The organism is Micromonospora sp. NPDC049359 (assembly GCF_044466585.1).
Taxonomy (GTDB): Bacteria; Actinomycetota; Actinomycetes; order Mycobacteriales; family Micromonosporaceae; genus Micromonospora.
In genome coordinates this window covers 167206-224876 of record NZ_JBITMW010000007.1, presented here as the reverse complement: position 1 = coordinate 224876, position 57671 = coordinate 167206, and the positions used below count along the sequence as shown (strand labels likewise).

The 57671-nt window shown below is 72.0% G+C and carries 44 protein-coding genes and 2 riboswitches (2 of these 46 only partly in view); of the genes, 24 read left to right on the top strand and 20 right to left on the bottom strand.

Annotation, left to right across the window (positions count from 1 at the left end):
* A protein-coding gene (locus tag ACIBTX_RS18280) for a heme-degrading domain-containing protein (protein ID WP_396832796.1) crosses the window boundary here: on the bottom strand, positions 1–131 show its start. Its footprint begins 307 nt before the window's first position; the window shows 131 of its 438 coding nt (coding positions 1–131); it begins with the start codon at positions 129–131; its stop codon lies beyond the left edge, outside the window.
* 56 nt (positions 132–187) lie between these two features.
* Entirely contained in the window at positions 188–1639 is a 1452-nt protein-coding gene (locus ACIBTX_RS18275) for an SDR family NAD(P)-dependent oxidoreductase (protein ID WP_396832752.1), read from the bottom strand.
* A gap of 151 nt (positions 1640–1790) precedes the next feature.
* On the opposite strand from ACIBTX_RS18275, the gene ACIBTX_RS18270 reads away from it, so the two are divergent.
* The gene (locus ACIBTX_RS18270) at positions 1791–4967 is read left to right on the top strand and encodes a BTAD domain-containing putative transcriptional regulator (protein ID WP_396832751.1); all 3177 of its coding nucleotides are present in this window, start codon (positions 1791–1793) and stop codon (positions 4965–4967) included.
* On the opposite strand, the gene ACIBTX_RS18265 is transcribed toward ACIBTX_RS18270, so the two are convergent.
* Together ACIBTX_RS18265 and ACIBTX_RS18260 are read right to left on the bottom strand one after the other, a co-directional pair.
* The gene (locus ACIBTX_RS18265) at positions 4968–5795 is read right to left on the bottom strand and encodes an ABC transporter permease (protein WP_355050095.1); all 828 of its coding nucleotides are present in this window, start codon (positions 5793–5795) and stop codon (positions 4968–4970) included.
* Complete coding sequence (locus ACIBTX_RS18260) at positions 5792–6772, bottom strand: ATP-binding cassette domain-containing protein (protein ID WP_396832750.1); 981 nt, start codon at positions 6770–6772, stop codon at positions 5792–5794. Before ACIBTX_RS18260 ends, ACIBTX_RS18265 begins: the two co-directional genes overlap by 4 nt.
* 229 nt (positions 6773–7001) lie before the next feature.
* Between ACIBTX_RS18260 and ACIBTX_RS18255 the strand changes: the two genes are divergently transcribed.
* The 3 genes from ACIBTX_RS18255 (at position 7002) to pdxY (ending at position 9057) form a co-directional block, all read left to right on the top strand.
* Entirely contained in the window at positions 7002–7145 is a 144-nt protein-coding gene (locus ACIBTX_RS18255) for a hypothetical protein (protein ID WP_396832749.1), read from the top strand.
* A 128-nt stretch (positions 7146–7273) separates the two neighbouring features.
* Positions 7274–8059 (top strand): S1 family peptidase, encoded by a 786-nt coding sequence (locus ACIBTX_RS18250; RefSeq protein WP_396832748.1) that lies wholly within the window; start codon positions 7274–7276, stop codon positions 8057–8059.
* A 146-nt stretch (positions 8060–8205) separates the two neighbouring features.
* Positions 8206–9057, top strand: coding sequence for a pyridoxal kinase PdxY (gene pdxY / locus ACIBTX_RS18245; protein WP_396832747.1), 852 nt, complete (start codon positions 8206–8208; stop codon positions 9055–9057).
* Positions 9058–9081: 24 nt separating this feature from the next.
* Here pdxY and ACIBTX_RS18240 read toward each other — a convergent pair whose 3' ends face one another.
* Positions 9082–10008 (bottom strand): acetamidase/formamidase family protein, encoded by a 927-nt coding sequence (locus tag ACIBTX_RS18240; RefSeq protein WP_396832746.1) that lies wholly within the window; start codon positions 10006–10008, stop codon positions 9082–9084.
* 94 nt (positions 10009–10102) lie between these two features.
* The gene (locus tag ACIBTX_RS18235) at positions 10103–11170 is read right to left on the bottom strand and encodes a hypothetical protein (RefSeq protein ID WP_396832745.1); all 1068 of its coding nucleotides are present in this window, start codon (positions 11168–11170) and stop codon (positions 10103–10105) included.
* A 355-nt stretch (positions 11171–11525) separates the two neighbouring features.
* Between ACIBTX_RS18235 and ACIBTX_RS18230 the strand changes: the two genes are divergently transcribed.
* A complete protein-coding gene (locus ACIBTX_RS18230) occupies positions 11526–12269 on the top strand; it encodes a cellulose binding domain-containing protein (RefSeq protein ID WP_396832744.1) in 744 nt (247 codons plus the stop codon).
* 32 nt (positions 12270–12301) lie between these two features.
* Here the strand turns inward: ACIBTX_RS18230 and ACIBTX_RS18225 are convergent, their stop codons facing one another.
* From ACIBTX_RS18225 to ACIBTX_RS18190, 8 genes are all read right to left on the bottom strand, one after another.
* Entirely contained in the window at positions 12302–13099 is a 798-nt protein-coding gene (locus ACIBTX_RS18225) for an SAM-dependent methyltransferase (protein ID WP_357121219.1), read from the bottom strand.
* A gap of 108 nt (positions 13100–13207) precedes the next feature.
* Entirely contained in the window at positions 13208–13588 is a 381-nt protein-coding gene (locus tag ACIBTX_RS18220; RefSeq protein ID WP_355050086.1) for a YccF domain-containing protein, read from the bottom strand.
* A 68-nt stretch (positions 13589–13656) separates the two neighbouring features.
* On the bottom strand, positions 13657–14358 hold the full coding sequence (locus ACIBTX_RS18215; protein ID WP_357121225.1) for a cellulose binding domain-containing protein: 702 nt from the start codon (positions 14356–14358) through the stop codon (positions 13657–13659).
* Positions 14359–14462: 104 nt separating this feature from the next.
* Positions 14463–14843, bottom strand: coding sequence for a DUF742 domain-containing protein (locus tag ACIBTX_RS18210; RefSeq protein ID WP_357121228.1), 381 nt, complete (start codon positions 14841–14843; stop codon positions 14463–14465).
* Complete coding sequence (locus ACIBTX_RS18205) at positions 14821–15270, bottom strand: roadblock/LC7 domain-containing protein (protein WP_357121231.1); 450 nt, start codon at positions 15268–15270, stop codon at positions 14821–14823. The genes ACIBTX_RS18210 and ACIBTX_RS18205 overlap by 23 nt, the downstream gene beginning before the upstream one ends.
* On the bottom strand, positions 15267–17243 hold the full coding sequence (locus tag ACIBTX_RS18200) for a nitrate- and nitrite sensing domain-containing protein (protein ID WP_357172115.1): 1977 nt from the start codon (positions 17241–17243) through the stop codon (positions 15267–15269). Before ACIBTX_RS18200 ends, ACIBTX_RS18205 begins: the two co-directional genes overlap by 4 nt.
* 25 nt (positions 17244–17268) lie before the next feature.
* The gene (locus ACIBTX_RS18195) at positions 17269–19839 is read right to left on the bottom strand and encodes a LuxR C-terminal-related transcriptional regulator (RefSeq protein ID WP_357172116.1); all 2571 of its coding nucleotides are present in this window, start codon (positions 19837–19839) and stop codon (positions 17269–17271) included.
* Positions 19840–19844: 5 nt separating this feature from the next.
* A complete protein-coding gene (locus ACIBTX_RS18190) occupies positions 19845–21116 on the bottom strand; it encodes an Hsp70 family protein (protein WP_357172117.1) in 1272 nt (423 codons plus the stop codon).
* A gap of 296 nt (positions 21117–21412) precedes the next feature.
* On the opposite strand from ACIBTX_RS18190, the gene ACIBTX_RS18185 reads away from it, so the two are divergent.
* The 4 genes from ACIBTX_RS18185 to ACIBTX_RS18170 all read left to right on the top strand — a co-directional run bounded on the left by ACIBTX_RS18185 (position 21413) and on the right by ACIBTX_RS18170 (position 31639).
* Positions 21413–22300: an IniB N-terminal domain-containing protein gene (locus tag ACIBTX_RS18185; RefSeq protein WP_357121244.1), complete on the top strand. Its 888-nt coding sequence runs from the start codon at positions 21413–21415 to the stop codon at positions 22298–22300.
* Positions 22301–22415: 115 nt separating this feature from the next.
* Positions 22416–24263, top strand: a complete 1848-nt coding sequence (locus ACIBTX_RS18180) for a dynamin family protein (protein WP_357122157.1) — start codon at positions 22416–22418, stop codon at positions 24261–24263.
* Positions 24260–25720 carry a GTP-binding protein gene (locus ACIBTX_RS18175; RefSeq protein WP_357121248.1) on the top strand — a complete coding sequence of 487 codons (1461 nt, stop codon included), beginning with the start codon at positions 24260–24262 and terminating at the stop codon, positions 25718–25720. The genes ACIBTX_RS18180 and ACIBTX_RS18175 overlap by 4 nt, the downstream gene beginning before the upstream one ends.
* A gap of 294 nt (positions 25721–26014) precedes the next feature.
* Complete coding sequence (locus ACIBTX_RS18170; protein ID WP_357172118.1) at positions 26015–31639, top strand: GH92 family glycosyl hydrolase; 5625 nt, start codon at positions 26015–26017, stop codon at positions 31637–31639.
* 121 nt (positions 31640–31760) lie between these two features.
* On the opposite strand, the gene ACIBTX_RS18165 is transcribed toward ACIBTX_RS18170, so the two are convergent.
* The 3 genes from ACIBTX_RS18165 to ACIBTX_RS18155 are packed head-to-tail and all read right to left on the bottom strand — an operon-like array spanning position 31761 to position 33348.
* On the bottom strand, positions 31761–32357 hold the full coding sequence (locus tag ACIBTX_RS18165) for a histidine phosphatase family protein (protein ID WP_357172119.1): 597 nt from the start codon (positions 32355–32357) through the stop codon (positions 31761–31763).
* A complete protein-coding gene (locus ACIBTX_RS18160; RefSeq protein ID WP_357172120.1) occupies positions 32354–33154 on the bottom strand; it encodes a CbtA family protein in 801 nt (266 codons plus the stop codon). The genes ACIBTX_RS18165 and ACIBTX_RS18160 overlap by 4 nt, the downstream gene beginning before the upstream one ends.
* Positions 33145–33348, bottom strand: a complete 204-nt coding sequence (locus ACIBTX_RS18155; RefSeq protein ID WP_357172121.1) for a CbtB domain-containing protein — start codon at positions 33346–33348, stop codon at positions 33145–33147. The genes ACIBTX_RS18160 and ACIBTX_RS18155 overlap by 10 nt, the downstream gene beginning before the upstream one ends.
* A gap of 58 nt (positions 33349–33406) precedes the next feature.
* Positions 33407–33480: riboswitch (cobalamin riboswitch) on the bottom strand.
* 187 nt (positions 33481–33667) lie between these two features.
* A riboswitch (cobalamin riboswitch) is annotated at positions 33668–33882 on the top strand.
* Positions 33883–34075: 193 nt separating this feature from the next.
* Here ACIBTX_RS18155 and ACIBTX_RS18150 point away from each other — a divergent pair.
* The gene (locus ACIBTX_RS18150; RefSeq protein ID WP_357122160.1) at positions 34076–36403 is read left to right on the top strand and encodes a ribonucleoside-diphosphate reductase subunit alpha; all 2328 of its coding nucleotides are present in this window, start codon (positions 34076–34078) and stop codon (positions 36401–36403) included.
* A 50-nt stretch (positions 36404–36453) separates the two neighbouring features.
* Positions 36454–37449: a ribonucleotide-diphosphate reductase subunit beta gene (locus tag ACIBTX_RS18145; protein ID WP_357172261.1), complete on the top strand. Its 996-nt coding sequence runs from the start codon at positions 36454–36456 to the stop codon at positions 37447–37449.
* A 153-nt stretch (positions 37450–37602) separates the two neighbouring features.
* Here ACIBTX_RS18145 and ACIBTX_RS18140 read toward each other — a convergent pair whose 3' ends face one another.
* Both ACIBTX_RS18140 and ACIBTX_RS18135 read right to left on the bottom strand, forming a co-directional pair.
* A complete protein-coding gene (locus ACIBTX_RS18140) occupies positions 37603–39411 on the bottom strand; it encodes a family 43 glycosylhydrolase (protein WP_357172122.1) in 1809 nt (602 codons plus the stop codon).
* 407 nt (positions 39412–39818) lie between these two features.
* Positions 39819–40589 carry a FadR/GntR family transcriptional regulator gene (locus ACIBTX_RS18135; RefSeq protein ID WP_357121266.1) on the bottom strand — a complete coding sequence of 257 codons (771 nt, stop codon included), beginning with the start codon at positions 40587–40589 and terminating at the stop codon, positions 39819–39821.
* 151 nt (positions 40590–40740) lie between these two features.
* On the opposite strand from ACIBTX_RS18135, the gene ACIBTX_RS18130 reads away from it, so the two are divergent.
* The 8 genes from ACIBTX_RS18130 to ACIBTX_RS18095 all read left to right on the top strand — a co-directional run bounded on the left by ACIBTX_RS18130 (position 40741) and on the right by ACIBTX_RS18095 (position 48825).
* Positions 40741–42009 carry an extracellular solute-binding protein gene (locus ACIBTX_RS18130; RefSeq protein ID WP_357121269.1) on the top strand — a complete coding sequence of 423 codons (1269 nt, stop codon included), beginning with the start codon at positions 40741–40743 and terminating at the stop codon, positions 42007–42009.
* A gap of 4 nt (positions 42010–42013) precedes the next feature.
* Complete coding sequence (locus ACIBTX_RS18125; protein ID WP_357121272.1) at positions 42014–42994, top strand: sugar ABC transporter permease; 981 nt, start codon at positions 42014–42016, stop codon at positions 42992–42994.
* On the top strand, positions 42994–43821 hold the full coding sequence (locus ACIBTX_RS18120; protein ID WP_355050068.1) for a carbohydrate ABC transporter permease: 828 nt from the start codon (positions 42994–42996) through the stop codon (positions 43819–43821). Before ACIBTX_RS18125 ends, ACIBTX_RS18120 begins: the two co-directional genes overlap by 1 nt.
* A gap of 1 nt (position 43822) precedes the next feature.
* Positions 43823–45058 (top strand): mandelate racemase/muconate lactonizing enzyme family protein, encoded by a 1236-nt coding sequence (locus ACIBTX_RS18115; RefSeq protein ID WP_357121278.1) that lies wholly within the window; start codon positions 43823–43825, stop codon positions 45056–45058.
* Positions 45059–45195: 137 nt separating this feature from the next.
* Positions 45196–46224 (top strand): alcohol dehydrogenase catalytic domain-containing protein, encoded by a 1029-nt coding sequence (locus ACIBTX_RS18110; protein WP_357172123.1) that lies wholly within the window; start codon positions 45196–45198, stop codon positions 46222–46224.
* Positions 46221–46982, top strand: coding sequence for an SDR family NAD(P)-dependent oxidoreductase (locus tag ACIBTX_RS18105; protein ID WP_357121284.1), 762 nt, complete (start codon positions 46221–46223; stop codon positions 46980–46982). Before ACIBTX_RS18110 ends, ACIBTX_RS18105 begins: the two co-directional genes overlap by 4 nt.
* On the top strand, positions 46979–47857 hold the full coding sequence (locus ACIBTX_RS18100) for an amidohydrolase family protein (protein ID WP_357121287.1): 879 nt from the start codon (positions 46979–46981) through the stop codon (positions 47855–47857). The genes ACIBTX_RS18105 and ACIBTX_RS18100 overlap by 4 nt, the downstream gene beginning before the upstream one ends.
* Positions 47854–48825 (top strand): aldo/keto reductase, encoded by a 972-nt coding sequence (locus ACIBTX_RS18095; protein WP_357172124.1) that lies wholly within the window; start codon positions 47854–47856, stop codon positions 48823–48825. The genes ACIBTX_RS18100 and ACIBTX_RS18095 overlap by 4 nt, the downstream gene beginning before the upstream one ends.
* 84 nt (positions 48826–48909) lie before the next feature.
* On the opposite strand, the gene ACIBTX_RS18090 is transcribed toward ACIBTX_RS18095, so the two are convergent.
* Complete coding sequence (locus ACIBTX_RS18090; protein WP_357121293.1) at positions 48910–52470, bottom strand: ThuA domain-containing protein; 3561 nt, start codon at positions 52468–52470, stop codon at positions 48910–48912.
* A 524-nt stretch (positions 52471–52994) separates the two neighbouring features.
* Here ACIBTX_RS18090 and ACIBTX_RS18085 point away from each other — a divergent pair.
* The 5 genes in view from ACIBTX_RS18085 to ACIBTX_RS18065 are tightly spaced (at most 10 nt apart) and all read left to right on the top strand, a layout consistent with a single transcriptional unit that may run on beyond the window.
* Entirely contained in the window at positions 52995–54512 is a 1518-nt protein-coding gene (locus ACIBTX_RS18085; protein ID WP_357172125.1) for a sugar ABC transporter ATP-binding protein, read from the top strand.
* Complete coding sequence (locus tag ACIBTX_RS18080; RefSeq protein WP_357121299.1) at positions 54509–55483, top strand: ABC transporter permease; 975 nt, start codon at positions 54509–54511, stop codon at positions 55481–55483. Before ACIBTX_RS18085 ends, ACIBTX_RS18080 begins: the two co-directional genes overlap by 4 nt.
* Before the next feature lie 2 nt (positions 55484–55485).
* The gene (locus ACIBTX_RS18075) at positions 55486–56463 is read left to right on the top strand and encodes an ABC transporter permease (RefSeq protein ID WP_357121302.1); all 978 of its coding nucleotides are present in this window, start codon (positions 55486–55488) and stop codon (positions 56461–56463) included.
* A gap of 10 nt (positions 56464–56473) precedes the next feature.
* Complete coding sequence (locus ACIBTX_RS18070; protein WP_357172126.1) at positions 56474–57664, top strand: substrate-binding domain-containing protein; 1191 nt, start codon at positions 56474–56476, stop codon at positions 57662–57664.
* 6 nt (positions 57665–57670) lie between these two features.
* Position 57671, top strand: partial view of a sugar phosphate isomerase/epimerase family protein gene (locus ACIBTX_RS18065; RefSeq protein WP_357172127.1) — a 1-nt sliver only. 851 nt of this gene lie beyond the right edge of the window; only 1 of the gene's 852 nt is visible here; the start codon is cut by the window's right edge — 1 of its three bases falls inside, at position 57671; the stop codon falls past the right edge of the window.

Sequence of the window (57671 nt, the reverse complement as noted above, 5' to 3'; positions counted from 1 at the left end):
CCGGCCCGCCACACGCCCACCGCGACCGGCAGCGCCCGCTCGCTCGCGGCGGCCACGGCGCGCATGCCCAGCTCGTACGCGTCCGTCTCGGACAGGCCGGTACGTTCCAGCTCCGCCTCCTCGCGGAGCAGCTCGTCCAGGGTCGGTCAGGAATCGTGGTCGGATGGCATGGGTTTCTCCTCGTCGTTCACCAGGCGCACGGCGCGTAGTCCTTCAGGAAACAGCCGTACAGGTCCTCGCCCTGCTCGCCGCGGACGATCGGGTCGTACACCCGGGCCGCGCCGTCGACCAGGTCCAGCGGGGCGTGGAACCCCTCGTCGGCCAGGCGCATCTTCGTCGGGTGCGGCCGCTCGTCGGTGATCCAACCCGTGTCGACGCTGGTCATCAGGATGCCGTCGGTCAGCATCTCCTGGGCGCTGGTGCGGGTCAGCATGTTCAACGCGGCCTTGGCCATGTTGGTGTGCGGGTGCCCCGGCCCCTTGTAGCCGCGACCGAACTGACCCTCCATCGCCGAGACGTTCACCACGTACTTACGGCGGGCCGGCGCGGCGGCCATCGCCGGACGTAGCCGGCTGACCAGCACGAACGGCGCGGTCACGTTGCACAACTGCACTTCCAGCAGCTCGACCGGGTCGACCTCCTGCACCCGCTGCACCCAGCTGTTGACCGGATCGAGGTCCGGCACGAGACCGCCGGCGTCGATGGCGGTGGACGCCGCGATCCGCTCCGGCGAGGCGGAACGACTGGTCAACGCCAGTGCGGTGAGCGCGTGCGGGGTGAGGGCCGGCGACTCCGAGCCGGCGGTGAGCGCGCCCCCCGCGCCGGCCGGCTTGGTGAACGTGATCAGCTCCGGCAGGGGACCGTCCGGCAGGGCCGCGGCCTCCGCGGCGACTAGCTGGGCGTACGCCCCGGGCGAGCGGCGGACCGTCTGCGCCGCGTTGTTGATCAGGATGTCGAGCGGGCCCTGGCTGCTGACCGAGTCGGCGAGGGCGATCACCTGCGCCGGGTCGCGCAGGTCGATGCCGACGATCCGCAGGCGGTGCAGCCAATCCGCGCTGTCGGGCATCGCGGCGAACCGGCGGACCGCGTCGTGCGGGAACCGGGTCGTCACCGTCGTGTGCGCGCCGTCGCGCAGCAGCCGCAGCGCGATGTACATGCCGATCTTCGCGCGCCCGCCGGTGAGCAGGGCGCGCCGGCCGGTCAGGTCGGTACGGGCGTCCCGGCGCTCCCGGTTCAGCGCGGCGCAGGACGGGCAGAGCTGGTGGTAGAAGGCGTCCACCTCGCGGTAGCGCTGCTTGCAGATGTAGCAGCCGCGCGGGTTGTGCAGGAGCCCCGCCGTCGTGCCGCTGGTGGGGGAGGCGAGGGGGATGCCCTGGGTCTCGTCGTCGATCCGACCCGGGGCGCCGGTGGCCGTGGCCTCCGTCACCGCCCGGTCGGCCGCCAGGATGGCGTCGCGCCGCTCCTCACGTCGCCGCTGCTTGATCACCTTGTAGAGCCGCGCGGTGGCCCGCTGCACCCGCACCACGTCGGGGTGGTCGGGAGGAAGGGCCTCCAACGCCTCGAAGACGCTCAGGCAGGTCTCCAGCCGGTTCCGGTCGATGCCGCCCTGAGCGTTGTCGGGAATGTTGTCCACCGTCATGCGTCGTTGTCTCGTCCCGTTTCCTGTGCCGGATTTCGCCGGCCCACCCCAAGTCCGACCCGAAACTGTACGCACCGCGGCGTCCCGCCCGCACCCCACGCCGTCGGGCACCCTGCACGGCGCTGTGGTGCGCGTGAGGGATGCTGGTCCCGTGCAGATCACCATCCTCGGTCCCCTCGCCGTCGACGGCCGGCCGGTCCGGGGCGAGCGGTTGGCCGCGGTGCTCCGCGCGCTCATCGACGCGCGCGGTCGGGCGGTCTCCACCAGCCTGCTCGTGGACGCGGTCTGGGATGGCGCCCCGCCGGACGACGCGACCGGCGCCGTGCAGGCGCTCGTGTCCCGCGTACGTCGTCTCGGGCTGCCCGTGGTGGCCGTGCCGGGGGGTTACCGCCTACCGGCCGAGGAGGTGACCGTCGACGCGGTCGAGGCACGGGCGCTCGTCGAGGGCGGTCGGGTCGCGCTGCGGTCCGGCGACGCGCGCGCGGCCCGCGACGCGGCCGACCGGGCCCGTGCCCTGTTCCCCGAGGTGCCGGACATCGCCGGCGCGGACGACGCGCGCCTGTTCGCCGACGTCGCCGCGCTGCGCGCCGAGGCCGCGCTCGCCGGCGCGGGCCCGTACGACGAGGCCGACCTGCGCCGGCTGGCCGCGCGGACGCCCCCGGACGAGCCGTCCGCAGCCCTGCTGGTCCGGGTGCTCGCCGCGCAGGGGCGGGAGGCGGAGGCGTTGGAGGTGGTCGAACGTCTCCGCGACGAGCTTGCCGACCGCTACGGCACCGACCCGTCCCCGGTGATCACACAGGCCCACCTGGCCCTCCTGCGCGGCGAACTCACCACGCCGGCCGTCGTGGCGCCACCCCGTGCGCCGGCACGCGTCGTCCTGCCCGCCGCGTGGCGCCGGCCGATGACCGCCCTCGTGGGCCGCGAGCGGGACGTCGCGGCCCTGGACGAGGCGCTCGACGAGTCGGCCCTGGTGACGATCGTGGCGACCGGCGGCGCGGGCAAGACCCGCCTCGCGGCCGAGGTGACCCGGCGGGCGGCCGCGGCCGGGCAGGGGGTACGGGTGGTCGAGCTGGCCGGCCTGCGCTCGCCCGACGAGGTGCTGCCCACCGTGCTCACGGCGCTCGGCGGCGCCGACACCTCGTCCACCGGCGGCAACCTGGGCCTCGAACGCCGGGTGCTCAGTCCCGAGGAGCGGTTGCGCGCCCTGGCGCCGGACCTCGACGGCCTGGTCGTGCTGGACAACTGCGAGCACGTCCTCGACGCGATCGCCGCCGTCGTCGCCGACCTGCTCGCGGTCGCCGCCCCGGAGGTGGCGGTCCTCGCGACCAGCCGCGCCCCGCTGGGCCTGGCCGGCGAGCGGGTCCACCGGCTGACCGCCCTGCCGGACGCCGACGCGCTCGGGCTGGTCGAATCCCGGGCACGGGCCGGTGGCGCGGTGCCGACCTGGGACACCGCGCGGGCTCTCGCGCTGTGCAACCGGTTGGACAACCTGCCGTTGGCCCTCGAACTGGCCGCCGCACGGCTGCGGCACATGCCGATCGACGACGTGCTCGCCGGGTTGGCCGATCGGTTCGCCCTGCTCGACGACGCGCTGCGCGGACTGCCGGAACGCCACGCCAGCCTGTGGGCGATGGTCGACTGGAGCCGGGAACTGCTCGCCCCCGACGACCGGGCGCTGCTGGAACGGGTCGCGGTCATCCCCGCGCCGTTCACCGCCGACCTCGCCGCCGCGGTCGCCGGGACGCCGGACGTCCGTCGTGGCCTCGCCACGCTCGTCGAACAGTCCCTGCTGACCCTGGTCGAGGCCGACGGACCACCGCGCTACCGGATGTTGGAGACCGTCCGTGAGTACGGCGAGGCCCGGCTCGGCGCGTCCGGCGACCGGGACGTGGCGATGGCCGGCCTCACCGGGTGGGCCCGGCACGAGGCCGTGGCGCTCGCCGCCCGCCTTGTCGGTCCCGAGCAGGTCGTGGCGCTCGACCGCTGCGCGACCGAGCAGGACAATCTGCTGGCCGGCCTGCGCTGGGCGCTGAGCCACGACGACGAGCCCGCCGCCGTCGACGTCGCCACCGCGCTGCTGCACCTCTGGACGGTGCGCGGCCTGCACCTGGAGGTTCTCGCCTGGGCGCGTTCGCTGCTGCACGTCGACGACCCGCGTCGGCGGCGGCAATCGGCGATCGTGGGCGGCCGGGCCAGCGGTCGACCGCTGCCGGACGGCGACCCGCTCGCCTGGACCTGCCTGCTGATCGGCGTGAACGCCGGCATCAGCGCCGACCTGCGGCCGGCCGTGCTCGCCCGGCGGGCGCTGCGCACCCTCCTGAGCGAACGGCCCGCCGAGGTGTCACCGAGGCTCACCGCGCTCGCGTCGGCGTTGCCCGGCTTCGACACGTCCGACGTTCAGGAGAGTCTCAAGAGCGCGGGCGAGTTGATCTCCCACCCGGACCCGTACGTGCAGGGGCTCGGGCTGTTCGCGCGTGCGGCGGTACGCGAGAACGGCGGCCTGCCGGAGTCGTCGATCGAGGACGCCGAGCAGGCGTACCACCGGTTCGAGGTCGCCGGTGACCACTGGGGCATGGCCATGGCGGCGGGCGCCGTGGGGCAGTTCCTGCTTCCCGGGCGGGAGGAACGCTCGGCCGAGTGGCTGACGCGCAGCGTCCGGCACATGGAGATGATCGGGGCCCAGCAGGACGCGCGGTCGGTGCGGGTGCGTCTCGACGTCCACCTCGCCCTGACCGGTGACGAGGAGGCGGAGCGGCGCCTGGGGGAGATGGCCGGCTCGGGTCAGGCCGAGCAGGTGGACATCGCGCAGGCGCTGCTCGGCCTGGCCCAGCTCGCCTGGCGGCGCGAGCGGTACGACGAGGCGCTCGCCCGCGCCGAGGACGTGACCCGTACCCTCGTGGACTGGACCGGACCGCCGCCGCAGCCGCGGGTGATGCTGCGGACCGCGGCGGCGGTGCTCTACCTGCGGGTGGCCCACGCGCGGCGGGACACCGACCGTGCGGCCGACGTCCGCGCCGCCTCGCTGCTGTCCGCCGCCCGCGACGACGCGCTGACGTCGCGGGACCTGCCGGTGATCGGCGCATGGGCGTCGGGCGGGGCGGAACTCGCCGCCAGTCGGGGTGACGTCGAGACCGCCCGTGAACTGTTCGCGATCGCCCGGCGGATCGGCACGCACATGGAGATGTTCCTCCCCGCCGGGCAGGGCGAACAGCTCATCGCCGCTCTCGGGAACGAGAGTCGGCGTGAGCAGTTGCTGGCCGCGTGGCGCGAGCGTCCGGTCGCCGTCGCGGTCGCCCGCATCCGCGCCCTGATGGACGACCTGCTGTAGCTAGACCTTCTTGCGGTAGGCGCGCAGCGCCATGGGCATGAACACCGCCACGAAGCCGGCGCACCAGGCGAGGGTCCACCACACGTGCGCGTCGAGCGGGGTGCCGAGGAACAGTCCGCGGACCGAGGCCACCAGGTGGGTCATCGGGTTGACCTTGACGAAGGCCTGCATCCAGCCGGGCAGGGTGTCGGTGCCGACGAACACGTTCGACCCGAAGCTCAGCGGCATGATCAGGGCGAACATCAGGCCCTGCACGGCACCCGGCGTACGCACCTTCATCGACACCCAGACCGGCAGCCAGCTCAGGCAGAGCGCGAACAGCACCGCGAGCACGCAGCCGGCGATCGCCCGGAACGGGTCGGTGTCGATCCGGAAGCCCATCAAATAGCCGATCGCGAGGGTCGAGACCGTGACGATCACGTACCGGACGACGTCGCCGAGGACCGCCCCGACAAGCGGTGCGGAGCGGGGGACCGGCAGCGACCGGAACCGGTCGAAGATGCCCTTGGCGATGTCGGTGTTGAGGTTCACGCCGATCGCGATCGCCCCGGTCGCGATGGTCTGCGCCAGGATGCCCGGCAGCAGGAATTGCAGGTAGTCATGGGTGGAGCCGGCGACCGCCCCGCCGAAGATGTAGACGAAGATGACCAGGAACAGCACCGGTTGCAGCGTGACGTCGATCAGCGCCTCGGGCGTACGCCAGGTCTTGATGAGGCTGCGCTTGGCGAGCGCCAGCGAGTGCCGCACCAGTCGGAACGGTCGCGGGTTCACCGCTGCCGTCGACAGCGCCGGACCCGTCGTGGGTGGTGCGTCCAACTGGGTGCTCATGCCGCTACCTCCGTACGCGAAGTGGTGTCGTCCTCGGATGCCGTACGCCCGGTGAGGGTGAAGAACACCTCGTCGAGGCTGGGCAGGTGCAGGGAGAGTTCGGTGACGGCGATGCCGGCGGAGGCCAGGCGCGCGACGCTCTCGGTCAGCGCCGTGTCGTCGGCGACCGGCACGGCGAGGACGCCCCGGCGGATCTCGTCGGCCGGCCCGCCCGAGCCGACGTCGGTCAGGATCGCCGCGGTCCGGCGAAGCTGCCCCGGGTCGGTAGGCCGGACCTCGAGGGTCTGCCCGCCGACGATCCGCTTGAGCCCGTCGGGCGTGTCGTGCGCGATGACCCGTCCGTGGTCGATCACCGTGATCGCGTCGGCCAGCGCGTCGGCCTCCTCCAGGTACTGCGTGGTGAGCAGCACCGTCGAGCCGTTGGTCACCAACGACCGGACCACGTCCCACATGTCCTCGCGCTTGGCCGGGTCCAGCCCGGTCGTCGGCTCGTCCAGGAAGATCACGTCCGGCGAGCCCACGAGGCTCGCGGCCAGGTCGAGCCGCCGCCGCATACCCCCGGAGTACGTCTTGGCGGGCCGGTTCGCGGCGTCGGTCAGGTCGAACCACTCGAGCAGTTCGGTGGCCCGCCGCCGGGCACCGGCGCGACCGAGGTCCAGCAGCGTGCCGAACAGTTCCAGGTTCTGCCGCCCGGTCAGGTCCTCGTCGACCGAGGCGTACTGGCCGGTGAGGCCGATACGCTGCCGGACCCGCCCGGCGTCGCGGACGACGTCGAAGCCGCCGATCCGGGCGCTCCCGGCGTCCGGGGTCAGCAGGGTGGAGAGGATGCGGACGGCCGTGGTCTTGCCCGCGCCGTTGGGGCCGAGCACCCCGAGCACCGTCCCCCGGGGTACGGCGAGGTCCACGCCCTGTAGCGCCTTCGTCTTCCCGAAGGTCTTGACGAGGCCCTCGGCCTCGATCACCAGATCGCTTGTCATGCCGACCAGCGTGCGCGGCGTACCTGACACGGCCCCGACACGCCGCTGACAGCCCCGCCGACGCGGGCTGACACCACGCCGGGCGGTCGCGGCAGGGGACGCGTACGTCCGGGGGTTGGTGCGTTCGCCGGCCGCTGCCATAATCACGGTGGCGCCCGTCGATGTCCGTGGGCCCGGGGGAAGCCCTCCGCAAGGCGCGGATGGTGGGGGTCGAAACCCGGAGGCCGCGATGGACCTTGTCCCCGACGCTACCGCCCTCTCCAGCCTGGTCGACCTGCTCGGCGCGGTGCTGCAACTGGCCGCCGCGGTGGTCAGCCTCATGGCGGTCGGCGCCGCCCGTGGGCCTCGCCGTCGGCGGGACCGCGACGTCTAGCTGTAGCGATCCATAACGCCGGGGTACGACCCAGAGGGGATGACCCGCAACATCCATTCCCATCAATACGATTACCGCTATCGATCAGGTGCGCCCACAAGGCGTGCCGTCCCGAAGCGGAGGAATGCATGGTTCGCTGGCGTACCCTCACCGGCCTGGTGGCCGCCGCGCTGGCCGCGGCCAGCCTCACCCTCGCGGCACCCGCCGCCGCGGCCGACAACCCCGTCACGCCGAACGTGGTCGGCGGCACCCGTGCCGCCCAGGGCGAGTTCCCGTTCATGGTGCGGCTCTCGATGGGCTGCGGCGGGGCCCTCTACAGCTCCCGGCTGGTGCTCACCGCCGCGCACTGCGTGGGCGCGACCGGAACCAACACCAGCATCACCGCGACCCTCGGGGTGGTCGACCTCCAGTCGTCCAGCCGGATCACCGTCCGGTCCAACTACGTCTACCGCGCGCCCGGCTACAACGGCAACGGTAAGGACTGGGCGCTGATCCGCCTGGCCACCCCCGTCACCGGGCTGAGCACGTTGAAGATCGCCACCACGACCGCGTACGACAGCGGCACCTTCACCGTCGCCGGCTGGGGCGCGGCGCGCGAGGGTGGCGCGCAGCAGCGGTACCTGCTCAAGGCCACCGTCCCGTTCGTCAGCGACTCCACCTGCAACTCCAACTACGGTGGCGACCTCATCCCCGCCGAGGAGATCTGCGCCGGCTACGCCAGCGGCGGCACCGACACCTGCCAGGGCGACTCGGGTGGCCCGATGTTCCGCCGCGACGCCACCAACGCCTGGATCCAGGTCGGCATCGTCAGCTGGGGCAACGGTTGCGCCCGACCCAACTACCCGGGCGTCTACACCCAGGTGAGCTACTTCGCCTCGTCGATCGCCTCGGCCGCGGCGAGCCTCGGCGGCTGACCGCGCGGCACGAGGGGGCGGCCCGGATTTCGGCGGTCCGGGCCGCCCCCAAGTGCCGTGTGGCGTCCGGACGAACCGCAGTGGGCCAGCCGACAGAATCGGTGACCCGCGCGACCCGGGGCGGACGGGGCGGCCATGATGGGTCCGTGCAGATCCTGTCCATCCAGTCGTCGGTCGCCTACGGCCACGTCGGCAACTCGGCCGCCGTCTTCCCCCTGCAGCGTCTCGGGCACGAGGTGTGGCCGGTGTTGACCGTCCACTTCTCCAACCACACCGGGTACGGCGCGTGGCGCGGCCCGTTGCTGGCGGCCGCCGACGTGGCCGAGGTGATCGCGGGCATCGCCGACCGGGGCGTTCTCGGCAGCGCCGACGCGGTGCTGTCCGGCTACCAGGGCGACCCGGCGATGGGCGCCGTGATCCTGGACGCCGTCGCGCAGGTCAAGGCCGCCAACCCGGCCGCCGTGTACTGCTGCGACCCGGTGATGGGCGACGTCGGCCGGGGGATGTTCGTCCGGCCCGGCATCCCGGAGTATCTGCGCGACACCGTCGTGCCGCGCGCCGACATCATCACGCCGAACCACTTCGAGCTGGACTTCCTCGCCGGCCGTACGACCACCACCCTCGCCCAGGTGCTGGAGGCGGTCGACGTCGTCCGCGCCACCGGGCCGAGGCACGCCCTGGTGACGAGCGTGCTGCACGACGACGTGCCGGCGGGTTCGCTGGAGGTCGTGGCGGTCTCCGACGAGGGCGCCTGGGCGGTCACCACCCCGCTGCTCCCGATCAACCCGAACGGCGGCGGCGACGTCACCGCGGCGCTGTACCTGGCGCACCTGTCGACCACCGGCTCACCGGCCACCGCGCTGGGGCGCACCGTCTCCTCGGTCTTCACCGTCCTCGAAGCGACACTCGCGGCGGGCACCCGGGAGATCCAACTCATCGCCGCGCAGGACGCGATCGCCGAGCCGCCGGCCCGGTTCACGGCCCGCCGGCTGCGCTGACGCCGGTTCCGGGCCGGCGTCGGCTCAGCGCAGCGCGTCGTCGCGCAGCACCGCGTGCGCGCCGACGGTCTGGTTGACGATCTGGGTCACCCGTACGTCGACGACGACGCTGGCCAGCGCCACCGCGTCCGGCCGGCTGAGACCGTGCAGACGTTGCAGCAGGGTCATCATCGCCTCCAGGGCACCGAGCGTCGCCTCGTCGAGGGACGCTCCCACGCCCAGCGTCAGCCAGGCGTCGGCGGTGCGGGCCACCGGTCCGGTGACCGGGAAGTCGTCGCGGACGTCGAAGGTCAGCGTCACCTCGTCCATCGGGCACTCGATCGCCGTGCCGCCCACCTCGCCGTCGCCCTGGGCGGCGTGCCCGTCCCCGACCGAGAACAACGCTCCGTCGACCGTGATCGGCAGCAGCAGCGTGGTCCCGGCGGTCAGGTCCTTGCAGTCCAGGTTGCCGCCGCACTCGCGCGGCGGGGTGGTGGAGTGCCGTCCCGGTTCCGCCGGCGGCATGCCGAGCACCCCCATGAAGGGGCGCAACGCCACCGTGTGACCGTGCTGGTTGCGGCCGGTCATCGTCGCCGGGTCCAGCTCCCAGGCGTGTACCACCTGTGTCGACTCGACGTCGTAGCGCTCGTTGAAGGCGCTCGGCCACCCGCCCGCCACCGTCGTACCCCACGTGCCCGGGACGATCGCGTCGATGCGTACCGCGAGGGTCTGGCCGGCGCGAGCGCCGCGGACCGCGACCGGCCCGACGAGCGCGTGCCCGTCCTCGGGCCGCCGCTGCGGGACCCGGGGGCGGTCCCGGTTCGCGCCGCCGGGGTACGGGCCGGCGGACCACCAGCAGTCCAGGGTGCGGTAGGTGACGGTGTCGCCGGAGTCGATGGTGAGCACCGGCGTGAGGTCGGGGGAGAAGTGCCCGTGCAGGGTCTTGTCGTCCGGTGCGAGGGTGTGTCGCATCTGCGCAGGCTACGTGTCGATCCGGGGTGGCGCGACCGCCGGTGGGCGCAGGTGCGCGGCCGAACGGGTCGGCCGCGCACCTGCGCGGATCGGGTCAGTCGACGGTCGGTGGCGCCGTGCGGGCCGCGTCGGCCAGTGCCTTGGCCGCGGTGGCGTACGGGTTGTAGCTGTAGCCGCGCGCCAACCCGGCCGGGACGGTGAAGTACTCCACCGACAGCTTCGCCGGGTCGCTGGCCAGCTCGCCACGGGCGGGTACGTCGTTACCGTCGTCCCAGCCCCAGGGGGCGTTCGCGGAGTTCGCCGAGCAGCTCCAGGTGCCGACACCGCAGTCGCCGGAGGTGTCCCCGGCGAAGGTGCCCAGGCTGGCGAAGAGGCTCGTGTTGGTCCGCTGCGCCCACAGGCCGCCGGTGGCGAAGATGTCGACGAGCTGGTAACGAACGTCGCGGTCGTCGCCGCTCTCCGGCGTCTCGGCCACCGTGGACGGGTAGTAGACCAGGCCGTCGCCGTTGATGGCGTACTGCGGGTACGCCTTCAGTCCGTGGCCCTGCGCCTCCTGGGCGGTGACCGGGTGGGTGAAGGAGTCGTGCGGCGAGGACTGGAACTGCAGGGTGCCGTCGACGCTCTCCCGGCCGCTGGTCCAGGTGCTGCCGGCCGGGGTGTACGAGTAGAAGTCGCTGTGCGCGACGGTGACCGCGCCGCGCAGGACGCCGTACGCGGAGCCGTCCCGCTCGATCGCGAAGAGGACGCCCTCGCCGTCGTTCTCGTGCTCGGTCTCGAAGAACGGGTGGTCGGTCCAGTCCCGGGGGTGGAAGAACAGGTACGTGATGTACCAGTGCGTGCTCGTCTCCACGACGGAGTAGTACACGTGCGCGGCGAGCGACGTGCCGGACGCCCCGGTGCGGTCCCAGTTGTTGCGCCCGTTCAGGTCGCCGTCGAAGTCCACGGCGGTGACGTAGTCACTCCGGCCGCCCAGGGCGTGGGTGCCGGTGGCGTCGACGTCCTGGTAGTGGATGGGCGCCCAGCGCAGGGCCAGTTCGGCCCGGCTGGGAGCGGCGGTTGCGGGTGACGGCGTCGCGAGCGGGGTGAGCGTCAGCGCCACCACGGTGGCCGCCGCCGTCAGTGCCCTCGTCACCCGCCGGTTCGTGTTGCTCCTGTCGCGCATGGTGTGTGCTCCCGCGTCGAAGTGACAGACCATTATGGATGATCGTCGATCCGGGGGCCCGGCGCGTGTCCTCGCGGCGACGGGAAGGCGGCGGGCGTCCGACGGGCTCGCGACACCCCGCTTGTATCGACAATCGTCGAATGCGATGCTGTGGTTCGGCCGCGCTCGGGAGCCGGCGTGGTCGATCTCTGCTCCGGAGTCGGGGACGCGCGAGGTGGCCCCACCACCCGCGCGCGGGCAGTCCCCGTCAGCGGCCGCATGCCGATCGCCGTCGGGCGGCCGCCGCGCAGGTCCGGACCCGTACGGTCGGCCGCCCATCCGTGGCCGCGACGGCGACGGCTTCTCGGAGGTACGGATGCGTCGCATCTTGCTGGCTCTCACGACCATCGCCCTGACCACCGCCACGACCGGCTGGGCCGCGACCACCGGCGTCGCCCAGGCGGCGCCGACACCCACGGCGTCGGTCACGGCGGCGCCGACACCCACCCCGGTCTGCCCGCCGGCACTGCCCATCGGTGGTCGGGTGTCCGCGGCCACCACCACCAGCCTGACCGTCGTCTACTTCATCGCGCTCAGCCCGCCGTGCGGCTACCGGCCGCCGATCACCGTCGGACTCTTCGCCAGCCGCGAGGACGCCTACGCGTGGCGGAACCCGGTGGCCGAGTTGGTCTCCGCCGAGCGCGACGGCACCGTCACCTTCGACCGGCTGACCCCCGACACCGAGTACTGGTTCGGGTTCCGCGACTCCGAGAGCAGGTGGGAGCCCTACTACGGGGGGAGCGGCCGGACCGCCGCGCTGACGTCCTGCCGGGCGACCGCCACCATCGACTCCCGCTGGGGCACCGGATTCGTCGCCACCGTGACGGTCCGCAACGTCGGCCCGCAGCCGTTGGACCAGTGGCGCGTCTCCTGGCGCTGGGCCGGCGACGAGCGGATCCAGGCGGTGTGGGGCGGTGTCGTCGACCCGGCCGGCGCTGATGTGGTGGTGCGCAACGCACCGTACAACGGAACGCTGGCGCCGGACGGGGTGACGACGTTCGGTCTGCTCGCGACGGCCAGCGCGCCGCCGGCCGGGCTGACGCTGACCTGCGCGCGCTGATCCGGGCGACGTACCCGGGGGTCGGCGTCGCGTCAGGGCTTGCGGGCCACCGCGCCGTAGGCGTCGATCCCCCGGGCGTCGGCCTCGTCCGGACGCCACAGCGGGATCGGCACGAGACCGGGCTCCACCAGCGTCAACCCGGCGAAGCAGCCGGCGAGATCCGCCGGGCTGCGCAGGATGTACGGGACACCGCCGTTCTCGGCCAGCCGCTGCGCCCCGGAGACCACCTGCGGGCTGGTGTTGGTGCCGTCCCAGAGCACCAGGTGGCTGCCGGACGCCGTCGCGTCCATCGTCCGCCCGACGATCGAGCGCACCACCTCCAGGTCCGGCTCGTACCCCAGCACGCCCATGAACATGACGGCGATCGGCTGGTCGAAGTCGAGCGTCCGCGCCGCCTCGGCGAGGATGGCCTCCGGGTCGTGGTAGTCGGCCGGCACGTACGTCGTGACACCCTGGACGGTCGTGCTGGCCAGCAGCGCGCGGGCGTGCACGAGGACCATCGGGTCGTTGTCGACGTAGACGACCCGCGCGTCCGGCGTGATGCCCTGGGCGACCGCGTGGGTGTTCTGCATGGTCGGCAGGCCGGTGCCGATGTCCAGGAACTGCCGGATGCCGGCCTCGGCGGCCAGGTACCGGACCGCCCGGACCAGGAAGCGGCGGGACTGCTGCGCCATCAGGACGATCTCCGGGTAGACCTCGGCGACCGCGTCACCGGCCGCCCGGTCGGACTGGAAGTTGTCCTTGCCGCCCATCCAGTAGTTCCAGATCCGTGCCGCGTGCGGCACGTCGGGCTGAAGCGTCGCGGTGAGTTCGGCGTCCGGGCCGGCCATGCCAGGCTCCTATCGAGGGGTCCGTCGGGGTGAACCGGATTGTCCACTATCGACGGCGTCGGCCCCGACCGGGTCGCCCGCCTCGGAAACGGGCGACCCGTCGACGTGTCACGGCGCTTCGACGACCTCCCGGCCCAGCGGCCAGAAGGCGGCCGGGACGAGCTTGAAGTTGGCGATGCCGAAGGGGATCCCGATGATCGTCACGCAGAGCGCGATGCCGGCGAGGATGTGGGACAGGGCCAGCCACCAACCGGCCAGCACCACCCAGAGCACGTTCGCCAGCCCGGAGCCGACGCCCGCGCCCGGTTTGGGCACCAGCGTGCGGCCGAAGGGCCACAGCGAGTAGACGGCGAGGCGCAGCGCGGCGACGCCGAACGGAATGGTGACGACCAGCAGGAAGCAGATCAGCGCGGCGAAGCCGTAGCCGATCGCCAGCACGAGGCCACCGCCGAAGATGAGCCACAGGACGTTCAGGACGAAGCGAATCACCCCTTCAGCATGAGCGATGCTCGCCACCGCGTCCGGGCCGCCGTCGGGACCGACTCGGCGGCCGGGGCTCAGCTCGACAGGCCGCCGCAGGCGACCCCGTCGATCGTGCACGCCGTCGGCGTCGCGCCGACCACCGCGCCGTTGACCCGGAAGGTCACCCGCGTCGAGGCGCTGCCCGGCACCTGCCCCACGCTGCCGTCCGGCACGAACGTCCACACCGCGCCGTCCTGGGTGGCCCGCGCGCCCTCGACCGCGCTGACCCGCAGCGACTCCCGGGGCAGCGTGATGGTCAGCGTCCACCGCGTCGCCGGCACCGGCCCCGGATTGCTGATCGTCACGGTCGCGCCGTAGCTGAGCAGCGCGTTGTCCTCGACGACGAAGTCGGCGGCGAGGGCGGCCGGGGTCGGGGAGGCCGACGAGGGGGTCACGGCCGGCGCGCTGGACGGCGGCTCGACGGGTGGCGGCGCGGCGCTGGCCGAGGGCGACCCCACGGTGGTCGGGCTGGTGGCGGCCGGCTGTGCCTGCCCCCGGGGCGTACCGGGGCCCGGCGTGCCCAACTGGTCCACCGACGGGGGCGCGTCCAGGGTCACCGGCGCGAGCCGCTCCGGGGTACGCACCACACTGACGATCGAGACCACCGTCGCCACCACCACCCCGAGCGCCGCGAATACGGCGACCCAGGTGGCCCGCGACACGTCGGCCCGGCCGGTGACCACCCGCCGTGCGGCTGCGGCAGCGGCCACGATCCGGTCCAGCAGAATGATCGCCACAGTACGCCGTGGCTGCGGCGGTGTTGCCGGCACTGCCTGTCTCCCCTTCACTTCGTCGCCGGACGCCCGCCCGCGACCGCTCGGTCGCGGTGGCACCCGAGCGGTCACAGGGCGCGCAGCCCGACGAGTATCGACTCGAGCAGCTCCTGCGACGGCAGATCCGACAGCGACGGCGGTTCGTGCGTCTCGACCAACCCCGCCCCCAGCAGGTCACCGAGGAGGACCCGAACGGTGCCGAGGGGCAGATCCAGCTCGGCGCTGACCTCAGCCACCGACACTGGATGGTGACACAGCTCGACGATCCGCGCCTGTTCGGGGAAGAGCGACGTGGGCGACGTCGCCGACCGCCGCGCGACGACCAGCGAGATCAGGTCGAATCGGCCGCGCTCGGACGTCGTACGCCCACCGGTCATCGTGTACGGACGGGCGACCGGGCCGGCGTCGTCGTCGTACCACGCCTCGTCAGCTGAGCCGGCGCTGGGCACCAGAATCTCCGCTCCTCGCCGCGGCGGCGGTCTCCAGGCGGATCGGCAGGTGCCGTTCGGCCTGCCCGACGAAGAGCGCGACCTCGTACGCCATGTCGCCCACCTCGACCTCGTCGCCGGAGATCCGCACGGTCAGGATGGTCCCGTTCGAGATGGTGGCGACGAAGAGGAACGCCCGCGACATCTGCACCACGATCTGGCGCAGCCCGCCCGCGTCGCACGTCCGGGTGGCGGCCAGTCCCAGCGCCAACAGGCCGGCGACGATCCCGGAGATCTCTTCGGCCAGCTTCGCCTGCACCTGCCGGGAACCGCCGAGCGGGAGCCCGTCCGGGGAGAGCACCACGGCGAACTCCGCACCGCGTACCCGGTCCACCAGGCGGTCCAGCGCGCCGGTCAGGCTGTCCTCGGTGACCACTGCGTGCGTCATCGATGTCTCCTCGTTGTTCTCGTGATCGGCAGCTCGACGGTCTCGGGGCCGGCGTTGCCGGGGCCGGGCACGGGCGCCCCGGATTGGCGGATCCGCATCGGCAGCCCGTCGGCGCTGCCCGTCGGCCTCGCGTCCGGCACCTCGACCGCTCCGGGCAGCGGCCGGTACGCGGGCCCCGGCGACGTCGCGTCCGGGCCGCCGGTCACGGTGACCAGCTCGGCCGGCAGGTGCACGATGGCAGCCGTCCCGCCGCGTCGGCTGGGCCGCAGGACGACCCGGGCACCGCACCGGGCGGCCAGCAGGGCGACCGCGTACAACCCTCCGGCGTCGCTCGGCGGGTCGTTCGGCGGGCTGGCGAGCAGACGGTTCGCCTCGTCGAGCGCGGTGGCGTCGAGGCCGGGACCGTCGTCGACCACCACGATCGCGCAGCCGTGTGGCCGGTGCTCGCCGGTGACCCGGACCGTGGTGTCGGTCGTCGAGAAGGTCAGAGCGTTCTCGATCAGCTCGGCCAGCAGGTGCACGACGTCCGTGACGGCGGGGCCGGCGAGCGACCACGGCCAGTGCGGCGCCACCAGGACCCGGTGGTACTCCGGCACCTCGGCGACCGCGCCGCGCGTCACGTCGAGCAGGGGGACCGGGCGTCGCCAGCGGCGCGCGGGCCGCGCCCCGGCGAGGGTGATCACCTTTTCCACGTTGCGGCGGATACGGGTGGTGAGATGGTCGAGCTGGAACAGCTCGTCGGCCTCCGCGGCGTCCTGCTCCCGCCGCTGCATCGCGTCGAGCAGGTCGAGCTGGTCGCGCAGCAGAACCTGGTTGCGCCGGGTGATCCCCAGCAACAGGTCGGCCGCGTGACGTTCCCGCGCCGGCCCGCCACCCTGCTGATCGCCGCCGTTCTCGGCAACCGGCGGCAGCCGGTCGACGGGTGCGGTCGGCGGTTCCGACCGAGGCTCGTCGGCGCCCGGCGGCGTCTCGTGCTCGGGCCCGCGGCGTACGGCCCTGGCCCAGCCCAACAGCACCGCGATTACGGCGATCAGCCCGAGACCCACCACCACGCCGGTCCGCCCCACGATCACCGCGGCGCCGGGTGTGGCCCGTTCGACGCTCGCGCGGGCGGTCGTCGTCACCAGCTCGTGCAGCGCGCCGAGGGCGGCGTCCGCCGCCGCGCGCCACTTCTGCGCGCTGACCCCACGCAGCGCGTCGACCCGGTCCGTGCGCAGCAGCGTGTCCTCCACGGCGAGCAGGCCCGCGAACTCGGGTCCCGCCACGAGTCGCTGGTACGCGCCCTGGCCGTCGCCCGGCAGGCCGGCCGTCGCCTCGGCCCGGGCGTACCGCTGGACGGCCACCAGCTCGACCAGCCGGCGGCGCTCCTCGACGCCCAGTCGACCGCTCAGGACGGCCGCCGTGACCAGGGTGTCCTCCCGGGCCAGCAGCTCACGGGCACGGGCCAACGCGATCACCGCGCGGGTGTCGACCGCCAGCCTGCTCTCGTGCGCGCCCCACTCCGGTCCGTACACGTCGAAGGCGGCGTCGACGAGCTGGTCGTACCCGTCGACCGCGCCCGCCTGGTCGAGCTGCCTGTCGTCCACCCGGGACCGGATCGCCCCCAGCCCGTTCAGCCTCCGGACCAGGGTCTCGGCCCGGTCGCGGACCGCCCCCGCGCTGAGCAGGCGCAGGTCGTGTCCGTCTCCGAACGCCCGGACCTGCGCCGCTGCCACGTCGGTCGCCGCCCGCGCCCCGGCCAGCGTGGCCCCTGCGGGCGCGGCGTCGGCCAGCGTCTCGGCGGTCGCCCGGCGCTCGGTCTGCAGGCTCAGGACCAGCCGGTCGATGGGCTGGCCCAGGGTGTCGGCCAGGGCCCGCACCCGCAGCAGGTCGAGGGCGTCCTGGCCGGTCAGACAGGCTGCGTACGACCACAACGCGAGCAGCACCGCCGCCGTCGCGACGAGCCGGACCCCAGGTCGTCGTGCGCGCGTCACGTGGCGCTCCGCCGGGTGCGCCGGCTCATCGGGCCGACCGCTGCGGCCACGGCTGCCCGGCGGCGTCGCTGGCCCGGTCGGCGACCATGGTCCGCAGCAACGCCAGCAGCTCCGCCCGATTGGCGCAGTGCAGCCGGTTGCGCATGCGCGCCACGTGGTGCTCCACGGTCTTGGCCGAGATGAAGAGCCGGTCACCGATCTCCCGGTAGGTCAGCCCGGCGAGCACCAGCTCGGCCACCTCGTACTCGCGGTCGCTCAGCCCCTGCTGGGTGGGGCCGGCCGCGGTGGCGGCCGGCGTGGCGGTCGCGCCGTCGATCGGGCGCTGCCCACCGGTCGCGCCGGCCGCCCGACCCTGGAGCACCCGGGCGCACTCGAGCAGGGTGGTCATCGCCCGTCGGTCCGCGGTGCGGATCGCGGCCTGACCGGCGAGGCGGGCGCCGTCCCAACACAGTCCGGTGTCGTGCAGGCCCCGGGCGGCGGCCTCGACCCGTACCGGGTCGACCACACCCCGTAGCACCTCGACCCAGCTCTCGGCGGCCGCGGCGACCACACCGGCGTAGCGGCTGTGCTCGGCGGCGGCGAGCAGGGCGGCGACGTGGTCGTCGGCGGCCGTCGGCTCGCCGGTCAGGATGGCGGCGTGCAGGCCGCTCCAGTGCAGCGGGACGCTCCACAGCGTCGGTGTGTCGAGCCGTTCGAGCAGGGTGGCGCCCTCCCGCAGGTAGGGCGCCAACCGGGCCACGTCACCGAGCCGCGCGCCCGCGATGGCCAGTTCGCCCAGCGGCAGCAGCGTGAACAGGTCGACCCCGTGGCGGACCACCGCCTCCAGCGCCTGGCCCCACCCCCGCTTGAGCGCGCCGAGGTCGCTGGTGCGCCGGGCGATGCCCATCCGCAGCGCGGCGGCGAAGAGCAGGTCGCGGGATTCCAACGGGCGTTCGTCGGCGGTGACCGTGGCGAGGCGCTCGGCGGCGGCGAGCGTCTGACCTCGAACCATCAGGATCCAGGCCTGCAACAGCCGATGCCGGCGGGCCATCAGCGGGCCGCCGACACCGCCGGCCTGCGCGCGGTGCAGGACCCGCTCGGCGATGTCCAGCTCGCCACAGTGCACGGCGGTCAGCGCGGCCAGCGCCGCCGGACTGTCCGGCAGGAGGGCCGCCCGACCGTCCGGTTCCAGCAGGGCGGCGGACTGCACGAGCGCGGAGAGCGCCGCGCTCGGCGTGCCGGTGACGCCCTCGCGTACTCCGTCGGCCATCAGCCGGGCGGCGCTGGCGTGCAGGGTGGGCGGTGCGCCGGTGGGCTCGTCCACGCGCGGCCCGTCGGCGGTCAGGTCGCCGATGGCGAACCCGCCCACGGCGGCGAACGCCACCGACGAGGCGGTGCCCGACCACCGGTACAGCTCGACGCTGCGGCCGGCGTGGCCCCGGTGCGCCAGCGCGGTCGCCGCCACCGCGGCCGCCTCGGCGCGGACCGCCGGGTCGGCGGTGGTCAGCAACCGGTCCGCCAGGCGCAGCGCGTCGTCGAGGTCACCGGCGAGCGCGGCCGCGAGAGCCTGGCGGGCGCCGGTCGGGTGCCCGGCCGCGGTGGCGGCGGCGAACAGCTCGGCGGCGAAGGCCGGCTCGTCGGCAAGCGCCTCCTGGGCCGCCGCGGCGAGTGTCGGGGCCGGACAGTCGCCGAGGACGCCCACCGCGAGCAGCGAGCGGACCAGCGGTAGCACCGGACCACCCCGGGCGAGCTGCAACTCGGTGAGGCGACGCCAGACGGCGCTGCGCTCGGTGGCCGGGCTGAGCGTGGTGACGGCCCGGCGGACCAGCGGGGTGAGCCGGCCGTCCGCGCCGATCAGCCCGGCCGCCCGGGTCGTGGCGATCAGCTCGTCCACCGCCTCCGGCTCCTGATCCAGGAGCGGGCCGAGCATGGCCACCGGCAGCGGTACGCCGGCCGCGACCGCGAGCAACAGTCGTCGTACGGGGGCGGGCTGGATCTCCAGCTCCGGCGCGAACTCGAGGACGACGGGTCGGGGCGGCTCGGTCGGGGCGGTGGTCAGGCTCGGTGCCGCGCGCAGGCCGCGGGTGAGCCGCTCGACGTCGCGGGGGACGCCACCGGTCTGCGCGTGTACGAAGTCGACAAGCTCGGCGCGCTGGGTCAGCTCGGGGACGGCGGCGACGCAGGCTCCGGTCTGCTCCCGGGTGAACGGCCCGAGCAGCACGGCCTGCCCGTCGCGGCGCAGCGTGTCGACCAGCTCGGTGAGGGCTGCCGACCGGGGCCAGGGGCGGTGGGCGACGACCAGCCGGTGCCGGCGGGTGGCGACCAGGCGCAGCAGCACGCCGATCCGTTCGTCGTCGAGCAGGTGCGCGTCGTCGACCAGGATCAGGTCGTCCGGGTCGACGGGCTCGCCGGGCCCGGGAACACCCGTGCGCACGGTGACGCCGGCCCGTTGCTGGATGTTCGTCAGCTCGGTGAGCAGGGCGGTCTTGCCGTGCCCGGCGGGGCCGGCCAGGCCGACGGTGAGCGGCGCGACCGGATCGTCGGCGACCCGGTCCAACAGGGCCCTGGACGCCCGGCCCAGCACCAGTCGGGAGTCGACGAGGTTATTCATGATCATTGTGGTCATCCTTCGCGTCCCCGGCTGAGCGTCAGTGCCAGGCGGGACGCCTTCGGCAGGTCGAGGGGGAGGATCCGGACCGGCGGTCGGGGTGGCGGTTCGCCCGGATCGGTGGCGTGGTCCCGGGGTCGCCGCAGGGCCGGGAGGCTCGCCCGGCCCTCACCCGGGACCGGCGCCGGATCGCGGACCGGGGCCGGGGGTCGAGGGCGCGGCCGGGGTGACACCACCTGGCAGGCGGCGCTCGCCGCTCCGGTGGCGGCGGTGAGCTGCGCGTCCGGCTCGACCTCGACCGGCACACCGAGCGCCGTGCTGATCAGCTCGGTGACCAGCGGGATGCGGGTCGAGCCGCCGGCCAACAGGACGCCGTCGAGCTGTGTCGGCGTCAGGCCGGCGCCCTGCACGGCGCGCAGCAGGAGGTCCACGGTGGCCTGCACGGTGGGGCGGATCATCGCCTCGAACTGCGCGCGGGTCACCGGTATGCGTGCCGGACCGGTCGGCAGGCTCAACACCACGTCGGCGGCCGGCTCGACGGTCAGCGCCCGCTTGACCCGGTCGCACTCGGCCGGCAGGCCGCGCAGGGCGGCGTGGTGGTCCCGCCGCCCGATGGCGGCCAGCTCCCGGGACAGCACGGTACGGACGTGGCTGGCCAGCAGCTCGTCGAAGTCGGCCCCGCCGATCGGGTCGAGACCCTGGGGCGTGCCGAAGCTCTCGTAGGTGCCGCGCGGGGTGCGCCGGACCAGGGCCGCCTCGAAGCTGGCGCCGCCCAACGCGTAAACGGCCGCCGTGGTGCCCGCGAAGCCACGCGCCGCGTGACTCTCCGCGACCGTGACCGTACGGGGGAGCAGCGTCACCGTGCGCAGCCCGAGGTCGACGAGCGCGCGGCGCAGCAGCTCCCGGCGGTACGGCCGCCAGCCGGCCGGGTGACTGAGCACCACCGCCTCGGCCGGGCCGCCTTCCGCGGCGTGCGCCTGCTCCACCACCCAGGCCGCCAACTCCGCCGTGAGGGTCTGCGGCGCGCACGCCTCGCCACCGAGCAGCAGGGGCACGTCGTCACCGATCCGGCGGACGAAATCCCTGCTGGTGCGACTGCCGTCGTCGGTCGCGGGCCCGCCGATGTGCAGCGCGCCGTCCTCGGCCAGGTGCAGCACCGACGGTACGAGCGGCGAGCCGGCGTTCAGCGGGACAGCCTCCGGACGCGTCCAGGTCCGGCCGTCGCGCCGAGCGACGGCGGCGGCGGTGTTGGTGCTTCCGATGTCTATCCCCAGGACGTACGGCATCCGTCTCTTCTCTTTCCGCGAGTGGCCGGCTGATGGCGATGGCGTCGGCGCTGTCCGGCGACCCACCCCCGGCGAAACCCGCGGGCCCCTACGTTCGTACCAGAGATCACTGCGTGGTCGGCACCCTAATCTGACCGGGACGGTTTCCCCCAGTCCCCCTAACGGGGGAGCCGGCGAACGCCCTAACGCGGCGTGATCGATTGCGGGCGCAGCCCCGATGTCCGGGGCCGCCCCCCGCCATAGCGTTCCTCTCGACGAACGACGGTCGCCGATGCCAATCCGAGGAGAACCGGCACATGGACTCGCAACAGACCCTCCACGACTTCGTGCTCGACCTGCTGACCAACCCCGACGCGCGGTCGGCGTTCGACCTCGACCCGGAGGGCGCGCTGCACGCCGCGGGGCTCAGCGACATCACCGCCGCCGACGTGCAGGACGTGGTGCCGCTGGTGGTCGACTACGCGCCGGGGCAGGGCCTCGCGCCGCTGGCCCCGGTGGTCGGGCAGCTCGGCTTCGACCCGCTGGTGACCGACGCCACCGACGTGGTCGGTCAGTTGCAGAGCGTGGCGCAGCAGATCAGCGTCACCAGCTCGCCGTCCGGTGTGGACGTCAAGGCCGGTGTGCTCGGCGCCATCGCGGTCGACCCGTCGACCGTCGCCGCCGGGGTGAGCGTGCTGCCGGGTGTCGGCCTGGGTGTCGGGCCGAGCGGCCTCGACACCGACCTGACCGGGGTGTCCGACGTGGCGCACACGCTCGACGCGGACGTGGTGCAGCCCGTCGACGGGATCGTCGACCCGGTGCTCGGCGGCGCGACCGGCACGGTCGGCGACCCGACCGGCGTGCTCGGCGTCACCGACCCGGTGCTCGGCGGCGACGTGACCGGTGGCGTCCTCTCCGGCGTGCACGGTCAGGTCGACGGCATCGTCGGCTCCCTCGGTGTCCACGACACCCTGGGTGGCCTGGGCCTCGGCGAGGGCGCCGTCGGCGGCGTGGTGCCGCCGGTGGACGTTCCGTCCGTGGTGGGCGGTGTCACGCACCACGTGGACAGTCTCCTTCCCGGGGTCACCGGCACGGTCGGCGACGTGACGGGTGGGCTCACCGACGGTGTGACCGGCGACTCGCACGACGGGGGGCCCGCCTCGTCGGACCACGGGTTGCTGGGCATCACCGGCGGTCTGCTCTGACGGGATTTTCCGTCGGAAGCGGGGGGTCGGGTCGCGTCGAGCGGCCCGGCCCTTCCCGGTTTCCTCTCCGACACCTCTTGCTAATTAAGCCGAAATCCGCACACTTGGTGCGGTGATGGCGGGGATCTGGCTGGATGTACTGGACGAGATCGCCCGGACGTGTACGACACACGGTCGCGGCGATCTGCTGCAGACGGTCCGGCAGAAGCGTGCCCAACTGCTCGAACCGACGTTGCGGGTCCTGGTCGTCGGCGAGCCGAACCAGGGCAAGAGTCAGCTCATCAACGCGATCATCAACGCGCCGGCCTGCCCGGTCGGGGACGGTCGCACCACGGTCCTGCCGACCGTGGTGCAGCACGCCGAATCCGCCTGCGCCACGATGGTCCAGGCGTCGGCCGGACGACCCGCGGGAGGGCCGGCGGTGACGCTCGCCGAGCGGACCTCCCTGGCGCTCGACCAGGTCGCGGCCGGCGTGTCCGGCGCGGTCGGGCGTCGGCCGGGGGGCGGTCCGGCGTACGTCGAGGTCGGCCTGCCCCGGGCGCTGCTCGCCGCCGGACTCGTGCTGGTGGACACTCCGGGTACCGACGAGGTCACCGCGCTCGGCGCGGCCGTGGAGGTGGCCGCCTCGACCCGCGCGGACGCCGTGCTGCTGGTCTCCGACTCCACGAGGGAGCTCTCGGTGGCCGAGCTGAACATGCTGCTGCACGTCATGCGCTCGCAACCGAACGTGGTCGTGGTGCAGAGCAAGACCGACCTGGTGGCGGACTGGCGGACGGTCGCCGAGCGCAACCGGCAACACCTCGCCGATGCCGGCGTCGCGGCGCCGCTGATCCCGGTGTCGGCGACGCTGCGGCTGCGCGCGGCGGCGGCCGACGACCGTGGTCTCAACGCCGAGTCCGGCTTTCCGGCGCTGATCGCCCGCCTGCAACGGGACCTGGCCGGCAAGGCCGACCACCTGGCGCGGGCGTCGGTGCAGGCGGTGGCCCGTACGGTGGTGGAGCAACTGGCCGCGCCGCTGCGCGCCGAGTTGGCGACGCAGGAGGCGGCGGAGCAGTCCGGGCCGATCTCGCGGCTGCACGCGGCCCAGCGGGAGGTCGACGAGCTGCGGCGCTGCTCGACCCGCTGGCAGAACACCCTCAACGACGAGATGGCCGACCTGCTCTCCGACATCGAGTACGACCTGCGGGACCGGACGCGCCAGATCCTGCGGGCGGTCGACGAGGCGTTCGATGAGGCCGACCCGCTCGTCGCCTGGGACACCTTCGACGAGTGGCTGTCACGCAGCCTGGTCGAGGCCGCGGAGGCCAACCACGAGTGGCTGGTCCAGCGCTGCGACTGGATCGCCCGCCGGGTGGCCGCCCACTTCAACCGGTACGGCTACGACGTGCTGCCGCCCTGGTCGATGACGATGCCGGAGGATCTCGGCGACCGGCTGCCGGACCTGGAACGGCCGCGGATCGACCGGTTCACGACGGGTCAGAAGCTGTTCACCGGCATGAAGGGCTCGTACGGCGGCATGCTGATGTTCGGCCTCGCGACCACCCTGGCCGGGATGCCGATGATCAACCCGGTCTCGGTCGGCATCGGCGCCCTCTTCGGCGGCAAGAGCATCCGCGACGAGAGCAAGCAGATGTTGCGCCGCCGGCAGGCGACCGTGAAGACGGCCATCCAGCGGCATGTCGACGAGTTCTTCGTCCGGATGGTCCGGGACTGCCGGGACGCCACCCGGCAGGTGCAACGGATGCTGCGCGACCACTTCACGGGTCTGACCGAGGAGTTGCAGGAGGCCATCGTGCAGTCGTTCCGCAGCGCGAAGCAGGAGGCCGACACCGACGTCGCCCTGCGCGAGCAGCGGCAGCGGGAGATCCGGTCGAAGATGACCCGCCTCGCCGCGCTCTACGAGCAGTCCCAGCACCTGACCGCCGCCCGGTCGACCCCGGTGCTGTTGGAGCCCGGGGCATGACTGTCGGGGTGCGGTTGGACGAGGCGGCCTGGGGGCTGCTGCACCAGGCGCTGGAGGTCTACCAGCACGACGCGCGGGCGGTCGGGCGGTTGCGGCACCAGATCGCGCGGTTGGAGCAGCCGCTGCGGATCGCGGTCGCCGGGCCGTGGCGTGCGGGCAAGTCGACGGTGCTCAACGCGCTGATGGGGGAGGAGGTCGCGCCGGTCGAGGGCGCCGACGGCGCGTTCACCTGGTACGAGGACGGCGCGTCGCCGGGCGCCACCGCCTACCCGGTGGGGCAGCCTCCGCAGGAGCTGACGGTGGTCAAGTCGGCGACCGGCATGCGGGTGGATCTCGGCTGGCGTGCCGGGGAGGTACGCGACATCGTGGTGCGGTGGCCGACGCGGGCGCTGCGGCAGGTGACGCTCGTCGACACCCCGGCGCTCAGCACGGTCGACGAGCAGGGGCACGCGCCGGTGCTGGACCGGGTGCTGGCCGACGCGGACGCGGTGTTGTTCCTGACCCGGGACGGCCGCGACAGCGATCTGCGGGTGTTGGAGTCCGGTCGGGACAGTGCCGTCGGGCAGGCCGCCCCGGTCAACGTGATCATGGTGTTGTCCCGGGCGGACGAGGTCGGCGGTGGCCGGATCGACGGGCTGCTCACCGCCCGACAGTTGGCCCGTCGGCACCACCGCGATCCCCGGGTGGGCGCGTTGGCCGTCAACGTGGTGGCGTGCAGTGGAGCTGTCGGCCTCGCGGGTCGGCTGCTCAGCGAGTCCGAATTCGCCGCGCTGGCGACGCTGGCCGGGGTGCCCCGCGCCGGGTTGGAGCCCCACCTGCTCTCCGCCGATCGCTTCGTCCGTGGCGACCTTCCGGTGCGCCTCGATCCCGAGGTGCGCGCGGGCCTGCTGGACCGGTTCGGCCTCTTCGGTATCCGGCTGGCCACGACGTTGGTCCGCGGTGGGTTCGACACCCGGGTGGCGATGTCGGCCGAGCTGATCCGGCGCAGCGGCCTCACCGAGCTGCGCGAGTCGATGACCCGTTGTTTCGTCGATCGGCGCGACGCGCTCAAGGCGCGCTCGGCGCTGGCCGCGGTGGAGTCCCTGGTGCGGGCCGAGCCGGTCCGGGGCAGCGACGAGTTGGTCGGCGCGATCGAGCAGATCCTGGCGGGCGCGCACGAGTTCCGTGAGTTGCGCCTGCTGGTGGCGTTGCGCAACGCCCGTCTCGGTTTCGACGCCGAGTTGGCCGCCGAGGCGCGGCGGCTGGTCGGCGGCGAGGGCGTCTCCCTGGCCGCCCGGCTCGGTGTCGAGCACGAGGCGACCACCCAACGGCTCTGGGAGACCGCCGCCGACGCCCAGTGGCGGTGGCGGGACCGGGCGGAGGATCCGCTGCTCCCACTGACCCAGCGGCGCGGTGCCGAGGTGGTCGTGCGTAGCTGCGAGGGAATGCTGGCCGAGCTGGCGGCGGGCGGTCGCTGAGCGGCCGCGAGTCCACCTGCGCCTCGCCAAGGCCGAGTAAGGAAGGGCACCTTCCTAACGCCTCGTGTATAGGAAGGTGCCCTTCCTTACGAACTGGAAGCGCTGGGCGCGTTTCGCGGCGATCAACCCATTGACAGGCCGTTGGTTGCCCGGAAACATCTGGCCAACATCCACCGGATCTGCCCTCGCTTGTCAGGCACGCCCGATGACAACGATGTCAGAGCCGGTCCACCCTCCACTGCCACCCAGACGCTCGACGTACTCGACCGGATCGAGTCGAAAGGTCCCGCCCCCATGCCGTATCTCCCCCGTACGCGCGCCGTCTCCCTGCGGATAGCCGTGGCGACAACCGCCGTCCTGCTGCCCCTGGGGATGGTCGTCGCCGCGCCGCTGGCCAGCGCCGCGCCGAGCGCCCCGCCACCGGGCGCCTTCCGTTCCTCGTTCGAATCGGCCGACCCGCAGCCCGCCCCGAGCACCGTCGAGGTCGACCGCTCCGGTCGGCCCGTGCAGGGCAACCTCAGCGGATCGAGCGACGCGAACCTGCCCGGCAGCCTGCTCGGCCAGGTCGAGGCCGTCACCGCGAGCGCCCAGAACCCGCCGAACGAGATCGCGGCGAACCTCGCCGACGGGAAGCCGTCGACCAAGTGGCTGGCGTTCGAATCGACCGCCTGGGTGACGTACCAACTGGCCAAGCCGGCGGTCGTCAAGCGGTACGCGCTGACCTCGGCAGACGACGAGCCGGGCCGCGACCCCCGCGACTTCACCCTCCAGGGGTCCACCGACGGCAGCGCCTGGGTCGACCTGGACCGCCAGACGAAGCAGGGTTTCGCCAAGCGGTTCGCCACCAACAGGTACGGCGTCACCAACACGACGGCCTACGGCTGGTACCGGCTGGTGGTCTCCGCGAACTCCGGCGACACTCTCACCCAGCTCGCCAGCTGGGACATCAGCGACGGCTCGGACGTCCGACCGCCGGCCACGCCCATGGTCACCGAGATCGGCCCCGGCCCGGCCGGCGGTTACACGACGAAGCCGGGCGTCGGCTTCACCGGGCTGGCCGCGCTGCGCTACTACGGTGGCGCCCAGACCGGTGGCCGCTCGTACGCGACGAACAAGCTGTTCGACGTCGACATCCCGGTCGGGCCGAACACCCGCCTGTCGTACCGGATCTTCCCCGAGTTCACCGGCCAGGACGCCCGCTACCCGTCCACCTACGCCTCGGTCGACCTGCACTTCACCGACGGCAGCTACCTCAGTGGACGCTCGGCCGTCGACCAGCACGGCAACCCGCTGACCCCGGCCGGGCAGGGCGCCTCGAAGGTGCTCTTCGCCGACCAGTGGAACGCTGTCAGCGCCGACGTCGGCGCCGTCGCGCGCGGCAAGACGATCGACCGCGTCCTGCTGGCGTACGACGACCCGCAGGCCACCGAGGAGACCCTCTTCCAGGGGTGGCTCGACGACGTCGAACTGACTCCGAACCCGGCGACGATCGACGGCTCCCGGCTGACGAACTACGTCGACACCCGCCGCGGCACCAACTCCACGGGCGGGTTCTCGCGCGGCAACAACCTGCCGATCACCGCCGTACCCAACGGGTTCAACTTCTTCACCCCGGTGACCGACGCGACCTCGGACTCCTGGGAGTACGACTACCACCGCGCCAACAACGCCGCCAACCTGCCCACCTTGCAGGGCCTCGCGATCTCCCACGAGCCCAGCCCCTGGATGGGCGACCGCAACCAGATGTCGGTGATGCCGGTGGCCGGCGACGGCCCTCTCACCGGAGCACCCGCCAGTCGGGCGCTGGCCTTCCGGCACGAGGACGAGACCGCACGGCCGGACCTCTACCGGGTCGCGCTACAGAACGGCCTGGTCGCCGAGATGACGCCGACCGACCACGCCGGCATCATGCGGTTCACCTTCGGGCCGGGACCGTCGACCGGAAGTCTCGTCTTCGCCAAGGGCACCTTCACCCTCGGTACCGACAGCACGTTCACCGGCTGGGTCGACAACGGAAGCGGCCTCTCGGCCGGACGTAGCCGGATGTTCGTGTCCGGTGAGTTCGACCGCGCGCCGGCAGCCGTCACGGCGACGTCCGCGACCTTCGACGTCTCGGCGAATCGTCAGGTGACGATGCGGATCGCGACCTCGTTCCTCTCCGTCGAGCAGGCCCGTCGCAACCTCGACCTGGAGGTGACCGGCCGGACCTTCGACGCGATCCGCGACGCCGCCACCGCCGCCTGGAAGGACCGCCTCGGCCGGGTCGAGCTGCGGGGCGCGACCGAGACGCAGCTCGTCACCATGTACTCGAACCTGTACCGGCTGAACCTCTACCCGAACTCGCAGTCGGAGAACACCGGCACCGCCGCCGCCCCCCACTGGCAGTACGCCAGCCCGGTGTCCGCGCCGACCGGCACGTCGACCGCCACCCGGACCGGCGCGAAGATCGTCGACGGGCAGATCTACGTCAACAACGGGTTCTGGGACACCTACCGCACGGTGTGGCCCGCGTACTCGCTGCTCTACCCGGACGTCGCCGCGAAGATCTCGGACGGGTTCGTCCAGCACTACCGCGACGGCGGCTGGATCGCCCGCTGGTCGTCGCCCGGCTACGCCGACCTGATGACCGGCACCAGCGCGAACGTGGCCTTGGCGCAGGCGTACCTCACCGGGGTCAAGCTGCCCGACCCGCTCGCGGCGTACGACGCGGCCGTGAAGGACGCGACCGTCGCGTCCGGACGCGGCGCGGTCGGCCGCAAGGGCATCGAGACGTCGCTGTTCCTCGGCTACACGCCGACCAGCACCGGCGAGTCGGTGTCGTGGGCGTTGGAGGGGTACATCAACGACTACGGCATCGGCAACATGGCCGCCGCGCTCGCCAAGGACCCGGCCACGCCGAAGTCGCGGCGCGACCAACTCAAGGAGGAGTCCCGGTACTTCCTGGAGCGGGCCCGCAACTACGTTCACCTCTTCGACGCCAAGACGAAGCTCTTCCAGGGCCGCGACGCGGCCGGCACGTTCCTCGCCGGTGACCCGCTGGACTGGGGTGGCGTCTACACCGAGACCAACGGCTGGAACTTCGCGTTCACCGCACAGCAGGACCCCCAGGGCCTGATCAACCTGTACGGCGGGCAGAAGGCGCTGCGGGACAAGCTCGACACCTTCTTCGCGACGCCCGAGAACGCCGACCACCCCGGCGGCTACGGCGGCGTCATCCACGAGATGATCGAGGCCCGCGCGGTGCGGATGGGACAGCTCGGCATGAGCAACCAGCCGTCGCACCACATCCCGTACCTGTACGACGTCGCCGGCGCTCCGGCGAAGACCCAGGCGGCCGTGCGCGAGATCCTGCGGCGTCTCTACGTGGGCAGCGAGATCGGTCAGGGCTACCTGGGCGACGAGGACAACGGCGAGATGTCGGCCTGGTACGTCCTCAGCTCGCTGGGCATCTACCCGTTGCAGGCCGGGTCGACCCACTGGGCGATCGGCTCGCCGCAGTTCACCCGGATGACCGTCCACCGCCCGACCGGCGACATCGTGGTCAACGCCGCGAACAACAACAACCGCAACGTGTACGTGCAGAGCGTGAAGGTCAACGGCAAGAAGCAGCGCGACGTCTCCGTCGAGGTGTCCGCGCTCGCCAGGGGCGGAACCATCGACTTCCAGATGGGACCGAACCCGTCGTCGTGGGGCACCGGTCGCGACGCCACACCCCCGTCGCTGACCAGGGGCGACGCCGTACCGCAGCCGTTGCAGGACGTCACCGGGCCGGGCCTCGGCACCGCCACCGTCAGCGGCGGTCCGGACGCGTCGACGCTGTTCGACGACTCGTCCACCACCCAGCTGACGACGTCGTCGGGCACGCCGCAGATCGGCTGGACGAGCCGTGGCGGACGGCAGAAGCCGACCTACTACACCATCACCTCCGGCGCGACCGCGGGCGACCCGGCGGACTGGCGGTTGCAGGGCTCCACCGACGGCCTGACCTGGAGCACGCTGGACGCGCGGGCGGGCGAGGTGTTCCGCTGGCGCAACCAGACCCGGCCGTTCCGGATCGACAAGCCCGGACGGTACTCCCAGTTCCGCCTCGTCGTGACGAAGACGGTCGGCGCGGCCCAGCCGACCCTCGCCGAGATCGAGCTGCTCGCCGGGGGCGACCTCGACCTGGGCGGCGGTGACATCACGGTGACCGCCACCGATGGCGTGCACGCCCGCTCCGGCGCGCCCGCCACGGTGGCCCTGGCCACGGTCACCGGTGGCGTCGCCGACGACTACCGGGCCACGATCGACTGGGGTGACGGGTCACCGGCCACCGAGGGCACCCTGACGCTGAGTTCCCGGGAGGTCTACCGCGTCAGCGGCGAGCACACCTACGCCACGCCGGGCTACCACCAGGCGAGCGTCACGGTGACCGACGGCGTCGGTCAGGGCTCGGTGACGGTCGGCGTCGACGTCGCGTACGCGGCGAACTCCGGCCTCACCGCGGCGTTCGACAGCGTGTGTGTCGGCGACGAGGGCACCCTCGCGGCGGACTGCGACGCGAAGTCGTGGGCGTACTCGCGGGCGGCCCTCGCGGCGGCCGGCGTGACCCAGGGGCAGCGGCACCAGGTGCCGGGCACCGCGCTGGGCTTCACCCTGCCGCAGGTCCCGGCCGGGCAGCCGGACAACGCCACCGGCAACGGCGCGACGATCGCGCTGCGCCTGCCGGCCGACGCCAAGAGCATCTCGTTCATCGGTGCCGGTACGCAGGGCAACCAGGCAACGACCGGCACGGCGACGTTCAGCGACGGCAGCACCGCGAGCATTCCGATCCAGTTCAGTGACTGGACGCTGGGCGGCAACGCCAACGGGACGCCGTCCTACGGCAACATCGTCGTCGCGAAGTCCGCGTACCGGCTCAGTGGCACGAGCCGCGACGGCGCCCAGCCGTTCCTGTTCGCCACCACGCCGTACCAGATCCCGGCGGGTAGGACGCTGGTCTCGGTGACCCTGCCGACGCAGACCGGCGACCCGCGCTCGGCGGGCCGGATCCACGTGTTCGCCGTCGCCGACGACGGCACGCCGGCCGCCGCGCTGGTGACCGCCGCCCCGGGCGACCAGAGCGTCGACGCCGGGCAGGTCCTCACGGCGAACCTCGGATCGGTGACCGGCGGTCTTCCCGACCCGACCGGCTACCACGCCCGCGTCCAGTGGGGTGACGGCACGGTTCCGGACGACGCCACGATCGGTGCGGACGGCGCGCTGAGCGGCCGGCACACCTACGCCCGTGCGGGCGCCTACACGGTGCGCGTCACCGCGTGGGACACGGTGTCCAGCAGCACCGCGAGCTTCACCGTGACCGTCCGGCGGGCCGGGGCGGCCACCACCCTCGCGGTGTCCGGCACGCAGTCGGTCGCCGCTGGGGACGCGGTCACGGTCGTCGGCAGCGGGTTCGCCGCCGGCGAGCGGGTGACGGTGGGCCTCGCGGCCGGCACGACCCGCGAGGTGACGGTCTCGGCGTCCGCGACGGGCACGGTCCGCGCGACCGTCGCGACCTCCGGGGACACGCCACCGGGGCGGTACGCCGTCCGCGCCACCGGCGCGTCCTCCGGTACGCCGGCGACGGCAACCGTGCAGTTGACCGTGGGCTCGACGGACCCGGCCTACCAGCCGCGCCTGTCGTTGCCCACGCCGTCCGCGCCGCGCGGCACGTCGATCACGGTCGACGGCTCCGGCTTCGCGCCGAACGAGGAGATCACGGTCAGCCTCGGCGACGGCCGTCGGGTCGGCACGGTACGCGCGAACGGTGACGGCATCGTCGCCGGCGGGACCGTCGGCGTCCCGGATGCGACGGAGCCCGGGGTCACCAGCGTGACGCTGTCCGGGTCCCGCTCGGAGGCGACGGTGTCCCGACCGTTCACGGTCACCGTCACGAAGTAAGCCGGAAGCACATCAGTCGGGCGGGCCGTGCTCCAAGGCCCGCCCGACACCCGTTCCGGGCCCGCTCGACCGCGCTGCCCCGGATCTGGGGCAGCTCGACAGGAGCCGTGGTAGACCCTCGTCACCCGTTCGCCGGTGCCGGCGCCGCGTCCAGGCGGAACTGCCAGCTCGGGCCGTGGCCGGTGAGTCGGACGATCGCCAGCGGCGCGACGTCGAACTGCCGGTACGTGGCCAGCGGCAGATCCAGGGCGTGCACGAGCGCGACCCGGATCACCAGCGGGTGCGTGACGGCGGTGACCCGTCGGCCGACGTCGCGCTGCGCGTCCAGCCACCGACCGACGCGCTGGCGTACCGCGAGGATCGACTCACCGCCGTGCGGCGCGGCGTCCGGCGTGGACAGCCATTCGCGCAGCGCGTCCGGCCGCGTCGCGGCGATCTCCGCGAGGGACCGGCCCGACCAGTCGCCGTAGTCACAGTCGGCCAGGGCCGCCTCGACGGTGGGCGCGAGCCCGAGAACATCGGCGGTCTCGACGGCCGCCGCCGCGGGGCTGGACAGGCACGCCACCGCGTCGCCTGCACGACGGCCCGCAGCGGCGGGGGACAGGGCGAGGGCGGCACGCCGGCCGCCCTCGTCCAGGCTGTCGTTCCCGCCGAACCGGGCCTGCCGCAGGGCGGCGGTGTGACCGTGGGCGACCAGCCGCAGGCTGGTGGCGCTCACCCGGCCAGTCGTGCGTCGGCGACCGCGCGCTGGCGGTGCATCAGGGCGGCGAAGAGCAGGCCTATCCCGGTCCACAGCACCATCTGGGTGCCGAGCGAGGCGAGGCGGAAGCTCCACAGCAGCGTCGCGGGGAAGTCGCCGGGGACCTCCTGGAACGACGGCAGCGCCACATAGGACACGACGGTGACCAGCAGGAAACCGCCGACCGCCGCGCTGGCCCGCAGCCACACGGGCGCGCGCTCACCCACCGACCGGTAGCCGAGCGAACCGGACCAGACCGCGACCAGGCCGAGTACCACCATCAGCAGGTAGGTGACCGTGCGCTGGTTGATGGTGGACGGGTCGCCGACGGCCGGCGGATTCGGCGGGTACTTGAGGAACGGCACGATCACCGCGCCGAGCAGCGCACCGCCGGCCAGCAACAGCCCGGACCGCCCGTCGTCGGCGGTCCGCCGACGACGGGCCAGCAGGACGTACGCGCTGGCCAACAGGCCGCCCATGGCGGCGCCGAACAGGCCGGTGGCCAGGAACAGGCCGCCGCGTTGGCCGTTGCGGCCGATCAGGGCCTCCTCGCCGTGCTGGTGCCCTTCGGCGGCCTCCTCGGCGTGCTGGTGCCCGTCGGCGGCGGCCTCCGCGTGCGTGGCCGCCTCCTCGATGGCGATGGCCGCCTCGACGTGTGGTTCGCCGACGACGTAGGCGAACGTCCCGGCGATCAGGCCGGCCACCAGGCCGGCGAGCAGCCCGCGCAGCAGGACCGTGACGAACGTGGGTGCGGTGCCGGTGTCGCTCAGTGGCACGGGACACCGAGCAGGTGCCGGCCGTCGTGCATCAGCTCGTGCAGGTACATCCCGCTGCGCGAGACCGCCCCCTGATCGAAGGCGACGAGGTAGGCCAGCAGGGCGAGCACGGCGACGGTGGCCAGGACCGTCCACAGGAGACGGGTCGGGACAGCGGGGTGCGACAGCGGCTGGCTGGACGTGGAGCTGGACATGCGTGAACGAACCTCCTCGGGGATGACGCGTCCCCATCGCAAGGCTGCGGACGACCGAGCGTCCTGGCTCGCGCCCCCCGGGCTGGGGGCCGCTCACAGTGGCGCGACCGCGCCGGATTCTCACCGGCTTCCCTCGCGTCGCCGCAGATAGTGGGTCGACCGTATCGGTGCCGGTTCGCCTCGGTCAAGCCGATGGCGACGGTCGGGGCGGCACCGCCTCGTCGGCCGGCTCCGAGCCGATCGACGAGGGTCGTCATCGGCGACCGCGACACGCCGGGACCCGACATGTGGGGTGTGACAAACGTGCTCGCCCCTATATATGGTGTCGACCGCAGCTGGTTCGTCCACTCCTGGTGAGTGGTCGAGGCAAGAGGGAACCCGGTGCAAGTCCGGGACTGTCCCGCAGCGGTGAGTGGGAACGACCGCCGTCATCAGCACTGGGCCAACGGCCTGGGAAGCGACGGCCAGTAGGTGACCGGGCAGGCCCGGTCGCGCCCGCGAGTCCGAAGACCTGCCAGCGCGCCGCGTACCCGACCCTCGGGTGCGCGGCGGTCCGAGGCCGCGCGGAACGGCTGACGCCACCTCGCCCACGCCCGCGCTGGCCTGGCGTCGACGGCGTCCGTCTCCCCGCGTCCGAGGGCCCTTGAGGTCTCGAACTCCCGAGGAGTGAGTGGTGACAGTCACCCAGGTGGTCCCGGTCAGCGGCGAGGCCGCGCGGCGGACCCCGATGCAGGTGCGCAAGCGCGACGGCGGCACCGAGGCCGTGGACGTGAACAAGATCGTCCGGGCGGTCGAGCGGTGGGCCGACGACCTGACCGAGGTCGACCCGATGCGGGTGGCCACCCGCACGATCAGCGGCCTCTACGACGGCGCGACCACCGCCGAGCTGGACCGGCTGTCCATCCAGACGGCGGCCGAGATGATCGGTACGGAGCCGCAGTACTCGCGCCTGGCCGCGCGGCTGTTGGCCGGCTACGTCGACAAGGAGGTGCGGCGCCAGGGCATCACCTCGTTCAGTGCGGCGATCCGGGCCGGCCACGCCGAGGGTCTGATCGGTGACGAGACCGCCGCGTTCGTCGCCGCGCACGCGGAGACGTTCGACGACGCCGTCGACCCTGACGGCGACCGCCGCTTCGAGTACTTCGGCCTGCGCACCGTCTACGACCGGTACCTGCTGCGTCACCCCACCACCCGGCTGGTGCTGGAGACGCCGCAGTACTGGCTGCTGCGGGTGGCCTGCGGCCTGTCCCGTACGCCGGACGAGGCGGTCGACTTCTACCGGCTGATGTCCAGCCTCGCCTATCTGCCCAGCTCGCCGACTCTGTTCAACTCCGGCACCCGACACACCCAGATGTCCTCGTGCTATCTCGTGGACTCGCCGCGCGACGAGTTGGACTCGATCTACGCGCGCTACGCCCAGGTCGCGAACCTGTCCAAGTTCGCCGGTGGCATCGGCATCGCGTTCTCCCGGGTCCGGTCCCGTGGCGCGCTGATCCGGGGCACGAACGGGCAGTCCAACGGCATCGTGCCGTGGCTGCGCACACTGGACGCGAGCGTCGCGGCGGTCAACCAGGGCGGGCGGCGCAAGGGCGCGGCCTGCGTCTACCTGGAGCCGTGGCACCCGGACATCGAGGAGTTCCTCCAGCTCCGGGACAACACGGGCGAGGACGCCCGGCGTACGCACAACCTCAACCTGGCCAACTGGGTCCCGGACGAGTTCATGCGCCGGGTCGAGGCCGACGAGATGTGGTCGCTGTTCGACCCCGACGAGGTGCCCGAACTGCCCGATCTGTGGGGCGAGCGGTTCGACGCCGCGTACCGGGCCGCCGAGGCGCAGGGCCGCTACGTGCGGCAGCTGCCGGCCCGCGAACTGTACGGGAAGATGATGCGGACCCTGGCCCAGACCGGCAACGGCTGGATGACCTTCAAGGACGCGGCCAACCGGCTGTGCAACCAGACGGCCGAGCCGGGCAACGCGGTGCACCTCTCCAACCTCTGCACCGAGATCATCGAGGTGTCCAGCGACGACGAGACCGCAGTCTGCAACCTTGGCTCGGTGAACGTCGCCGCCCACCTGACCGATGAGGGCATCGACTGGGAACGGCTGCGCGCCACGGTGCGTACGGCGGTGACGTTCCTCGACCGGGTCATCGACATCAACTACTACCCGACCCCGCAGGCGGCGGCGAGCAACCCCCGTTGGCGGCCGGTCGGGCTCGGGCTGATGGGGCTGCAGGACGTGTTCTTCGCGCTGCGGCTGCCGTTTGACGCACCGGCCGCGCGGGAGCTGTCCACCCGGATCAGCGAGGAGCTGTACCTGACCGCGCTGGAGACGTCCGCCGACCTGGCCCGCGACTTCGGCGCCCACCCGGCGTTCGCGCAGACCCGGGCCGCGCGGGGGCGCCTGCAACCGGACCTGTGGGGTGTCGAGGGTACGCAGACCGCGCGCTGGACCGCGCTGCGTCAGCGGGTGCGGGAGTACGGGCTGCGCAACTCGCTGCTGGTGGCGGTCGCGCCCACCGCGACGATCGCGTCGATCGCCGGCTGCTACGAGTGCGTTGAGCCGCAGGTGTCCAACCTGTTCAAGCGCGAGACGCTGTCGGGGGAGTTCCTCCAGGTCAACACGGCTCTCGTACGCGAGTTGAAGGCTCGTGGTCTGTGGACCGAGCAGATCCGGTCGGCGATCAAGCGGGCCGAGGGCTCGGTGCAGTCCGTCATGGAGCTGCCGGCCGACGTGCGGGAGCTGTTCCGTACCGCCTGGGAGCTGCCGCAGCGGGCGCTGATCGACCTGGCCGCCGCCCGCGCGCCGTTCATCGACCAGTCCCAGTCGCTGAACCTGTTCCTGGCCTCGCCCACCATCGGCAAGCTCTCCTCGATGTACCTGTACGCCTGGAAGACCGGTCTGAAGACCACCTACTACCTGCGGTCCCGGCCGGCCACCCGGATCCAGCAGGCCACCGTCAGCGCGGTGCCGCCCGTCCTCCCCGTCGCGGTCGACGCCGAGGCGCTGGCCTGCTCGCTGGAGAACCCCGAGTCGTGCGAGGCGTGCCAGTGACCGTCGCCGACACCACCACGGACAGCACCACCGACGCGAGGACCACGCACATGCTGCTCGACCCCGGGATGGACCTGACTCTCCGTCCGATGCGCTACCCGCACTTCTTTGACCGGTTCCGGGACGCCATCCGCAACACGTGGACGGTCGAGGAGGTCGACCTGCACGCCGACCTCGCCGACCTGGACCGTCTGTCGCCGGCCGAGCGGCACCTGGTCAGCCGCCTCGTCGCGTTCTTCGCCACCGGCGACACGATCGTCGCCAACAACCTCGTGCTCAACCTGTACCAGCACGTCAACAGCCCCGAAGGTCGGCTCTACCTGTCGCGGCAGCTGTTCGAGGAGGCCGTGCACGTCCAGTTCTACCTGAACCTGCTCGACACGTACGTGCCCGACGAGACCGAGCGGTTCGCAGCCTTCGCCGCCATCGAGAACATCCCGTCGATCCGTCGCAAGGCCGAGTTCTGCTTCCGCTGGATCGACTCCCTGCACGACCTGCGGGAGCTGCGTACCCGCGAGGACCGGCGGACCTTCCTGCTCAACCTGATCTGTTTCGCCGCGTGCATCGAGGGGTTGTTCTTCTACGGCGCGTTCGCGTACGTCTACTTCCTGCGCTCCCGTGGCCTGCTGCACGGGCTGGCGTCGGGGACCAACTGGGTGTTCCGCGACGAGTCCATGCACATGGCGTTCGCGTTCGACGTCGTCGAGACCGTACGCGCCGAGGAGCCCGATCTGTTCGACGACGACCTGGCCGACCAGGTCCGCCGGATGCTCACCGAGGCGGTCGAGTGCGAGGTCCAGTTCGCCGAGGACCTGGTGGGCCAGGGGGTGCCCGGCCTCACCCTGGCGGACATGCGCCAGTACCTGCAGCACGTCGCCGACCGCCGGCTCGCCCAGCTCGGGATCGCGCCGCACTACGGGTCGGCCAACCCGTTCGCCTTCATGGAGTTGCAGGACGTGCAGGAGCTGTCCAACTTCTTCGAGCGGCGGGTGTCGGCGTACCAGGTCGGGGTGACCGGCACGGTCGCCTTCGACGACGACTTCTAGAACCCCCACCCCACCCCCGGCCCCGCCCCGTCGATCATGAAGTTGTTGCTCCCCTATCGGCGTATCGGGGGCATTGACTTCATGATCGACGTCGGCGGCGGACGGGTGTGGGGATGGGGTGGGGGTGTTTTTGGGGGTGGGAACCCGGGGGAGTTAGGCGGGGGTGCAGGTGGGGGTGGTGGTCGGAGGGCTGGTTGAGGTGGTGGAGCTGAGGTAGCCGGCGGTGGTCGAGGTTCCGGGCGCGAGCTGGCCGTTGTAGGCGGCGTTCGCGACGGTCACCTGGCTACCCGACTGGGTGAGGGTGCCGTTCCAGACCTGGGAGACCGTCTGCCCGCTGGCGAGCGTCCAGGTGACCCGCCAGCCGTTGAGCGCCGACGATCCGGAGTTGGTGACTGTCAGCCGTCCCTCGAACCCGCCCTGCCAGGTGTTCACCACGGCGTTGGTGACCGCGCAGGACGTCCCGGCCGGGCTCGTCGGCGTGGGAGTGGTCGTGGGCGTCGGGATGGGCGTCGGCGTCGGGTCCGCGGTCGGACTCGGCGTCGGGGTGGGCGTCGGAGTGGGCGTGGTGCCGTTGGCCTGGAACTGCCACCAGTTGAGGTTGAACAGGGTGCCGCTGCCGCCCGTGAACCGCAGGTACAGGTCCTGGGTGCCGGTGGCGCCGGAGACCGGGCAGGAGACGGTCTGCCACGTCTGCCACGCACCGGTGCCGGGTACCGCGCAGCTGCCCACCCGGGTGCCGGTGGGGCTACCGAGGCGCAGTTCGATGGTGCCGCCCGACGTCGCCGAGGCGACCCGCGCGGAGAAGGACGTCGCGCCCGTACCGAAGCCGACGCCCTTGACCTTGATGTAGTCCCCGTTCTCGATCCACCCGACGTTCATCCCGCCCTCGCTGGCCGGCTCGGTCTCGATGCCGGAGCCCCAGGCGATGGTCTCGGCCTCCTGCCGCACGTACGGGTTCAGCGTGCCGATCTGCGGCGCGCCCGTCGTGGTCATGTTGATCGTCGGGATGGTGCCGTTGGTGTTGTACGTGAACTTCTCCACGGCCACCGAACGGGTGTAACCGCCACCGCCCGGCAGCGCCCCGTTGTGGTAGAAGAAGTACGAGCCGCCGTTGAAGTCGATGACTCCCGGGTGGTTGGTGAAGCTCGCGCCCTGGCGGGGCATGACCGTGCCGCGATAGGTCCATGGGCCGGTCGGGCCGGTGGCGGTCGAATATCCGATGAACTCGGAGCAGCACTCCGCCGCGAACACGTTGTAGTAGGTGCCGTTGCGCTTGTAGACCCAGGGGCCCTCCTCGTAGAGGGTGGGCCGGCTCGCGTTGCCGCTGCGGGCGCCGAACCCGGCGGTGGTGAGCGGGATCTTGGTGGCGCTGCCGCTGTAGGAGATCATGTCGGCGTTCAGCCGGACGTACCACAGGTTCGGGTTGCCCCAGTACAGGTACGCCTGACCGTCGTCGTCGATGAAGACCGTGGGGTCGATCTCGCCGTTGCCCACCAGGGGGCGGCCGATGGCGTCCCGGAACGGCCCGGTGGGGCTGTCGGCGACCGCGACGCCGATGGCCATCGAGTTGGTCGCTCGGGCGGTGACCGGCACGTACCAGTAGAACTTGCCGTTGCGGGCGACGACCTGGCCGGCCCACGCGTTGGCGCTCGCCCAGCTGAAGGTGGCGAGGCTCAGTGGCGAGCCGTGGTCGGTCCAGTTGACCATGTCGGCGGACGACCACACCCGCCAGTCCTTCATCGTGAAGTACGAGGAGCCGTCCTCGTCGTGGCCGGTGTAGAGGTAGACGCGTCCGTTGTGGACCAGGGGCGCCGGGTCGGCGGTGTAGATGTGCTGGACGATGGGGTTGTCCGCGCGGGCGGCCGTGGCCGGCATCAGCGTCGAGACGAGCAGCAGGCTCGTGAGCCAGGCGAGACCGCGCCGGAGCCGGGTCGTGGTCCGTGGTGGCGGTGTGGGGTGCATCGGTACCTCCAGGGTGGGTCACGACGGGCGGGCGGCCCGCCGCGTGCGCTGGCGGCGTGTCGCGGGTGTCGTCGCGGGTCGCTCGGGTGGGGCGGCGGCGGTGCCGCGAGCACGGCAGGAGGGGATCGGGTGTCCACCCTGGCTCCCGCGTGCGGCGGCCCGCCGTACGTCGACGGCGGTGGTCAACGTCCCTGAGGGGAGGCCCGGTCACCCACCAGCGGGCGTTGGTCATGCACTACTCCATCGACCTCGGTGGATCGAGTGGAGCGGTGAAGCGTGCCCTTCGCCTCTGCGGCCCGAGGGTAGTCTGTTATCGCTAACATTCTCAAGCGATGGATGGACCTGGATTTCGCTCCGGCCTCACGGACGGGGCGGCGTGGGGGCCGCACCAGGGGTCGGTGGAGCGGTCAGCGCTGCAACCGGGTGGGGCTCCCCGGTCCGCTGCGGCGTACGAGCCACGCCTCCGTGATGTGCGTGAACATCGCCTGCGCGGCGCCGTCCGGGTCGTGGGCGGCGATGCGCTCGTAGATGCGCCGGTGCCCCTGGTTCGACGCCACGCACATGGCCCGCTCAGGCTGACCCATGTACCGGGCGGTGTTGACGACCTGACTCTCCAGGGACCGGACGACACCCCGGGCGATGCGGTTTCCGGACGCCTGCATGACCGTGTCGTGGAAGGCGCGGTCGTGCTCCTGGTAGGTGACGTGGTCGTCGACCAGCTCGTCCATGCGGTCCACCAGGGCGCGTAGCCGGTCGATCGCCGCCTCGTCGGCGAGGCGGGCCGCCACGTTGGCCATGTCGGACTCCAGCACCCGGCGGGTGACCACCAGGTCGTCCAGGATCGCCAGGGTGTCGTCCTCGGCGATGGTCGCCGCGAGGACGAGTTCGTCGAGCATGTCCCACGACGAGGGTGGGGTGACGAGCGTTCCGCTGCCCTGGCGGACCTGCACGAGCCCCTTCTCCTGCAGGATCTTCACCGCTTCCCGGATGACGGTGCGGCTCACCGAGAAGGTCTCGCAGAGCACCGGCTCGGGGGGCAGTGGCGTGCCCGAGGGGTGTGCTCCCTGGACGATGCGGGTCACCAACTCGGCCGTGATCGCCTGGGCCAGATTCGTCGGGCGACGCGTCCAGTTCGGTGTCGCCGTGCCGTTGACGGCCGACTGGTTCGATGTCGTCACGTTCACCTCCGCGTGGCCGCGGGAGCGGGCCCACAAGTCCGCCCCAGTGTACGGGCAACCGTTGACGTCAGACGTCATACGAGTTACGTTCTCGTCAATCTTGCATCGACGGCCGGCGTCTCGGCCACTCCCCATATGAAGGTGAGCAACGATGAAGCAACGAGCAGTGTGGTCCGCGGTCCTCGTTGCAGGGCTGGCCCTGACAGGCTGTGGAAGCGCGACAGGTTCGGGTTCATCGTCCGAAGGCTCGGACAAGAAGCTGGTCGTCTGGGACTGGAAGTCCGGCGAGGCCAGCTCCGCCCAGTACGTGGAGAAGGCCAAGGCCGACTTCGCCAAGAAGCACAAGGACGTCAAGGTCGAGTTCGTCGCCCAGCCGTTCGAGGAGTACTACACGCTGTTGGGCGCGGCCCTCCAGTCGGGCAAGGGGCCGGACGTCATCCTGTTCAACGGTGGCGGCCAGATCCGCGACCGGGTGGCCTCGCTCCAGCCGCTCGACGAGTACGTCGGCGAGGACCGGCAGCGGCTGGCCGGCTGGGAGGCGTTCGCGAAGGACGGCAAGACGTACGCCTCTCCGGTGACGCTGCAGGGCCACCCGATCTACTACAACAAGACGCTCTACGAGAAGGCCGGTCTCGACCCGGCGAAGCCCGCCACGACCTGGCAGGAGTTCGTCGCCAACTGCGGTGTCATCACCAAGCAGACCGGCGCCAAGTGCTTCTCCGTCGGCAACAAGGAGGGCTACGGCATCCAGTTCTTCCTGTCGGCCATGGCATCGGGCGTGCTGACCCCGCAGGAATACGACAACTGGATCGCCGGCAAGCGCGACTGGAAGTCGCCGAACGTCAAGCGGCTCTTCGAGCTGTGGAAGGAGACCGGCACCGCCAAGCTGAACAACGACGGCGCGAACTCCACCGCCCTGTTCAACGACGCGTTCGCCGTGTTCCAGTCCGGCAAGGCCGCCCACATGATCGGCCTCATGTCCGACATCGGGCACTGGAAGGACTTCAACGAGTTCATCACGCCGGAGAAGCTGGGCGTGATGATGGCCCCGACGGTGACCAGCGGCGTGACCCCCAGCCTGCCGTACGACGGCGGCATCGGGTACGCGGTCGCCAAGTGGACCAAGGACCCGAAGGTGGCCGCCGACCTGGTGCGCTCGCTGAGCTCCACCGAGGCGCTGAAGGCGTTCTACGCCAACGCCGGCGCGATCACCGCGGACACGACGATCGACGTGTCGGCGAGTGGGCCGGCCGTCACCACGATCGTCTCCGCGCTCAAGACCGGCAAGCCGGCGGTGCACGTGGCGCTCTCCTCGAAGTCGCTCGACCTGATGGGCCGCCTCTCGCAGCAGTTGCTCAGCGGCTCGATCAGCGTGGACGAGGTCGTGAAGCAGATGGCCGCCTCGGACACGGCGGGCTGATCTCGTGACGATCGGCAAGTCGCTCCCGTCGGTCCGCTCGGCTTCGGCCGGGCGGGCCGGCGGGGTCCCGCCCTCCGCACCGCCGCCTCGCGACCGCGCCGTCTCGCGGCGCGCCGCCGGCGGCCGACGCGCCGAGCAACTGGCGCCCTTCGTGCTGGTCGCCCCGGCCGTCCTGATCCTCGTGCTGCTGCGGCTGTACCCGCTCGCGCTCGGTGTCAACTTCTCCTTCACCGGCGACGGCGACCGCGACGGGGCGATGGTCGGCTTCGACAACTACGTCCACCTGCTCCAGGATCCGCTGTTCCAGCAGGCGCTGCGCAACGTGGGACTGCTGGTCCTGCTCCTGCCGGTGGCGGTGGCCATTCCGGGTCTACTCGCCACGTTCATCTACCTGCGCGTGCCGGGGCACCGGTTCTACCGCAGCGTCTACTTCTTCCCGGCCGTGCTGTCCCCGGTCATCGTCGGCGCGATCTTCAATCTGCTGCTCTCGTTTGACGGTCCTGTCAACGTTGTCCTGTCCACGGTGGGCATCGGGCCGGTGGACTGGCTCGGTGATCCGGACGTCGCCATGTTCGCGGTCGTCGGTGTGCACGTGTGGGCGACCTTCGGAATGGCCCTGGTCGTCTTCCTCGCGGGCTTCGCGACCCTGGACGCGGCCCTGCTGGACGCCGCCCGGGTGGACGGCGCGTCCCTGGCCCAGGTGATCTGGCACGTGATCATCCCCAGCCTGACCCGCACCATCCAGTTCGTCTTCGTGACCACGATGATCGGGATGCTGACGTCCATGTTCGGCCTGCTCTACGTCATGACCAGTGGCGGTCCGGAGGGCTCGACCTACCTGCCGGAGTACTACATCTGGATCCAGCAGGGTCGGATGAACCGACCGGCCCTGGCGTCGGCCGCGTCCACCGTTCTGTTCGTCATCATGCTCGTCGTCGGGCTGCTCCAGCTCAAGCTGCTCCGACGCGCGGGGAGGGAGGACTGATGTCCCGCGTCCGACTGGGCAGATGGTTGCTCGTGATCCCGATGGGGCTCCTCGCGGTCGCGACGATCTACCCCCTCCTGTTCACGGCGAACGTCGCGATGAAGACCCGCCGGGAGTACATCCTCGACCGCTTCGGTCTGGCGGACTCCCTGCACTTCGAGAACATCACCAAGGCGTGGACCAGCGTCGGCATGGGCCGGTACACCGCCAACTCGATCCTCGTGGTGGGTTGCGCGGTGTTCCTGCTGCTGCTGTTCGGGTCGATGGCCGGCTTCGCGCTGAGCCAACTGCGCTTCCGGGGCTCGACGGCGCTGTTCATCGGCTGCCTCGCGGCGCTCTTCATCCCCTTCCAGGTGATCATGGTGCCGCTGGCCCGGGTGATGGCCGACAGCGGTCTGGTCGACACGTACCCGGGGCTGATCCTGGCGTACGTCGCGCAGTTCCTGCCCTTCACGGTCTTCCTGATGACCAGCTACTACCGCACCATCCCGGCGGAGATCGTCGACGCGGCCCGGATCGACGGCAACACCGTGTACGGCGTCTACCGGCGGATCATGCTGCCGCTGGGCGCTCCGGCGCTGCTGTCCGTGGGCATCCTCAACACGCTGTTCTGCTGGAACGACGTGCTCATCTCGCTGCTGCTGATGCCGTCGGCCGACCACCGGACCCTCATGGTCGGGGTGACCTCGCTGCGGGGGCAGTACTCCGAGGACATTCCCACCTTCGCCTCCGGGGTGCTCATCGCCGCGATCCCGGTCCTGGCGGTCTACCTGTTCCTTCAGCGCCAGATCGCCGACGGCGTCGCCGCTGGTTCCACGAAAGGCTGACATGCGCATCACCGGGTATCGAACCCTGACGACGGTCCAGGAGTGGGGCCGACCCGTCGGCGACGCCAACGGCGTGTTCCCCGACGGCGTGACGACACTGCCGATCACCATCGTCGAGACCGACGAGGGGATCGACGGCATCGGCCTCGGGCCGCACGTGGAGATCGACAAGATCTTCCCGGCCATCGAAGGGGAAGATCCCCGCGCGGTGTCCACCCTGTACGACCGGATGCTGCGGCAGACGTTCAAGGCCGGGCACGCCGGCCTGGTGTTCGGGACGATCGGCGCGCTGGACACCGCCCTGTGGGATATCAAGGCGAAGATCGCCGGCGAGCCGCTCTGGCGCCTGCTCGGCGGGCGGGACCGGCGCGTTCCCGCGTACGCCTCCGGTCTCGACATCGGGCTGACCGACGACGAACTGGTCGCGGAGTACGAGGTCTATGCCGGGTACGGCCTGCGGGCCGCCAAGCTCAAGGGCGGTCTCGACATCGAGCGGGACCGGCACCGGCTCGGCCTGGTCCGGGAGGTGCTGACCGAGGCCGGTCACGGCCGACGGCCGGGCCTGATGCTCGACGTCAACGAGGCGTGGTCGCGCAAGCAGGCCGTGCGCCACGTGGCCGAGTTGGAACGTACCCTCGATCTGATCTGGATCGAGGAGCCGGTCCGCCGCTGGGACGCCGAGGGCCTGGCCGCCGTGGGGCGGGGCGTACGGGCCTCGATCGCCACCGGTGAGAACCTCACCGGGCTGGAGCAGTACCGGCCGCTGATCGCGGCGGGCGCGGTCGACATCGTGCAGACGGCCGCGGTCTGGGGGGTCACCCACTTCCTGCGGGTGGCGGCGCTGGCGCACGCCAACGACCTACCGGTCAGCCCCATCGGCAACATCCCCGTCGGTCTCCTGCACGCCGCGACCTCGGTGCCCAACCACCTGGTCAGCGAGTTGCAGGATCTCCGACCACCGACGGGTATCGGCCTCGACCTGCACGTCGAGGACGGCGCGTTCGTCCTGGGTGAGACACCCGGCCTCGGGGTACGGGTGGACGAGGCGGCGATCGCGGCCGCCGGACACCGTCCGGGGACTCCGACCGCCGACAGCCCGAACGTCCGTCCGGAGCGAGCCGGCAAGCGGCTGCTCGCCGTGGCCGAGCACCCGGTCGCCGCCGTGCCGGCCGGGGTCGAGGCCCTGCTCGTCGACGCGGTCACGTCCCCGAACGACGTGGCGCCGCTGCGGCACTGAGCCGGCACGGACCGTATCCGCACTGGACCGCAATTGGTCGGATGATTACCGTGTCCGTGGCGCCGACACCGCGGACGCGGCTCCGGCCGCCCTGTCACCCGCACCGTACGTACCAACCACGTCGAGACGGAGCAGCAGTGAAGGCAGTTGTCTACAAGGGAGCACGGGACCTCGGGATCGAGGACCGCGCACCGGAACCGCCGGGCCCCGGCCAGGTACGGATCGCGGTGGCGTACACCGGGATCTGCGGTACGGACCTGCACATCTTCCACGGCGACATGGACGCCCGGGTCGGCGCGTCGGCGGTCCTGGGACACGAGATGTCGGGGCGCGTCGCCGCGGTCGGCGACGGCGTGACCGATCTGCGGGTCGGGCAGCCCGTCACCGTGATGCCCACGCGCGCCTGCGGGCAGTGCCCGGCGTGCCGTCGTGGCCACTCGCACATCTGTCACGCGATGGACTTCCTCGGCATCGACTCGCCCGGCGCGATGCAGTCGTCCTGGACGGTGCCGGCCGACCTGGTGCTGCCGCTCCCCGACGACCTGCCGTTGGACCGCGCGGCGCTCGTCGAGCCCGTCGCCGTGGCGGTGCACGACGTCGGCCGGGCGCAGGTGGCGTCCGGCGAGCACGTGGTCGTCGTCGGCGGGGGCCCGGTGGGCGTCCTCATCGCCGCCGTCGCCCGTGAGCGGGGGGCCCAGGTCCTGCTCGTCGAACCGGACGGTTTCCGGCGCGGAGTCGCGTCGGGCATCGGCATCGAGGCCGTCGACCCGGGGCCGACCGACGTGGTGGCGCTGGTCAACGAACGGACCGGCGGCGCGGGCGCGGACGTCGCGTTCGAGGTGTCCGGTTCGGCCGCCGGCGTCAGCACGGCGGTGGACGTGCTGACCACCCGGGGCCGGCTGGTGATGGTGGCGATCCACCCGCAGCCACGTCCGGTGAACCTGCACCGCTTCTTCTGGCGGGAACTGGAGTTGCTGGGCGCGCGGCTGTACCGGCGCGAGGACGTCGTCGAGGCGATCCGGCTGGTGGCGGCGGGCGTCATCCCGGCCCAGGAGCTGATCTCCCGGGTGCTCCCGGTGGCCGGCGTCACGGACGCGTTCACGGCCCTGGAGTCCGGCGGAGGTGTCATGAAGGTGCTGCTCGACTGGCGGGAGGAGGAGCGATGAGCGTCCTGTTCGACCTGACCGGACGGACCGCCCTGGTAACCGGGGCCCGGCGGGGGATCGGCCTGGCGATGGCCGAGGCCCTGGCGTTGGCCGGCGCGGACATCATCGGGGTGTCGGCGCAGTTGGAACCGGAGGGCAGTGAGGTCCAACGGCGCGTCGAGGCCGCCGGTCGTCGGTTCACCGCCATCCGGACCGACCTGGGCGACCGGGCCGCGGTGTACCGGCTGGCCGAGGAGGCCGAGGCGGTCGCGCCGGTGGACATCCTGGTGAACAACGGCGGCACGATCGCCCGGGCGCCGGCCGTGGAGCACCCCGACGAGATGTGGGACCGGGTGGTGCAGGTCAACCTGTCCAGCCAGTTCGTGCTGACCCGGGAGATCGGCCGGCGGATGGTCGACCGGGGCCACGGCAAGGTCATCTTCACCGCCTCGCTGCTGAGCTTCCAGGGCGGCATCAACGTCGCGAGCTACACGGCGGCCAAGTCCGGCCTCGCCGGGCTGACCAAGGCGCTGTCCAACGAGTGGGCCGGACACGGCGTCAACGTCAACGCGATAGCGCCCGGGTACATCGCCACCGACAACACCCAGGCGCTGCGCGACGACCCGGTACGCAACGACGCCATCCTGGGTCGGATCCCGGCCGGCCGGTGGGGACGCGCCGACGACCTGGCCGGCGCCACCGTGTTCCTGGCCGCCAGCGCGTCGGACTACGTGCACGGCACCGTCCTGCCCGTCGACGGCGGATGGTTGGGCCGATGACCGGGCCCACGCCGACCGGGCGTCCCGGCATCATCGACGCGCACCACCACCTCTGGGTCCGCGCCCGGCACCCGCAACCGTGGATCGACCCGGACACGATGGCGGCCATCGACAACGACTTCACCCCGGCGGATCTCGCTCCGGCGGCGCGGGCCGCCGGGGTCACCGAGACCGTCGTCGTGCAGTCCATCGCCTCCGTGGCGGAGACGGAACACCTGTTGGGCATCGCGGCCGACGATCCCCTCATCGGCGGCGTCGTCGGCTGGGTCAACCTCGCCGCCGACGACATCGACGAGCGCCTCGACCGCCTGCGCGCCGCCCGCGGCGGGGAGCGGCTGGTCGCCATCCGCCACCTGGTCCAGTCCGAGCCCGACCCGGCGTACCTCGACCGGCGCGACGTTCGGCGGGGCATCGCGGCCGTCGGGGCCGCCGGTCTCGCCTACGACCTGCTGGTCCGCGACCATCAACTGCCGGCGGCCACGCGGCTCGTCCGGGACCTGCCCGAGGTGTCGTTCGTCCTGGACCACCTCGCCAAGCCGTCGCTCGGCAGGGGAGACCTGGGCGACTGGCCCGCCAACCTGCGGGCGCTCGCCGCCGAGCCGAATGTCACCGCGAAGCTCTCCGGCCTGGTGACCGAGGTGGACGGCTCGTCCTGGTCCGCTGCCGACCTGCGCCCCGCCATCGACCACGCGCTCGACGCGTTCGGACCGCACCGGCTCATGTTCGGCTCCGACTGGCCGGTGTGCCTGCTCGCCAGCTCCTACACCCGGTGGGTCGGCGTCCTCGCCGATCTGCTGGAACCGCTCGCCGACGCGGAGCAGGCGTCGATCTGGCGGGAGACCGCCGCCCGCGCGTACGGGCTGGGGGAGCCGTGACGGGCCGGGAGCTGCCCCGGCGACCGGGGGTACGCCTCACCACGCTGGGCTTCGGCGCGGCGCAGGGCGGCAACCTGTACCGGGGGACGTCGGACGAGGAGTTCGCGGCGGCCGTCGACACCGCCTGGGACGCCGGCATCCGGTACTTCGACACCGCGCCGCACTACGGTCTCGGCCTGTCCGAGCGGCGGTTGGGGGCGGCGCTGCGGTCTCGGCCCCGCGACGAGTACGTGGTGTCGACGAAGGTCGGGCGGCTGCTCGTACCCTCGCCCGAGGGCGCGCGGGACCGCGACCCCGAGGGGTTCGACGTGCCGGCCGACCACCGGCGGGTCTGGGACTTCAGCCGCGACGGCGTCCTGCGGTCGTTGGAGGCCAGCCTGGACCGCACCGGCCTGGACCGCGTGGACGTCGTCTACCTGCACGACCCGGACGAGCACTGGGAGCAGGCGGCGACCGAGGCGGTACCGGCCCTGGTCGAGCTGCGTGACCAGGGGGTCGTCGGCGCGATCGGCGCCGGCATGAACCAGTCGGCGATGCTGGCCCGCTTCGTCCAGGAGACCGACATCGACGTGGTGATGTGCGCCGGCCGCTACACCCTGCTCGAACAGGGCGCGGCCGACGACCTGCTGCCGGCCGCGCAGGCCGCGGGGGTGGGCGTGGTGATCGCCGGGGTCTACAACTCCGGGCTGCTGGCCCGTGACCAGCCGCCGGCCGACGCGACCTACAACTACCAGCAGGCGCCGCCCGAGGTGATCGAACGGGCCCGCCGGATCGCGGCGGTCTGCCAGGAGCACGGCGTCACGCTGCCCCAGGCGGCGCTGGCGTTCGTCCGCCGGCACCCGGTGGTGGTCTCGACGGTGGTCGGCCTGCGGGACGAGGCCCAGGTGACCGAGACCCTGCGCCGCTTCGACGCGGACGTCCCGGAGCGGCTGTGGGTGGCGCTGCGCGACGCCGGACTGCTCCGCTGACGGCGCGGCGCTGAAAAGCCGGAGCGCCGGCCACCCGTCGTCAGGAGCGGGTGGCCGGCGCTTCGTTCGCGCCAGGTCCGGTGATCAGACCTGGGTGAACCGCCACTGCTGGTTGGCGGCGCTGTGACAGCCCCACTGCAGCAGGCGGGCCCCGTCAGCGGTCGAGGCGCCGTTGACGTCCAGGCAGAGCCCGCTCAGCGCGCTCTTGACCGTGTAGACCCCGGTGGTGCCGGTCGCCGTCACGGTGAACTTCTGTTGGTTGGAGTTGTTGCAGGTGGTGTGTTGCAGGAAGGCGCCCTGTGCGGTCGAGCCGCCGACGACGTCGAGGCACTTACCGCTGTGCACCGCCTTGAGGTAGACGGCGCCGCCGCCGGCGTCCACCGCCTGCCACTTCTGGTTGTTGCCCCCGGTGGCCGCCCACTGCACGACCTGGGCGCCGTCGGCGGTGGAGACCCCGCTGACGTCCATCAGCTTGCCGCTGTGCTGGGCCGTGAGGGTCCAGGTCTTCCCGGCCACGCCACCGGTACCCGGGTCGCTGCCGCCGGGCACCCCCACGCCGTTGCCGCCGAAGGTGAAGGCGTCGAGGTCGAACCAGTTGGACGAGCTGCCCTTGAACACCATGTAGAGGGTGTGCGTCCCGGACAGGGCCGCGACGCTCGTCGCCGCCGTGGACTGGTAGTTGTCCCAGCCGCCGGTGCTGGGCACCGACGTGGTGGCCAGCAGGGTGCCGGTCGGCGAGTCGGCCCGCAGCTCGATGCTTCCGCCGCCGCTGGGCGAGGACAGCCGGTAGCTGACGGTGCTGATGTTCGACAGGCTCATCGGGTTGAACGCTACCCAGTCGTTGTTGGAGATGTCACCGACGCGCTTACCGCTCTCCGCGGCGCTCTGGTCGACGACCCGGATGCCCGACTGGCTGCTGAAATACTCGGCCTGCTTGTGCTTCGGCTGCAGGATCGCCTGCGCGTAGCCGGTCAGCGGCGAGCCGCCACCCGAGCCGCCGTTGTCGGTGTAGCGGGCGTTGAGCACGTAGTACAGGTTCGCGCCCTCGGGGTGCCCACCGAGCAGGTCGGTGGAGATGGTCCCCGAACAGCCCGGGTACTCGGTGGTCTCGTGGGCGTGGTCGTCGTGGCCGAGGGCCGGGTTGACGAACACCTTGGTGCAGTCGATGGCCGCGCCGCCGGGGTCGGAGACACTGACCGTGTACGAGACCTTGTCGCCGAAGTTCAGCATGCCGCCGTTGGGCGGCACGTTGATGGTGACCACCGGGGCGGTGTTGCCGACGGTGATCTGCACGTTGGCGAAGCCGGTCTTGCCGGTGTTGTCGGTGACCTTCAGCTGTGCGGTGTAGTCGCCGTTGGTCGTGTAGGTGTGTGTCGGGTTGGCTGCCGTGGACGTACCACCGTCACCGAAGGTCCACTGGTAGCTGAGGGTGTTGCCAGGGTCCGGGTCGTTTGTGCCGGCGCTGCTGAACTGGACGGTCAGCGGGGCGCTGCCGCTGGTCGGCGTGCCGACGGCCTTCGCGATCGGTGACCGGCCGCCCTGGATGTAGTCGATCCGGTAGAGCCCGGAGTCGTTGTTGCCGCCGCCGAAGTTCGAGCCCCACTCCAGCAGGTACAGCGAACCGTCGGGGCCGAACTCCATGTCCATGGGCTTGTTGAAGTTGCCGCCGGGCAGGAAGGGGTTGGTCCGGGTGACCGCCGTCGAGGAGTCGAAGTGGACCTCCTTGACGTAGTTGCGGGCCCACTCGTAGAAGAAGTGCACGCCGTCGTAGTACGGCGGGAACTTCGTCGCCGACGGGTTGTTCGCGTTGTACCGGTACACCGGGCCGCCCATCGGGGCCGACCCGCCGGAGCCCAGCTCGGGGAAGGTCGTCGAGGCCGGGTAGCCGTACCAGATGTTCGGCGAGACGACCGGCTTGAGGTTGACCAGGCCGGTGTTGTTGGGCGAGTTGTTGACCGGCGCGCTGCAGTTGAACTTCGCCCCGACCACACCGGTGTCCGGGTTGAACGGCGCGTACGGCTGGTTGTTGCCGTGGCAGAACGGCCAGCCGTAGTTGCCGGCCGTCTTGATCACGTTCAGCTCGACGAGACCCTCCGGGCCGCGGTTGGTCGTCGGCGGGTTGCGGTCCGGCCCGTAGTCGGCCAGGTAGACCCAGCCGGTGACCGGGTCGATCGAGAAGCGGAACGGGTTGCGGAAGCCCATGGCGTACACCTCGGGCTTGGTCTGCGCCGTGCCCTGGGGGTAGAGGTTGCCCGTCGGGATGGTGTACCCGCCGCTGGCCGAGGGCTTGATGCGCAGCAGCTTGCCGCGCAGGTCGTTGGTGTTACCGGCGGAGCGGGCGGCGTCCAGGTTGGACTTGCCCGAGCGCCAGTCCAGCGGGGCGTACCCCTGCCAGTTGGGGTCGAGGTTGGGCGGCGTGTCGTCGCCGGTGCCGATGTAGAGGTTGCCGTCCGGGCCGAAGTCGATGTAGCCGCCGGTGTGTCCGGGCTCCGCGAAGGTCCGGTCCCGGTAAGCGGGGATGTCGATGATCCGGGCCTCGGTGGACAGGTTGAGCGTGTCACCGGAGAGCGTGTAGCGGGACACCCGGTTGACGTCGGTCGAGCTGCTCGCTGGTGAGTGGTACAGGTAGACGTATCCGTTGCTGGCGAACGCGGGGTCTATCGCGACGCCGGTGAGGCCGTCCTCACCGCCGGTGTAGACGCTCAGCGTGGCGGCGGTGACGGTGCTGTTCGTGCTCGGCTTGAAGATCTTGACCTGGCCACCCCGCTGGACGTACAGGACGCGACCGTCCGGCAGCACGGACAGCGCCATCGGGTCCGCGGTGTTGTCGTCGAGCGTGCGCTTCTCGAAGTTGCCCCAGACGGTGCCGCCGCAGTCGCCGGGCAGGTTGCCGGCGGCCCACTTGATGCCGCCCAGGACGTGGTTGCGGAAGTAGGTCTCGCTGTAGGAGTCGATGGCGTGGCCCATCGCGGTGGCCCACACCCGTCCGCCACCGGTGTTGCGGCACCACGAGATCGGGTGGTCCGGGCCCATCGCCCGCGAGCCCGGGTTGTACGTGCGCTCGTCGGCGGTCACCAGGACGTGCACGTTGCCGCGCGGGTTGGAGTCGAAGTTGTACCACTCCTCGCTGCGGCTCCAGCGGTCCGGCAGGCCGACCGTCGAGGGGTGCTGCTTGTCGGCGACGATGGCGGTGCCGGCGAGGACTCCGGGGGAGTGCTCGGGCATGTGGGCGCCGCCGTTCATCATCTGGTCCCACCACGGGTACTCAGACTCGATGCCCATGTCGGTGGCGTTGTGCACGCCCACGATGCCCTTGCCACTGGCGAGGTAGCCCTCGATGGCTTGGCGCTGGGAGGCCGAGGTCCAGACCATGCCGGAGGTCTGGAGCATGATGACGACGTCGAAGGTGGCGAGGTTGGCGGCCGTGAAGACGCTCGCGTCCTCGGTCGCCACCACCTCGAAGTTGTTCGCGGCGGCCTGCTGCTGGATCATCGAGATCCCGGCCGGGATCGAGTCGTGCCGGTAGCCGGCGGTCTTGGTGAACAACAGGGCGCGGAACGCCGGGGCGGCCGACGCTGGCGGGGCCAGGCCGAGGGCCACCAACAGGCCGACGATCAATCCAATGATCATTGTGGGGCGACGCATGCCGTCTCCTAGGTTTGGGCGGGCAACTGGCGATTGCGAGCACGGGCCGACAGCGCGTCAGGTCGTGCCTGGGCGCGCGAGAGCCACGGGTGTGCTGGTCGCGGTCGTCGTGCCGTACGCCGAGACGGCAGTCAGCCCCGCTGGATGTCACACAGCGTGATGTGGGCTGTGATCTCGTCCATGGTCTGCGAGGTCAGGATGAATCATCCATTGAGGACTGTCAATATAACGTCGAGCGTCTGATGTTACCCCCGGGTAGGGGTAGTCGGGCCTGACCGGTCCATGCCCGCACTCGTGCCGATCGAGTGCTGGGCCTGGCTGTCGCCGCAGATCGAGGATTGCGGACCCGCATCCAAACATCTATCTTCATACGTGTGATGTTTCCTCGATGTCAAGGAAATGTTTGCACCATAAAAACGCAAGTTCTTCAGCAAGCTGCGAAAGTGCGTCACTCAGCGCGTCGAACGGCCTACCGGCGGCTGTGCTGACCTCGTCGATGACTACTATCTGTAAGGGCTATCGGGATGTCAGATCCACCACCGGCACCGCTGCTGGCCCTGCGGGGCATCGGCAAGTCGTTCCTCGGTGTACGCGTCCTCGAGGGCGTCGACCTCGACGTCGCGCCGGGCGAGGTGCACGCCGTCGTCGGTGAGAACGGCGCCGGCAAGTCGACGCTCATGAAGATCGTCTCGGGCGGGTACGCCCCGGACGAGGGCACCGTCGAGTTCGCCGGCCAACCGCGCGCGTTCCACGGCCCCCGTGATGCCCAGCGCGCCGGCGTCGGCATCATCCACCAGGAATTCAACCTGCTGCCCGAGCGCACCGTCGCGGAGAACGTCTACCTGGGCCACGAACCGGTCCGGCGTGGATTGGTGGACCGCCGCGCGATGCTCGACCGCACCCGCGACCTGCTCACCTCGATCGGCGAGACCGCCCTGCCGGCCGACGCCCGGGTCGGCCGGCTCGGCGTCGCCCAGCAGCAGGTCGTCGAGATCGCCAAGGCGCTCGCCCTGGACGCGCGACTGCTCATCATGGACGAGCCGACCGCGGCCCTCGCGGACCAGGAGGTCGAACTGCTCTACGGGCTGGTACGCCGCCTCCAGGAGCGCGGGATCGGTCTGCTGTACGTGTCGCACCGGCTCACCGAGGTCTTCGACCTGTCCAGCCGGATCACCGTGCTCAAGGACGGTCGCCGGGTGACCACGGTGGACACCGCGAGCACGACCGCCGACGAGCTGGTCCGGCACATGGTCGGCCGCGAGCTGTCCAGCTACTACCCCGAGCGGGCCGGTCCCGACGACCGTGGGCCGGTCCGGCTCACCGTCCGCGACGGGGGTAACCGCAAGCTGCGGGGAGTGGACCTCGAGCTGCGCGCCGGCGAGGTGCTCGGCGTCGGCGGCCTACAGGGCTCCGGACGATCCGCGCTCGCTCGGGCGCTCTTCGGCGTGGCGCCGTTCACGACCGGCGCCGTCGAGTTGGACGGCGAACCGGTGCGGCTGCGCTCGCCGCGCGCCGCCATGCGGGCCGGCATCGCGTACGTCACCGAGGACCGCAAGGGCGAGGGCATCGTGGCACGGCAATCGGTGCTCGACAACGCGCTGCTGGCCAGCCGGGCCGCCTTCGCGACACGGTCCGGTCGCGCCGCCCGCACGGCACGGGTACGCGAGCTGCTCGCCGCCGTGGAGGTCCGCTCGGCCGGCGACGACCAGGAGATCCGCTTCCTCTCCGGCGGCAACCAGCAGAAGGTCGTGCTGGCCCGCTGGCTGGCGCTGAGCCCGCGCATCCTGATCTTCGACGAGCCGACCCGGGGCATCGACGTGGGGGCGAAGTCCGCCATCCACGACCTCGTCCGCCGCCTCGCCAGCGACGGCGCGGCGGTGCTGATGATCTCGTCGGAGCTGCCGGAGCTGCTCGGTATGAGCGACCGGATCGTCGTCCTGCGCGACGGTCGGATCGCGGGCGAGCTGCCCGCCGGCGCGACCGAGGAGGACGTCGTCGCCCTGGCCGTCGGCACCACCACCGTCCGGGAGGCTGTCTCATGACCGCCCTGTCGCTGCGTCCCGCCCGCCGTGCCGTGCCGGGCGTGTACGTGGCCCTTGCCCTCACCCTCGTGGTCGGCTGGCTGATCGTCATGCTCGACGGTGGTCAGCTCTTCAACCAGTCGACGACGGTGAGCCTGCTGCACGTCGCCGCCGGCCTCGGCCTCGTCGCCGTCGGGCAGACCCTGGTCATCCTCGGTGGGTCGCTCGACCTCTCCGTGGCGTTCGTGATCAGCCTCAGCACCCTGGTGGCGGCCGAGGCGATGAACGGCAGCGACGGCGCCCTGCTGCCGGCGATCGGGCTGGCGCTCGCGGTCAGCGCCGGCGTCGGACTGCTCAACGGGCTGCTCGTCACCAAGCTGCGGATCAACGCGTTCATCGCGACCCTCGGCGTCGGACTGCTGCTCAAGGGCTACCTCGACAACGGCTACGACGGCCCGGCCGGCGAGAGCGCGCCCGCTCTCGTCCGGACGCTCGGCTACCAGCGGGTCGGCCCGGTGCCGGTGTCCTTCCTGCTGCTGCTCGCGGTGACCGCGGCGGCCTGGTTCGTCCTCTCGCGTACCCGGTTCGGCCACCACCTGGTGGCCGTCGGGGGTGATCCGGAGGTCGCCCGGCTCTCCGGCGTCCGCAACGACCGGGTCCTCGTCACGGCCCACGTGCTGTGTTCCCTCTGTGCCGGGCTGGCCGGCGTCTACCTGGCCAGCCGGCTCGGCTCCGGCGCCCCGCGGGTGGGCACCGAGGGGCTCTACGACCTGGAGTCCATCGCCGCGGTGGTCCTCGGTGGCACCGCCCTCGCGGGCGGGCGCGGGGGCGTCCTCGGCACGATCGGCGGCGTGCTGCTGCTCGCCAGCATCGACGCGGTCTTCAACCAGCTCGAGGTCGACGCGTTCTTCAAGCAGGTGATCCGTGGCGTGATCATCATCGCCGCGGTCGCCGTCTACGCCCGACGGGCCATGCGAAAGGCGGGGTCCTGACCATGCGGGTCGCCGAGCGCCGTCCGCTCACCCTCCGGATCCGCCTCGACGGGATCGCGCCGATCGCCGCGCTCCTGGCGGTGCTGCTGATCATCATCGCGTTCGTGCAACCCGACTTCCTCGCCCCCGGGTCGCTGATGTCGTTCCTGGGTCGCTCCGCGCCGATCATCCTGCTCGCCGCCGGTCAGTACTTCGTGATCGTCAGCGGGGAGTTCGACCTCTCGGTGGGCTCCCTGGTCACGGCGCAGGTCGTCGTGGCTGCCCGCCTCATCGACAGCGACCCGTCGCGCACCTGGCCGGTGGTCGCGTTGCTGCTCGTCGGTGGCGCGTTCGTCGGGCTGGTCAACGGTCTGGTCACCACGGTGCTGCGGGTGCCCTCCTTCATCACCACCCTGGGCATGTTCCTGATCCTCGTCGGCGCCGTCTACCTGTGGTCCGACGGCGCACCGAAGGGCGGCCTCTCCGAGGAGTTCCGTCGGTTCGGTCGACGGGCCATCGAGGACGTGCCGCTGCTCGGCCGGATCCCGTACGCGCTGCTCGTGCTGGTGGTCGTCGCCGCGATCGCCGTGGTGCTGACCCGCTCGGACTTCGGCCGCACGCTCGTCGCCGTCGGGGACAATCCGCGCACCGCCGAGTTGAGCGGCGTACGCGTCGGTCTCACCAAGACGATCGCGTTCGTGCTGAGCGGTGTCGCGGCGGCGGTCGCGGCGATCCTGCTCGGCGGGTACAGCGGTGTGTCGTTCCAGGCCGGAGTCGGCCTGGAGTTCGCCGCGATCACCGCCGTCGTGCTCGGCGGGGTCGCCCTCGGCGGCGGTCGCGGCTCGGTCGTCGGGGCGATGCTCGGCGCACTGACCCTCGAGACGCTCTTCGCGCTGATGAACTTCACCGGCGTCTCCGGTGCCCTCAGATCGACCGTCCAAGGCTTGATCATCCTGCTCGCCGTGGCGGTCTCGGCTTCGCGTTCCTCCTCCTCAAGATAAAGGTGATTCGATGAGACGATCCATGACCGCCCTGGCTGCGGCCGGTGTGCTGACGCTGGCCGCCGCCGGATGCGCCACCGACGAGCCGACCGCGTCCCCGTCCGGCAGCGCGTCCGCCGCCGCGGGGTCCGGCACCGGGGAGCAGTCCAAGTTCTTCGTGCAGGCCGACTACGACAACGAGCTGGCCCTGCTCGACGCCGCCCCTACGGGCCCGGCGGACAAGCCGTGGGAGCAGGTGCTCAACCCGAAGATGGTGGACACCGCCAAGTTCAAGAAGGCCGGTCCGCACAAGATCTGCTTCTCGAACGCGGCGCTGAACAACCCGTGGCGGCAGGTCGGCTTCAAGACCATGCAGGCCGAGGTCGAGGCGCAGAAGTCCCGCATCAGCGAGTTCGTGCACGTCGACGCCGAGGGCAAGGACCAGAAGCAGATCGCCGACATCAACGATCTGCTCGGCAAGAGCTGCGACGCGCTCATCGTGTCGCCGAACACCACCGCCACACTCACCCCGGCCGTCGAGGCCGCCTGCAAGGCCGGCCTGCCGGTGGTCGTCTTCGACCGGGGCGTCAACACGACCTGCCCGGTGACGTTCATCAACCCGGTGGGTGGCTACGGCTTCGGCCACGTCGGCGCGGAGTTCGTCAGCCAGAAGATGAAGCCCGGCGGCAAGCTGCTGGCGCTGCGCATCCTGCCCGGGGTCGACGTGTTGGAGACCCGCTGGTCGGCCGCGAAGATCGCGCTGGACAAGGCGAAGGTCGACGTCGTGGGCGTGGAGTTCACCGACGGCGACCCCGCCAAGACCAAGAAGATCGTGAACGACTACATCCAGCGGTACGGCACGATCGACGGGGTCTGGATGGACGCCGGAGCGGTCGCCGTGGCGGCGGTCGAGGCGTTCCAGGACGCCGGCAAGCCCGTACCGCCGATTAACGGCGAGGACCAGCTCGACTTCCTGAAGCTCTGGAAGGACAAGCAGCTCACCGCCATCGCGCCGACCTACCCGACGTACCAGTGGCGGACGCCGATCATCGCCGCGCTGGACATCCTCGACGGCAAGCAGGTGTCCAGCCCGTGGAAGCTGCCGCAGCCCACGATCACCCAGGACAACCTGGACCAGTACCTCGACGCGAGCATGCCGCCGCTGCACTACGCGATGTGCGGCTGCCGTGACCTGCCCGGCTACCCCCAGCGCTGGAAGTAGGTTGCGG

Excerpts from the sequence above, each read along its gene's own strand:
- ACIBTX_RS18275 (WP_396832752.1), bottom strand. The coding sequence starts at position 1,639 with ATGACGGTGGACAACATTCCCGACAACGCTCAGGGCGGCATCGACCGG.
- ACIBTX_RS18265 (WP_355050095.1), bottom strand. The coding sequence starts at position 5,795 with ATGAGCACCCAGTTGGACGCACCACCCACGACGGGTCCGGCGCTGTCG.
- ACIBTX_RS18260 (WP_396832750.1), bottom strand. The coding sequence starts at position 6,772 with ATGACAAGCGATCTGGTGATCGAGGCCGAGGGCCTCGTCAAGACCTTC.
- ACIBTX_RS18255 (WP_396832749.1), top strand. The coding sequence starts at position 7,002 with ATGGACCTTGTCCCCGACGCTACCGCCCTCTCCAGCCTGGTCGACCTG.
- ACIBTX_RS18250 (WP_396832748.1), top strand. The coding sequence starts at position 7,274 with ATGGTTCGCTGGCGTACCCTCACCGGCCTGGTGGCCGCCGCGCTGGCC.
- ACIBTX_RS18240 (WP_396832746.1), bottom strand. The coding sequence starts at position 10,008 with ATGCGACACACCCTCGCACCGGACGACAAGACCCTGCACGGGCACTTC.
- ACIBTX_RS18235 (WP_396832745.1), bottom strand. The coding sequence starts at position 11,170 with ATGCGCGACAGGAGCAACACGAACCGGCGGGTGACGAGGGCACTGACG.
- ACIBTX_RS18230 (WP_396832744.1), top strand. The coding sequence starts at position 11,526 with ATGCGTCGCATCTTGCTGGCTCTCACGACCATCGCCCTGACCACCGCC.
- ACIBTX_RS18225 (WP_357121219.1), bottom strand. The coding sequence starts at position 13,099 with ATGGCCGGCCCGGACGCCGAACTCACCGCGACGCTTCAGCCCGACGTG.
- ACIBTX_RS18205 (WP_357121231.1), bottom strand. The coding sequence starts at position 15,270 with ATGACGCACGCAGTGGTCACCGAGGACAGCCTGACCGGCGCGCTGGAC.
- ACIBTX_RS18195 (WP_357172116.1), bottom strand. The coding sequence starts at position 19,839 with ATGATCATGAATAACCTCGTCGACTCCCGACTGGTGCTGGGCCGGGCG.
- ACIBTX_RS18190 (WP_357172117.1), bottom strand. The coding sequence starts at position 21,116 with ATGCCGTACGTCCTGGGGATAGACATCGGAAGCACCAACACCGCCGCC.
- ACIBTX_RS18185 (WP_357121244.1), top strand. The coding sequence starts at position 21,413 with ATGGACTCGCAACAGACCCTCCACGACTTCGTGCTCGACCTGCTGACC.
- ACIBTX_RS18180 (WP_357122157.1), top strand. The coding sequence starts at position 22,416 with ATGGCGGGGATCTGGCTGGATGTACTGGACGAGATCGCCCGGACGTGT.
- ACIBTX_RS18175 (WP_357121248.1), top strand. The coding sequence starts at position 24,260 with ATGACTGTCGGGGTGCGGTTGGACGAGGCGGCCTGGGGGCTGCTGCAC.
- ACIBTX_RS18170 (WP_357172118.1), top strand. The coding sequence starts at position 26,015 with ATGCCGTATCTCCCCCGTACGCGCGCCGTCTCCCTGCGGATAGCCGTG.
- ACIBTX_RS18155 (WP_357172121.1), bottom strand. The coding sequence starts at position 33,348 with ATGTCCAGCTCCACGTCCAGCCAGCCGCTGTCGCACCCCGCTGTCCCG.
- ACIBTX_RS18150 (WP_357122160.1), top strand. The coding sequence starts at position 34,076 with ATGCAGGTGCGCAAGCGCGACGGCGGCACCGAGGCCGTGGACGTGAAC.
- ACIBTX_RS18145 (WP_357172261.1), top strand. The coding sequence starts at position 36,454 with ATGCTGCTCGACCCCGGGATGGACCTGACTCTCCGTCCGATGCGCTAC.
- ACIBTX_RS18140 (WP_357172122.1), bottom strand. The coding sequence starts at position 39,411 with ATGCACCCCACACCGCCACCACGGACCACGACCCGGCTCCGGCGCGGT.
- ACIBTX_RS18130 (WP_357121269.1), top strand. The coding sequence starts at position 40,741 with ATGAAGCAACGAGCAGTGTGGTCCGCGGTCCTCGTTGCAGGGCTGGCC.
- ACIBTX_RS18120 (WP_355050068.1), top strand. The coding sequence starts at position 42,994 with ATGTCCCGCGTCCGACTGGGCAGATGGTTGCTCGTGATCCCGATGGGG.
- ACIBTX_RS18115 (WP_357121278.1), top strand. The coding sequence starts at position 43,823 with ATGCGCATCACCGGGTATCGAACCCTGACGACGGTCCAGGAGTGGGGC.
- ACIBTX_RS18105 (WP_357121284.1), top strand. The coding sequence starts at position 46,221 with ATGAGCGTCCTGTTCGACCTGACCGGACGGACCGCCCTGGTAACCGGG.
- ACIBTX_RS18100 (WP_357121287.1), top strand. The coding sequence starts at position 46,979 with ATGACCGGGCCCACGCCGACCGGGCGTCCCGGCATCATCGACGCGCAC.
- ACIBTX_RS18090 (WP_357121293.1), bottom strand. The coding sequence starts at position 52,470 with ATGCGTCGCCCCACAATGATCATTGGATTGATCGTCGGCCTGTTGGTG.
- ACIBTX_RS18085 (WP_357172125.1), top strand. The coding sequence starts at position 52,995 with ATGTCAGATCCACCACCGGCACCGCTGCTGGCCCTGCGGGGCATCGGC.
- ACIBTX_RS18080 (WP_357121299.1), top strand. The coding sequence starts at position 54,509 with ATGACCGCCCTGTCGCTGCGTCCCGCCCGCCGTGCCGTGCCGGGCGTG.
- ACIBTX_RS18075 (WP_357121302.1), top strand. The coding sequence starts at position 55,486 with ATGCGGGTCGCCGAGCGCCGTCCGCTCACCCTCCGGATCCGCCTCGAC.
- ACIBTX_RS18070 (WP_357172126.1), top strand. The coding sequence starts at position 56,474 with ATGAGACGATCCATGACCGCCCTGGCTGCGGCCGGTGTGCTGACGCTG.